This window comes from Bradyrhizobium sp. LTSP849 (assembly GCF_000938255.1).
Classification (GTDB): Bacteria; Pseudomonadota; Alphaproteobacteria; order Rhizobiales; family Xanthobacteraceae; genus Bradyrhizobium.
Genome location: NZ_JYMR01000026.1, coordinates 1 through 56,369, shown reverse-complemented (window position 1 = coordinate 56,369; position 56,369 = coordinate 1). Strand labels below are relative to the sequence as shown.

The 56,369-nt window shown below is 64.2% G+C and carries 52 protein-coding genes and 1 pseudogene; 29 read left to right on the top strand and 24 right to left on the bottom strand.

The window, feature by feature from the left end; genetic code table 11:
- Positions 1–432: 432 nt before the first annotated feature.
- Positions 433–588, bottom strand: a pseudogene (locus tag UB31_RS42600) (LysR family transcriptional regulator); the annotation flags it as partial.
- Between the two features lie 183 nt (positions 589–771).
- Between UB31_RS42600 and UB31_RS18785 the strand changes: the two are divergent.
- The 5 genes from UB31_RS18785 to recQ all read left to right on the top strand — a co-directional run bounded on the left by UB31_RS18785 (position 772) and on the right by recQ (position 7,879).
- Positions 772–2,346, top strand: a complete 1,575-nt coding sequence (locus tag UB31_RS18785) for an amidase family protein (RefSeq protein WP_045011971.1) — start codon at positions 772–774, stop codon at positions 2,344–2,346.
- A gap of 274 nt (positions 2,347–2,620) precedes the next feature.
- On the top strand, positions 2,621–3,922 hold the full coding sequence (locus UB31_RS18780; protein ID WP_045011970.1) for an O-acetylhomoserine aminocarboxypropyltransferase/cysteine synthase family protein: 1,302 nt from the start codon (positions 2,621–2,623) through the stop codon (positions 3,920–3,922).
- Between the two features lie 12 nt (positions 3,923–3,934).
- Positions 3,935–4,936 carry a homoserine O-succinyltransferase MetA gene (gene metA, locus UB31_RS18775; protein WP_045011969.1) on the top strand — a complete coding sequence of 334 codons (1,002 nt, stop codon included), beginning with the start codon at positions 3,935–3,937 and terminating at the stop codon, positions 4,934–4,936.
- A gap of 103 nt (positions 4,937–5,039) precedes the next feature.
- A complete protein-coding gene (locus UB31_RS18770; protein WP_045011968.1) occupies positions 5,040–5,783 on the top strand; it encodes a polysaccharide deacetylase family protein in 744 nt (247 codons plus the stop codon).
- Between the two features lie 230 nt (positions 5,784–6,013).
- Positions 6,014–7,879: a DNA helicase RecQ gene (gene recQ / locus UB31_RS18765; RefSeq protein ID WP_045011967.1), complete on the top strand. Its 1,866-nt coding sequence runs from the start codon at positions 6,014–6,016 to the stop codon at positions 7,877–7,879.
- Positions 7,880–8,016: 137 nt separating this feature from the next.
- Here the strand turns inward: recQ and UB31_RS18760 are convergent, their stop codons facing one another.
- A complete protein-coding gene (locus UB31_RS18760) occupies positions 8,017–9,030 on the bottom strand; it encodes a 1-aminocyclopropane-1-carboxylate deaminase (protein WP_045001299.1) in 1,014 nt (337 codons plus the stop codon).
- Between the two features lie 163 nt (positions 9,031–9,193).
- On the opposite strand from UB31_RS18760, the gene UB31_RS18755 reads away from it, so the two are divergent.
- On the top strand, positions 9,194–9,658 hold the full coding sequence (locus tag UB31_RS18755) for an Lrp/AsnC family transcriptional regulator (protein ID WP_045011966.1): 465 nt from the start codon (positions 9,194–9,196) through the stop codon (positions 9,656–9,658).
- A 6-nt stretch (positions 9,659–9,664) separates the two neighbouring features.
- Here UB31_RS18755 and UB31_RS18750 read toward each other — a convergent pair whose 3' ends face one another.
- The 3 genes from UB31_RS18750 to UB31_RS18740 are packed head-to-tail and all read right to left on the bottom strand — an operon-like array spanning position 9,665 to position 13,432.
- Positions 9,665–10,969, bottom strand: coding sequence for a citrate-proton symporter (locus UB31_RS18750; protein WP_045011965.1), 1,305 nt, complete (start codon positions 10,967–10,969; stop codon positions 9,665–9,667).
- A gap of 25 nt (positions 10,970–10,994) precedes the next feature.
- A complete protein-coding gene (locus tag UB31_RS18745) occupies positions 10,995–12,455 on the bottom strand; it encodes an NAD(P)-binding domain-containing protein (protein ID WP_045011964.1) in 1,461 nt (486 codons plus the stop codon).
- Positions 12,452–13,432, bottom strand: coding sequence for a LysR family transcriptional regulator (locus UB31_RS18740; RefSeq protein WP_045012021.1), 981 nt, complete (start codon positions 13,430–13,432; stop codon positions 12,452–12,454). Before UB31_RS18740 ends, UB31_RS18745 begins: the two co-directional genes overlap by 4 nt.
- A gap of 86 nt (positions 13,433–13,518) precedes the next feature.
- Here UB31_RS18740 and UB31_RS18735 point away from each other — a divergent pair, with 86 nt between their 5' ends.
- From UB31_RS18735 to UB31_RS18720, 4 genes are all read left to right on the top strand, one after another.
- Positions 13,519–14,676, top strand: coding sequence for a PLP-dependent cysteine synthase family protein (locus UB31_RS18735; RefSeq protein WP_045012020.1), 1,158 nt, complete (start codon positions 13,519–13,521; stop codon positions 14,674–14,676).
- Entirely contained in the window at positions 14,673–15,164 is a 492-nt protein-coding gene (locus UB31_RS18730) for a CMD domain-containing protein (protein WP_045011963.1), read from the top strand. Before UB31_RS18735 ends, UB31_RS18730 begins: the two co-directional genes overlap by 4 nt.
- A complete protein-coding gene (locus UB31_RS18725) occupies positions 15,161–15,748 on the top strand; it encodes a peroxidase-related enzyme (protein WP_045011962.1) in 588 nt (195 codons plus the stop codon). The genes UB31_RS18730 and UB31_RS18725 overlap by 4 nt, the downstream gene beginning before the upstream one ends.
- Before the next feature lie 109 nt (positions 15,749–15,857).
- Positions 15,858–16,418, top strand: a complete 561-nt coding sequence (locus tag UB31_RS18720; protein ID WP_045011961.1) for a carboxymuconolactone decarboxylase family protein — start codon at positions 15,858–15,860, stop codon at positions 16,416–16,418.
- A 15-nt stretch (positions 16,419–16,433) separates the two neighbouring features.
- Here UB31_RS18720 and UB31_RS18715 read toward each other — a convergent pair whose 3' ends face one another.
- A complete protein-coding gene (locus UB31_RS18715) occupies positions 16,434–18,017 on the bottom strand; it encodes a sensor domain-containing diguanylate cyclase (protein WP_045011960.1) in 1,584 nt (527 codons plus the stop codon).
- A gap of 370 nt (positions 18,018–18,387) precedes the next feature.
- Between UB31_RS18715 and UB31_RS18710 the strand changes: the two genes are divergently transcribed.
- Positions 18,388–18,636 (top strand): hypothetical protein, encoded by a 249-nt coding sequence (locus tag UB31_RS18710; RefSeq protein ID WP_045011959.1) that lies wholly within the window; start codon positions 18,388–18,390, stop codon positions 18,634–18,636.
- Positions 18,637–18,681: 45 nt separating this feature from the next.
- On the opposite strand, the gene UB31_RS18705 is transcribed toward UB31_RS18710, so the two are convergent.
- Positions 18,682–19,617 (bottom strand): alpha/beta hydrolase, encoded by a 936-nt coding sequence (locus tag UB31_RS18705; RefSeq protein ID WP_045001268.1) that lies wholly within the window; start codon positions 19,615–19,617, stop codon positions 18,682–18,684.
- Between the two features lie 158 nt (positions 19,618–19,775).
- Between UB31_RS18705 and UB31_RS18700 the strand changes: the two genes are divergently transcribed.
- Entirely contained in the window at positions 19,776–20,663 is an 888-nt protein-coding gene (locus UB31_RS18700; protein WP_045012019.1) for a branched-chain amino acid aminotransferase, read from the top strand.
- A 58-nt stretch (positions 20,664–20,721) separates the two neighbouring features.
- Here the strand turns inward: UB31_RS18700 and phaR are convergent, their stop codons facing one another.
- Positions 20,722–21,318, bottom strand: a complete 597-nt coding sequence (gene phaR / locus UB31_RS18695; protein ID WP_045001267.1) for a polyhydroxyalkanoate synthesis repressor PhaR — start codon at positions 21,316–21,318, stop codon at positions 20,722–20,724.
- A gap of 303 nt (positions 21,319–21,621) precedes the next feature.
- Between phaR and UB31_RS18690 the strand changes: the two genes are divergently transcribed.
- From UB31_RS18690 to yddG, 3 genes are all read left to right on the top strand, one after another.
- A complete protein-coding gene (locus tag UB31_RS18690) occupies positions 21,622–22,800 on the top strand; it encodes an acetyl-CoA C-acetyltransferase (protein ID WP_045011958.1) in 1,179 nt (392 codons plus the stop codon).
- A gap of 251 nt (positions 22,801–23,051) precedes the next feature.
- Positions 23,052–23,777: an acetoacetyl-CoA reductase gene (gene phbB, locus UB31_RS18685; protein ID WP_045001265.1), complete on the top strand. Its 726-nt coding sequence runs from the start codon at positions 23,052–23,054 to the stop codon at positions 23,775–23,777.
- Between the two features lie 101 nt (positions 23,778–23,878).
- Complete coding sequence (yddG, locus tag UB31_RS18680) at positions 23,879–24,748, top strand: aromatic amino acid exporter YddG (RefSeq protein ID WP_045011957.1); 870 nt, start codon at positions 23,879–23,881, stop codon at positions 24,746–24,748.
- A gap of 134 nt (positions 24,749–24,882) precedes the next feature.
- On the opposite strand, the gene UB31_RS18675 is transcribed toward yddG, so the two are convergent.
- Together UB31_RS18675 and gloB are read right to left on the bottom strand one after the other, a co-directional pair.
- Positions 24,883–25,305 carry a cupin domain-containing protein gene (locus UB31_RS18675; protein WP_045001263.1) on the bottom strand — a complete coding sequence of 141 codons (423 nt, stop codon included), beginning with the start codon at positions 25,303–25,305 and terminating at the stop codon, positions 24,883–24,885.
- 23 nt (positions 25,306–25,328) lie between these two features.
- Positions 25,329–26,096, bottom strand: coding sequence for a hydroxyacylglutathione hydrolase (gloB, locus tag UB31_RS18670; RefSeq protein WP_045011956.1), 768 nt, complete (start codon positions 26,094–26,096; stop codon positions 25,329–25,331).
- A gap of 108 nt (positions 26,097–26,204) precedes the next feature.
- Here gloB and UB31_RS18665 point away from each other — a divergent pair, with 108 nt between their 5' ends.
- Positions 26,205–26,945, top strand: coding sequence for a class I SAM-dependent methyltransferase (locus UB31_RS18665; protein WP_045001261.1), 741 nt, complete (start codon positions 26,205–26,207; stop codon positions 26,943–26,945).
- 63 nt (positions 26,946–27,008) lie between these two features.
- On the opposite strand, the gene UB31_RS18660 is transcribed toward UB31_RS18665, so the two are convergent.
- The 5 genes from UB31_RS18660 to UB31_RS18640 form a co-directional block, all read right to left on the bottom strand.
- The gene (locus UB31_RS18660; RefSeq protein WP_045011955.1) at positions 27,009–27,806 is read right to left on the bottom strand and encodes a DUF4167 domain-containing protein; all 798 of its coding nucleotides are present in this window, start codon (positions 27,804–27,806) and stop codon (positions 27,009–27,011) included.
- A 463-nt stretch (positions 27,807–28,269) separates the two neighbouring features.
- Positions 28,270–29,151, bottom strand: a complete 882-nt coding sequence (gene prmC, locus UB31_RS18655) for a peptide chain release factor N(5)-glutamine methyltransferase (protein ID WP_045011954.1) — start codon at positions 29,149–29,151, stop codon at positions 28,270–28,272.
- A gap of 7 nt (positions 29,152–29,158) precedes the next feature.
- The gene (gene prfA, locus UB31_RS18650; protein ID WP_045001258.1) at positions 29,159–30,244 is read right to left on the bottom strand and encodes a peptide chain release factor 1; all 1,086 of its coding nucleotides are present in this window, start codon (positions 30,242–30,244) and stop codon (positions 29,159–29,161) included.
- A 58-nt stretch (positions 30,245–30,302) separates the two neighbouring features.
- Entirely contained in the window at positions 30,303–32,570 is a 2,268-nt protein-coding gene (gene ptsP / locus UB31_RS18645) for a phosphoenolpyruvate--protein phosphotransferase (RefSeq protein ID WP_045011953.1), read from the bottom strand.
- A 278-nt stretch (positions 32,571–32,848) separates the two neighbouring features.
- Positions 32,849–34,105 (bottom strand): aspartate kinase, encoded by a 1,257-nt coding sequence (locus UB31_RS18640; RefSeq protein ID WP_045011952.1) that lies wholly within the window; start codon positions 34,103–34,105, stop codon positions 32,849–32,851.
- Between the two features lie 171 nt (positions 34,106–34,276).
- Here UB31_RS18640 and UB31_RS18635 point away from each other — a divergent pair, with 171 nt between their 5' ends.
- The 3 genes from UB31_RS18635 to UB31_RS18625 all read left to right on the top strand — a co-directional run bounded on the left by UB31_RS18635 (position 34,277) and on the right by UB31_RS18625 (position 36,609).
- A complete protein-coding gene (locus UB31_RS18635; RefSeq protein WP_045011951.1) occupies positions 34,277–34,744 on the top strand; it encodes a PH domain-containing protein in 468 nt (155 codons plus the stop codon).
- Between the two features lie 14 nt (positions 34,745–34,758).
- Complete coding sequence (gene ubiG, locus UB31_RS18630) at positions 34,759–35,532, top strand: bifunctional 2-polyprenyl-6-hydroxyphenol methylase/3-demethylubiquinol 3-O-methyltransferase UbiG (RefSeq protein ID WP_045011950.1); 774 nt, start codon at positions 34,759–34,761, stop codon at positions 35,530–35,532.
- Between the two features lie 177 nt (positions 35,533–35,709).
- Positions 35,710–36,609 (top strand): EamA family transporter, encoded by a 900-nt coding sequence (locus tag UB31_RS18625; protein ID WP_045011949.1) that lies wholly within the window; start codon positions 35,710–35,712, stop codon positions 36,607–36,609.
- Here UB31_RS18625 and UB31_RS18620 read toward each other — a convergent pair.
- From UB31_RS18620 to UB31_RS18600, 5 genes are all read right to left on the bottom strand, one after another.
- Positions 36,606–37,097: a DUF1178 family protein gene (locus tag UB31_RS18620; protein ID WP_045011948.1), complete on the bottom strand. Its 492-nt coding sequence runs from the start codon at positions 37,095–37,097 to the stop codon at positions 36,606–36,608. The genes UB31_RS18625 and UB31_RS18620 overlap by 4 nt on opposite strands.
- Entirely contained in the window at positions 37,094–37,972 is an 879-nt protein-coding gene (locus tag UB31_RS18615; protein WP_045011947.1) for a carbon-nitrogen hydrolase family protein, read from the bottom strand. The genes UB31_RS18620 and UB31_RS18615 overlap by 4 nt, the downstream gene beginning before the upstream one ends.
- Positions 37,969–38,244, bottom strand: a complete 276-nt coding sequence (gene grxC, locus UB31_RS18610) for a glutaredoxin 3 (RefSeq protein WP_045011946.1) — start codon at positions 38,242–38,244, stop codon at positions 37,969–37,971. Before grxC ends, UB31_RS18615 begins: the two co-directional genes overlap by 4 nt.
- 47 nt (positions 38,245–38,291) lie before the next feature.
- Positions 38,292–39,089 carry a ComF family protein gene (locus UB31_RS18605; RefSeq protein WP_045011945.1) on the bottom strand — a complete coding sequence of 266 codons (798 nt, stop codon included), beginning with the start codon at positions 39,087–39,089 and terminating at the stop codon, positions 38,292–38,294.
- 65 nt (positions 39,090–39,154) lie between these two features.
- Positions 39,155–39,469 carry an NIPSNAP family protein gene (locus tag UB31_RS18600; protein ID WP_045012018.1) on the bottom strand — a complete coding sequence of 105 codons (315 nt, stop codon included), beginning with the start codon at positions 39,467–39,469 and terminating at the stop codon, positions 39,155–39,157.
- Positions 39,470–39,574: 105 nt separating this feature from the next.
- Here UB31_RS18600 and UB31_RS18595 point away from each other — a divergent pair, with 105 nt between their 5' ends.
- On the top strand, positions 39,575–40,420 hold the full coding sequence (locus UB31_RS18595) for a methyltransferase domain-containing protein (protein ID WP_045011944.1): 846 nt from the start codon (positions 39,575–39,577) through the stop codon (positions 40,418–40,420).
- Positions 40,421–40,441: 21 nt separating this feature from the next.
- Here the strand turns inward: UB31_RS18595 and UB31_RS18590 are convergent, their stop codons facing one another.
- From UB31_RS18590 to UB31_RS18580, 3 genes are all read right to left on the bottom strand, one after another.
- A complete protein-coding gene (locus UB31_RS18590) occupies positions 40,442–40,852 on the bottom strand; it encodes a (deoxy)nucleoside triphosphate pyrophosphohydrolase (protein ID WP_045011943.1) in 411 nt (136 codons plus the stop codon).
- 5 nt (positions 40,853–40,857) lie between these two features.
- Positions 40,858–42,099 (bottom strand): bifunctional glutamate N-acetyltransferase/amino-acid acetyltransferase ArgJ, encoded by a 1,242-nt coding sequence (argJ, locus tag UB31_RS18585; protein WP_045011942.1) that lies wholly within the window; start codon positions 42,097–42,099, stop codon positions 40,858–40,860.
- Positions 42,100–42,230: 131 nt separating this feature from the next.
- Positions 42,231–43,148 (bottom strand): peptidylprolyl isomerase, encoded by a 918-nt coding sequence (locus UB31_RS18580; protein WP_045011941.1) that lies wholly within the window; start codon positions 43,146–43,148, stop codon positions 42,231–42,233.
- Positions 43,149–43,502: 354 nt separating this feature from the next.
- Here UB31_RS18580 and secA point away from each other — a divergent pair, with 354 nt between their 5' ends.
- Positions 43,503–46,343 (top strand): preprotein translocase subunit SecA, encoded by a 2,841-nt coding sequence (gene secA / locus UB31_RS18575; RefSeq protein ID WP_045011940.1) that lies wholly within the window; start codon positions 43,503–43,505, stop codon positions 46,341–46,343.
- A 204-nt stretch (positions 46,344–46,547) separates the two neighbouring features.
- Here the strand turns inward: secA and UB31_RS18570 are convergent, their stop codons facing one another.
- Positions 46,548–46,982: a MarR family winged helix-turn-helix transcriptional regulator gene (locus UB31_RS18570; RefSeq protein WP_045001243.1), complete on the bottom strand. Its 435-nt coding sequence runs from the start codon at positions 46,980–46,982 to the stop codon at positions 46,548–46,550.
- A 179-nt stretch (positions 46,983–47,161) separates the two neighbouring features.
- Here UB31_RS18570 and UB31_RS18565 point away from each other — a divergent pair, with 179 nt between their 5' ends.
- The 8 genes from UB31_RS18565 (at position 47,162) to UB31_RS18530 (ending at position 56,276) form a co-directional block, all read left to right on the top strand.
- A complete protein-coding gene (locus UB31_RS18565) occupies positions 47,162–48,343 on the top strand; it encodes a substrate-binding domain-containing protein (RefSeq protein ID WP_045011939.1) in 1,182 nt (393 codons plus the stop codon).
- A gap of 168 nt (positions 48,344–48,511) precedes the next feature.
- A complete protein-coding gene (locus UB31_RS18560) occupies positions 48,512–50,026 on the top strand; it encodes an amidase (RefSeq protein WP_045012017.1) in 1,515 nt (504 codons plus the stop codon).
- Positions 50,027–50,062: 36 nt separating this feature from the next.
- Positions 50,063–50,920, top strand: a complete 858-nt coding sequence (locus UB31_RS18555; protein WP_045001241.1) for a branched-chain amino acid ABC transporter permease — start codon at positions 50,063–50,065, stop codon at positions 50,918–50,920.
- A gap of 4 nt (positions 50,921–50,924) precedes the next feature.
- Positions 50,925–52,145, top strand: a complete 1,221-nt coding sequence (locus tag UB31_RS18550) for a substrate-binding protein (protein ID WP_045001240.1) — start codon at positions 50,925–50,927, stop codon at positions 52,143–52,145.
- A gap of 32 nt (positions 52,146–52,177) precedes the next feature.
- Complete coding sequence (locus UB31_RS18545) at positions 52,178–53,272, top strand: branched-chain amino acid ABC transporter permease (protein ID WP_045011938.1); 1,095 nt, start codon at positions 52,178–52,180, stop codon at positions 53,270–53,272.
- Complete coding sequence (locus tag UB31_RS18540) at positions 53,259–53,993, top strand: ABC transporter ATP-binding protein (protein ID WP_045001238.1); 735 nt, start codon at positions 53,259–53,261, stop codon at positions 53,991–53,993. Before UB31_RS18545 ends, UB31_RS18540 begins: the two co-directional genes overlap by 14 nt.
- Positions 53,986–54,681 carry a branched-chain amino acid ABC transporter ATP-binding protein gene (locus UB31_RS18535; RefSeq protein WP_045001237.1) on the top strand — a complete coding sequence of 232 codons (696 nt, stop codon included), beginning with the start codon at positions 53,986–53,988 and terminating at the stop codon, positions 54,679–54,681. The genes UB31_RS18540 and UB31_RS18535 overlap by 8 nt, the downstream gene beginning before the upstream one ends.
- A 266-nt stretch (positions 54,682–54,947) precedes the next feature.
- Positions 54,948–56,276, top strand: coding sequence for an IS1182-like element ISBrsp9 family transposase (locus UB31_RS18530; RefSeq protein WP_045010194.1), 1,329 nt, complete (start codon positions 54,948–54,950; stop codon positions 56,274–56,276).
- Positions 56,277–56,369: the final 93 nt, after the last annotated feature.

Below are 56,369 nucleotides of genomic sequence, written 5' to 3'. Positions count from 1 at the left end.
AGCATCAAGGGGCGTCGCGCGATCGACGCCTCTACTCGACCCTATGAAGCTACCCAACGCTTGTTCAAGATGGACCGGATGAAACGGTATGTGGTGCTTCCCATCGCTGATGAGGCGCCATGCCCCTCCATACCGAGGTGGATGGAGTAGCCGCGCTTGTGAGGTTCAACTGCTCCGATTTATCAGAGACGATTGATCACACGATTCGAACGTGTGACCACTACCTTCGGGGAGCAAGCGCCTAGAAACAACCCCTGCCGTCGACCGCCGACGGAAATCGTAGGGCTGGCCAGAACCTGATGGTGAGCCACGATTGGAGGTGGTGGAACCTCGCTTTTTGGTCGTAGCTCAAACGGTGGGTTTTGGTCTAGGGAGGCCAAAAATACTTTGTATTTCAAGGGGAGTTGACTGACACTCTCTCCGCCATCAGCCTCATTTCACAAGCCGCCACCTCCCATCCCCCGCGCGCTTCAGCGCGGGATTGCTCACTCGCACATGCTCTGCCAGGAAATCGATGAACGCCCGCACGCGTGCGGGCAAGGGTGCGGTGTGGCCGACATAGACGGCGCGAATGTCTTCGCGGTCCCCGGATTGTCGTTTTGCAGAGCACCCTATCCAGGGCGGCTTTGCGCGGCTGAACCCGCCGCCGGTGTAAGGGCCGACGACAATCCGTCGCATCACTGCGCCGCGGCAACGCGCCATGCAGAAACGCCGCTGTACATGCCGCGTCGCCCTCCATAACCTCCGCGCCGCAATTTCAGGAGATGAGACGTGGCGAAGAAGACAGCGACCAAGAAGAAAAGCGCTTCAAAGAAAGCAGCGAAGACCTCGAGCAAGAAGACCGCCGGCCGCAAGGGCGCTGTTGCGAAACAGGCCAAGAAGACAGTCAAGAAGACCACGTCCCGTAAATCCGCCACAGCGCGCCGCCCGAAAGGCCCGGCCTGGCAATGGTCGGCGGTCGACACCGCGGCCGCGATTCGCTCCGGCGCAATCTCCGCGGTCGAGACCGTCGAGGCGCATCTGGCGCGGATGCACGCCGTCAATCCCAGGCTCAATGCGGTCGTCGTCGATCTCGGCGAAGAGGCGCTGAAGGCGGCGCATGCGGCCGACAAGCAGCGCGCCAAGGGCGGCGAGCTTGGCCTCCTGCATGGCGTCCCGATCACGATCAAGGAGAATGTCGACTTCGAAGGCCGGCCCAATTTCAACGGCGTACCCGCTAACAAGGACCTCATCGCGCCGTCGGATTCGCCGGTCGTACGCAACCTGAAGAAGGCCGGTGCGATCGTGCTCGGCCTCACCAACACGCCGGAATTCTCGTTCCGCGGCTTCACCGACAATCCGCTGCATGGGCTGACGCTCAATCCCTGGGATCCGAATATCACCTGCGGCGGCTCCTCCGGCGGTGCGGGTTCAGCGGTTGCTGCCGGCATCGGCACCATCGCGCATGGCAACGACATCGGCGGCTCGCTGCGTTGGCCGGCGCATTGCAACGGCGTTGCTACCATCAAGCCGACGCAGGGCCGCATTCCCGCCTTCAACCAGAGCGCCACCGCCGAGCGGCCGATGCTGGCGCATCTGATGTCGGCGCAGGGGCCGCTCGCCCGTCACGTCGCCGACGTTCGTCTGGCGCTGGAGGCGATGAGCCAGCGTGATCCGCGCGACCCCTGGTGGGTGCCGGCGCCGCTGGTCGGGCCGAAGCCGAAGGGGCCGATCAAGGTCGCGCTGGCAAAAATCCCCGAGGACATGGACGTCGATCCGTCGGTCACCGCGGCGCTGCGCCAGGCCGCCGATCACCTCGAGCGTTCCGGCTATCGCGTCAGCGAGGTCGAGGTGCCCGACATTAACGGCGTCTGGCAGACCTGGTGCGACATCATCACCAATGAAACGGTGGTGATGCAGGAGGCCGGCATGCTGAAGGTCACGTCCGAGGATTTCCACAAGGCGTGGGGCGGCATGAAGACCAAGGCCAGCGTGCTCGACCTGCCGGCCTGGATGCGCGCCACCGCCGCGCGCAGCGGCCATATCCGCGCCTGGCAATTGTTCTTCGAGGACTATCCGGTCGTGCTGGCGCCGACGACGGTACAGCCGACGCCGGGCCCGCGCGACGACACCGTCAGCGCCGAGCGCGTGCGCGAGATCTTCTGGGGCGAGATCCGCTTCATCTCCGCGATCAACGTGCTGGGCCTGCCCGGCGCAGTGGTGCCGGTGGCCCTGCACGACGGCAAGCCGATCGGCGTGCAGCTCATCGCCGGCCGTTACCGCGAGGATCTTGCGCTGGATGCGGCGGCTGCGATCGAGAAGCGCGCGGGCGTGCTGCCCCATCGGCTCTGGGAAACGATGGCCTGATCCTTCGCGAACTGTCGCGGCGTTGACAGTGCCACCCTCGCCCCTTGTGGAGAGGGTGGATCGCCGCACAGTGGCGAGACGGCACCGTACGAATTCATTAATCCAATTTGACTCAAATTTTAGCCAATTCACCAATAACCGTTAGGGTTACTTCATCGATCTGTAGACGAATTATTGCCCGCTTTACCACCCGCCTCTAACACGGGGACGGCGGACAACGCACATGCCTCATACAGGCCAATAAGTGCGGCCCGCTCCACGCGGAGGTGGCACGATGCGCAACGAGACGATCGCTATTCACGCCGGCTACGAACCCGAAGCCACCACGCACGCGGTCGCCGTGCCGATCTACCAGACCGCCGCCTACGCCTTCGACAGCGCCGATCATGGCGCGGCGCTCTTCAATCTCGAGGCCGAAGGTTATCGTTACAGCCGCATCGCCAATCCGACCAGCGCGGTGCTGGAGAAGCGCATCAGCGAGCTCGAAGGCGGTGTCGGCGCGCTTGCGGTCGCGAGCGGCCAGGCGGCGCTGCATTTCGCCTTCGTCAACGTCGCCGATCACGGCGGCAACATCGTGTCCGTACCGCAGCTTTATGGCACCACGCATACGCTGCTCTCCCACATTCTGCCACGCCAGGGCATCACGGGCCGCTTCGCCGAGAGCGACAAGCCCGAGGCGATCGAAAGACTGATCGACGAGAACACCCGTGCCGTGTTCGCCGAGACCATCGGCAATCCCGCCGGCAATGTCTGCGACATCGAGGCGCTGGCCAAAATCGCGCACGCCCGTGGCGTGCCGCTGATCGTTGACAACACCGTCGCGACCCCGATCCTGCTCAAGCCGTTCGACTACGGCGCCGACATCGCTGTACATTCGCTGACCAAGTTTTTGGGCGGCCACGGCACCACGCTCGGCGGCGCCATCGTCGATTCAGGAAATTTCCCCTGGGCCAAGCACGCCGATCGCTTCCCGGGCTACAATAAGCCGGACGCTTCCTATCATGGCCTCGTCTATGCCGAGCGTTTCGGCAAGACCGCCTATATCGAGCGCGCGCGGAGCATCTATCAGCGCACCATGGGCTCGGTGCTGTCGCCGTTCAACGCCTTCCTGCTGCTCCAGGGCATCGAGACCGTGGCGTTGCGCATGGAGCGCCACTGCGAGAACGCCCGCAAGGTCGCCGAATTCCTGCGCGCCGATCCGCGCGTTGCCTGGGTGAACTACACGGGTTTCCCGGACAGCCCCTATTATTCGCTGGTCCAAAGATATCTCGACGGCAACGCCTCCTCGCTGTTCACCTTCGGCATCAAGGGCGGCATGGAGGCGGGTAAGAGCTTCTACGATGCGCTGAAGCTGATCACGCGGCTCGTCAATATCGGCGACGCCAAGTCGCTGGCCTGCCATCCGGCCTCGACCACGCACCGCCAGATGTCGGCCGAGCAACAGCGCACCGCCGGCGTGCTTCCGGAGACGATCCGCCTCTCGATCGGCATCGAGCATGCCGCCGATATCATCGAGGACATCGACCAGGCCTTGGAAAAGGCCTGTCCGGCCGCGCGTCTTCAGGCGGCGGAGTAGGCAGCCGCCCCGATGAGCATCTTGATCGACAGGGATCAAGGTATCTCGAGCCCGGCCCTGGTGCCGGCCGAAGCGGATCTCGCACGCCATCACGGCGGCGCCGAGCTCTCCATCGGGTTGATCAACAACATGCCGGACCCGGCGCTGAAGGCGACCGAGCGGCAGTTCATGAAGCTGCTTCAGGCTGCCGCGGGGCCGCGCCGCATCCGTTTCCACTGCTTCTCGCTGCCGTCGGTGATGCGCTCGCCGGAAGCGAAGTGGCACGTCGAGAGCGAATATTCCGATCTCTCTGATCTCAAGCGCCAAAAGTTCGACGGGCTGATCGTGACCGGCGCCGAGCCGGTGGCGCCCGAGCTCGACCAGGAGCCGTATTGGCGCGACCTCACCGATCTCGTCGATTGGGCCAAGACCAACACGCGCTCGACGATCTGGTCATGCCTCGCCGCGCATGCGGCGGTGCTGCATCTCGATCGCATCGAACGGCAGCGGTTGCCGGCCAAATGCCACGGCATCTTCGACTGCGATGCCGTGACGAGCGATTCGCTGACGCGCGAGGCGCCCGCGCCGTTCAAGATCTCGCACTCGCGCCTGAACGAAGTCACAGAGCGCGATCTCACGCAGGCCGGCTATCAGGTGCTGACCCGTTCGGTCCGGGCCGGCGTCGACATCTTCGTCCGGCAATATGCCAGCCGCTTCGTGTTCTTCCAGGGCCATCCCGAATATGACGCGCTGTCGCTCCAGCGCGAATATCTGCGCGATATCGGCCGCTATCTCGCGCGCGAGCGTGAGATCTACCCGGCCGTGCCCGTGAGCTATTTCGACGCACCGACCGAAGAGAGGCTTGCGCGATTCGAGAAGCGCGCGAGGCACCAGCGCCATCCGGCGCTCACCAACGAGCTGCCCGCACTGAATTTGCGCGGCGATATCGCTGCCGGCAGCGCCGCCGCGGCGCTCTTCCGCAACTGGCTGCGCGATCTTGCCGCGGATACCAAGGCGCCGTTGCTTGCGCGTTAGTACGAGGGCATGGGTTCCGTTATGATTAACAAGGCGTAAAGCTTGCCTCAGGCGACGCGCAGATGTTTCAGTAGCGCGGTCGGGAATTACAGGGAATGCAATCGTGTGGTCGGCACTCCACGGACGCGTGAGCAATCGGCTGGCCCGGCATTTCCGTGCCGCGCCGCACCGCTTGCAGGCGCACGCGCCGATGGTGAGCTTCACCTTCGATGATGCTCCCGACAGTGCAGCAGGCAAGGGTGCATCGCTGCTGGAAGCGTATGGCGGCCGCGGAACGTTTTATCTCGCCGGCAGCCTGATCGATCAGCCGGGAGATCATTGGCAAGGCCTGTCGAACGACGCGATCGTGCGGTTGCATCGTGGTGGCCACGAGATCGCCTGCCACACCTTCTCGCACCTCCGCGCAGTTGATCTCGATGAGACCGCCATGGCGCGGGAGATTGAACGGAACCGCACCCACTTCCGTGCCATCGACTCCTCGATCTCGCTCGAAAATTTCGCCTATCCGTATGGCCTTGCGTCGGTCTGGCGCAAGCCGCAGCTCGCCAAGACCTTCCGTTCAGCGCGCGGCATCCTTCCCGGCGTCAATCGCGATGTCATCGATCTCCAGTTCCTGCGCGCCTCGCCTCTTGTCGATCGCGAGATCGACACCGCGGGCGTGGATCGTTACTTCGACGAGGCAACCGCAAGCGGCGGCTGGCTGATCTTCTACGGCCACGACGTGGTCGACCAGCCGAGCCCCTATGGCTGCTCGCCGGCGTTGCTTCGCCACGCGCTGAAGGCGGCCGAGACGCGCAACATGCCGATCGTGACAGTCGCAGAGGCGTTGCGGCGAATCGGGGCGTAGCTCTCTAACCTCGCCCCGCTTGCGGGGAGAGGTCGGATCGCTCTTGCGATCCGGGTGAGGGGGTACAGGTCTATCGTCAATCTCGCATGTGGAGAGAGGCCCCTCACCCCAACCCTCTCCCCCGTAAGAACGGGGAGAGGGAGAACAAGCTACCCAAACAGTCTTGCCTCGCCCGCGCCGTCATGCGACTGGCCTTGTGACGAATCCCACGGCCCGGTCCTGTTCCGCCCATGTCCGTTCCCTCTACCGCTTCGCTGCCTGCCTCAGTCGATCGCCCCGACGCGCTGTCGGTGCTGCATTCGGTGTTTGGCCTGCCGGGCTTTCGCGGCGCGCAGGGCGAGATCATCCGGCATGTCACCGATGGGGGCAATTGCCTGGTGCTGATGCCGACCGGCGGCGGCAAGTCGTTGTGCTACCAATTACCGGCTCTGTTGCGCGAAGGCTGCGGCATCGTGGTGTCGCCGCTGATCGCGCTGATGCGCGACCAGGTCGCGGGCATGATCGAGGCCGGAGTCAATGCTGCGGCGCTGAATTCGTCGCTAACGCTGCAAGAAGCCTCCGAGATCGAGCGGCGCCTGATCGCAGGCGATCTCGACCTGCTCTATGTCGCGCCGGAACGATTGGTGACGCCGCGCTGCCTGTCGATGCTGGCGCAGGCGAAAGTGGCCTTGTTCGCGATCGACGAGGCGCATTGCGTTTCGCAATGGGGCCATGATTTCAGGCCTGAATATGTCGGCCTCTCCATCATCGCCGAGCGCTTTCCCGACGTGCCTCGTATCGCGCTGACTGCGACCGCCGATGATTTGACGCGCAAGGAAATTGTCGAGCGGCTCGGGTTGACGGGTTCCCCGCAATTCGTCTCCAGCTTCGACCGGCCCAACATCCGCTACGAGATCGTCGACAAGCGCAGCGCGGTGTCGCAGCTCAAGGACTTCATCCGGGAGCGCCATGCAGGCGACGCCGGCGTGGTCTATTGCCTCTCCCGCAATCGGGTCGAGGAGGTCGCGGGTGCGCTCGCGGATGCCGGCATTGCGGCGCTGCCCTATCACGCCGGGCTCGACAGCAGCGTGCGTTCGCGCAACCAGGATCGCTTCCTCAACGAGGATGGCATCATCATCGTCGCGACCGTCGCTTTCGGCATGGGCATCGACAAGCCCGACGTGCGCTTCGTCGCCCATCTCGATCTGCCCAAGAGCATCGAGTCCTACTACCAGGAGACCGGCCGCGCCGGCCGCGACGGCAAGCCGTCAGCGGCCTGGATGGCCTACGGTCTCTCGGACATCGTGCAGCAGCGCCGCATGATCGATGAATCCACCGCATCAGACGATTTCAAGCGGGTCTCGATCGGCAAGCTCGATGCGCTGGTTGGGCTTGCCGAGACCGCACAGTGCCGGCGCAAGCGGCTGCTCGGCTATTTCGGCGAGACCTTGCACGGCGAGAGTTGCGGCAATTGCGACAATTGCCTGACGCCGCCGCAAATGCGCGATGGCAAGGTGCTGGCGCAAAAGCTGCTCTCCTGCGCCTATCGCACCGGGCAGCGTTTCGGCGCGATGCACCTGATCGATGTGCTGATCGGACGCCTGACCGAGAAAGTGACGCAGTTCGGCCACGACAAGCTCTCCGTGTTCGGCATCGGACGCGAGCTCAACGAGAAGCAGTGGCGCACGGTGCTACGGCAGCTGGTGGCGATGGGGCATTTGCAGAGTGACAGCGAGGCCTTTGGCGCGCTGAAGCTGATGGACTCCGCGCGCGGCGTGTTGCGTGGCGAGACCGAGGTGTGGCTGCGCGAGGAGGCGCCCGGCGCCCGCATTCGGTCAAGCCGCGCAAAATCCCGCCGCGGCGACCTCGCGCCGGCCATGAACGCGCCGCAGGGCGACGTCGATCCCGAATTGCGCGCGCGGCTGCGCGCCTGGCGCTCGGACCTCGCGCGCGAGCGCGGCGTGCCGGCCTATGTCGTGCTGCACGACGCTACGATCGACGGCATCGTCCGCGCCTGGCCGACCACGCTCGACGAATTGCGCAACGTCCCCGGCATCGGCGACAAGAAGCTCGAGCATTACGGGGAAGAGCTGCTCCAGATTGTGAAGACGCGGTAGAGCATCCCGATCGTAGCCCGGATGGAGCGAAGCGAAATCCGGGGCAGTCTTTCCGTATTGTGCGAGTCCCGGATTACGCTTCGCTCCATCCGGGCTACAAGATGAGGAGGCGAGAGTCGTCCCGCTTCCCTTATGCCTCAGCCGTTCCGGAACGCGTACCCATAGCCGTTCAGCGCCGGCGCGCCACCGAGATGAGCGTACAGAATCTTCGCGCCCTTCTCGAAATGGCCCTTCTGGGTCAGGTCGATCAGGCCCTGCATCGACTTGCCCTCGTAGACGGGGTCGGTGATCATGGCTTCGAGCCGTGCGGAGAGGCGGATCGCCTCCTTGGTCTCCTCCGACGGCACGCCATAGGCGGGATAGGCGTAGTCCTCGATCAGCACGACGTCGTCTGCAACGATGTCCTTGCCGAGCTCGACGAGTTTCGCGGTGTTCTGGGCGATCGAGAGCACCTGCGCCTTGGTCTGCGCCGGCGTGAACGACGCATCGATGCCGATCACCTTTCGCGCGCGGCCGTCGGCAGCAAAGCCCACCAGCATGCCGGCATGGGTCGAGCCGGTCACGGTGCAGACCACGATGTAGTCGAACTTGAAGCCGAGCTCGGCTTCCTGCTTGCGCACCTCTTCGGCGAAGCCGACATAGCCAAGCCCGCCAAATTTGTGCACGGAGGCGCCGGCCGGAATCGCGTAGGGCTTGCCGCCCGCCGCCTTCACCTCGTCGATCGCCTGCTCCCAGCTCTTGCGGATGCCGATGTCGAAGCCGTCGTCGACCAGGCGAACGTCGGCGCCCATGATGCGCGAGAGCATGATGTTGCCGACGCGGTCATAGACCGCGTCCTCGTGCGGCACCCAGGCTTCCTGCACCAGGCGGCACTTCATGCCGATCTTGGCGGCGACCGCCGCGATCATGCGGGTGTGGTTCGACTGCACGCCGCCGATCGAGACCAGCGTGTCGGCGTTGGAGGCGATCGCGTCGGGAATGATGTATTCGAGCTTGCGCAGCTTGTTGCCGCCATAAGCGAGGCCGGAATTGCAGTCCTCGCGCTTGGCATAGATTTCGACATTGCCGCCGAGGTGCTTTGACAGCCGGTCCAGCTTCTCGATGGGTGTGGGGCCGAAGGTCAGCGGGTAGCGCGCAAATTTCTCGAGCATCGTCAGGTCATCCCGATTGGCGTTGGTGTTCGAGATGTGACTAGCATCGGCTTGGAAAAATGTGCTCTCGAATATTGCGCCTATATTGCGCGATATCTTGCGAGAATATCGCCATTGGCTAATACTTCTTCCGTATTAAACATCAATTACGGAAGTATCTTCCATGTCGCCTCGTCTCGACCGCACTGACCTTAAGATGCTGAGATTGCTGCAAAATAACGGCCGGCTGAGCAACGCCGAGCTGGCCGAAACCGTCGCGATCAGCCCCGCCACCTGCCACCGCCGCACCCAGCGCCTGGTCGAGGACGGCTTCATCGCCACCGTCCGCGCCATGGTTGCGCCGAAGAAGGTGGGGAAGGGCACGCTGGTGATGGTCGGCGTCGTGCTCGACCGCTCGACGCCGGAGAGTTTTGCCATCTTCGAGCAGGCGATCGTCAAGCTGAAATTCGTGCTCGACTGCCACCTCGTCGCCGGCGACTTCGATTACTTCCTCAAGATCCGCGTCGGCGACATGGAGGATTTCAACCGCATCCATGGCGAGCAGCTCATCGCGCTGCCCGGTGTGCGGCAGACCCGCACCTTCTTCGTGATGAAGGAAGTCGTCGACAACGCGCCGCTGGAGTTTTGAGCGACTTCACGACGCCTGTTCGACGACGCCGTCCGCGACCTGCTCCTGCCCGGCATCCTCCGGCCGCATCGCGATCACCGCGATCAGCCCGAGCCCGACGCCTATCATCACATAGAAGATCGGCGCCAGCGGGGAGCCGGTGAGGGCGATCAGCCAGGTCACGAAGAACTGGGCGAAGCCGCCGAACACCAGCACCGCGACATTGTTGACGATCGCGAGCGCGGTCGAGCGGATGCGGATCGGGAACAGCTCGACCAGCGTGGTGCAGTAGACACCGAGGAAGAAGGCGCCGAAGAAGCCGATCACGACTTGGGCGATCAGGAGCTTTGTGATCGACGGTTCGGAGATCACCCAGGCATAGAGCGGATAGAGCGAGACGAAATAGCCGATCAGCGAGACCAGCAGCAGCGGCTTGCGCGGATAGCGGTCGGAGATGGCGCCCGCCGCGGGCACCACGATCACCATCACGATCGCCGCGATCATCTGCACCAGGAAACTCTGCATCAGCGGCAGCTTCAGCACCTCCTTGGCGTAGGTCACGGTGTAGCCGAAGGTGACATAGAACGACACGGCGCTCGCGACCACCATGCCCATGCCGATCAGGAAATTGCGGCCGGGATTCTTCAGCGCGGCGATGAAACTTTCCTTGTGCACCGTCGCCATGCTGCGCCGGGAGGATTCGGGCTCGATGACGCTGGCGCGCATATAGAGCAGGATCGGAACGATCACGAGGCCGACGAAGAAGGGAATGCGCCAGGCGCCGGCGGCAAGCTGCTCCTGCGTGAACGTCAGCGTCAGGGCGACGCCCAGCACTGCGCCGAGCACGTTGGCCATGAGCTGGCCCGCGATTTGCCACGAGCCATAGAAGCCGGTGCGGCCGGGAGGCGCCGCTTCGATCAGATAGGCGGTCGAGGTGCCGAACTCGCCGCCGACCGAAAAGCCTTGCAACAGCCGCGCCAGCAGCACGATCAGCGGCGCCGCAATGCCGGCCGTGGCGTAGGTCGGCGTCAATGCCAACAGCGCGACGGAGAGCGCCATGATGCCCATGCCGAGCGTCATCGCCGCCTTCCGGCCCTTGCGATCGCCGAAATAGCCGAGCACGAGGCCGCCGATCGGCCGCATGAAGAAGCCGGAGCCGAATAGCGCGGTGGTCAGCAGCAGCGCGTTGATCTCACTGCCCGGAACTTTCGGGTCGACCGGAAAAAACAGGTTCTTGATGACCGGTGTCATCAGCGCGAACACCGTGAAATCGTACCACTCCATCGCATTGCCGGCGATCGCGGCCGCGATGGCTTTTCTGTTCGTTTGCATCTCTCGCTTGCCTGTCCGGTTCGGCCTATTCGGCGGGTTGATGGGTGGCGTCGGCATCCTGCCATTCGTCGCCGGCGAGTTCCGGCGTGGCGAACGCCTTGAGGCTGGCGAAATGGATCTCGCGATCCTCGACGAACAGGCGGCCGACGATGCCGCGCGCGAGCCGGTCGGCGCCCTCGCTGATCGCAGGGATATCGCCGGAGAGTTTTCCGTGGCTGAGCGTCGCCGGATAGTTGAAGCAGTGCAGCCGCGCCAGTATCGGGCAGGCGCCGGGCTCCTTCTCCAGGAACTGGAAGCTGTCGCCGAGGTCTGGCGAGTTCTCCAGCTCCGCATTGTCCATGCCGGCAGGCGTCGGGAAGCGGTCGCGCCAGAACCGGATATGCGGCGCGAAGGCGGCAAGCTCGTCGTGCAACGCGAGGTCGACCTTGAAGCCCGTGCCGAAGATGATGAAATCGGTCGCGTAGCGACCCTTCGGCGTCGTCAGCATGAGATGATCTCGTTCGACGACGAGATCATTGATGGGGCTTGCGAGATGAAAATGCGCCTGCGGATAGGCGGAGACGCGCAGCACGCTCTGGCGCGGCGGTGGCGTCTGCGCCTTCAGCGTGTGATCGAGGAAACGCCATTTCCAATCATCCGTCAGGCCGGCAAAGCCGTGCACGACGCCCTGGCTGCCGATGCCGGTGAACTTGTTGACGCGCGGGATGTCCGCGCGCCGGATGAAGAGGTCGAGGCGCGCTGCGCCGGCTTCCAGCGCGATCGCTGCGTTGTCCATCGCGGATGCGCCCGCGCCGACGACTGCAACGCGTCTGCCGCGAAATCTCTCGAAGTCGATGGCGGCGGAGGAATGTGCCCAGAAACGCCGGTCGATGCCATCGACGAGCGGCGGCACGTAAGCGCCGCCGAGGCCGTCGCGGCCCGTCGCCAGCACGACATGGCGCGCGAGAATCTGTCGCGACGCACCGTCCTCGCTGACGTCGAGTGCGAACAGGCCATCGGGGCGCGCGTCGATTCGCTCGACCGAGACCCCGTTGCGGACCGGCAGACCCAGCACCTTGCGGTACCAGATCAGGTAATCCATCCACATCGTGCGCGGCGCGCGGTCGAGCGCCTGCCAGGCTTGCTTGCCATATTGTGCCTCGTAGAAGGCGCGGAAGGTCAGTGCCGGCATGCCCATCGCGGGTCCGGTCAATTCCTTGGGCGAGCGCAGCGTCCGCATCCGGGCGAACGTGACCCAGGGACCTTCCTCGCCGGCCCGCGCGCGGTCGAGCACGAGCTGGTTGTCGACACCGAGGCGCCTGAGCATGGCGGAGGCGACGAGGCCGGCCATGCCGGCGCCGACGATGACGACGTCGACGACGCCCGCGCCATCGACGACACGGCGCGGCACCCATGACTTGGTGGGCAGTTCGAGCCAAGCCAGATCCTGCTTCAGGCGCTCTTCAAGAGCCGCGAGGCCTGCCGCGTCAGGTGTCATCGTCGTCATGAGGGGGCTTTCTCGAATTCACTGGTTTCGTCGCCGGCCTCGGCCAGCGCGGCGGCACCGCTATGCAGCCTCGCGCCGGGCATCAGCGCGACCGCGGCGCGCAGTGCGTCGTTGAGCGCGGCAACCGTCGGCGTCAGCTCGCGCCCGGTCGGCGCAATCGCGGCGAACAGGAAGGGAATGGATACGTCCAGGGGCCGGGTGACGACGCCCTCCACCGGCAGGCTGGAGGTCAGCACCGGCTCGACCACGGCGATGCCGAGCGACTGCTTCGCCATGGCGATCGCGGTCAGTGAAGCGTTGGTGTCGATGACCTCAGCGGGCACGACACCCTCGCGCTCCAGCGCTTCCTCCACGCGGCGGCGCAGCCGGTAGGGGTTGGCCATCGTCAGCAACCGGACGCCGCCGAGATCCTTCAGGCGAATGACCTTCTTCTTCGCCAGCGGATGATCCATCGCGAGGCACGCGACGCACGGCACCTCGCAGACCCACTGCACGTCGAGCCCGGGATGCTGGATCGGCAGGCTCGCAAGGCCGAAATCGACCGACTGCGACAGCACCGATTGCACGACGTTCTCGGCCGAGAGCGCCTGCACGTGGACCTGGCTTGGCAGCAACTCGCGTTCGAGCGCTGCAAGCGCGGCCGGGACGAAGCCGGCTGCCAGTGCCGGGATCGCCGCCAGACTTAGAACCGGAAGCGCACCCGCGCCGATCGCATTGGCGCGCTGGCGGATGTGCTTCAAGCCCATCAGCAGCCGCTCGACCTCGGCATGAAACAGCACGCCCTTCGACGTCGGGCTGATGCGCGGGCCGTTCCGGGTGAACAGGAGATAGCCGACGTCAGCCTCGAGATCCTGGATCTGACGCGTCACGACCGGCTGCGAACGGCCAAGCAGCCGCGCCGCGCCGGTGATGCTGCCGGCCGACATCACGGCGGCGAAGGCCTCGAGAAGGCGGATGTCGATAACGTCCTGGTTCATGGCCATATCGTTTGTATTATGTGGATATAGAATGAACAATATTTCTTGATGTGCAAGAAGTATTATGAGAGGTTCAGGTCATGCCGATGGAGCCGCCCCCCTTTCGCCAGCACAATCCGGCCGGACCGGCCTATCAGCGCGGCTGGGTGGACGAGGCCGTGGCCGCGATCGAGGCCGACCAGTGCCGCACCGCCGACACCCATCTGATCCGGCTGATCGTGCCGGCGCTCGCCGGCATCGACATCTATCTGAAGGACGAGTCCACGCATCCGACCGGCAGCCTGAAGCATCGGCTGGCGCGCTCGCTGTTCCTCTACGCGCTCTGCAACGGCCATATCCGCGAAGGCACGCCTGTCATCGAGGCCTCGTCGGGATCGACCGCGGTGTCGGAAGCCTATTTCGCGCAGATGATCGGCGTGCCCTTCTACGCCGTGATGCCGCGCACGACGTCGGCGGAGAAGATCGCCGCGATCACCCACTATGGCGGCAATTGCCATCTGATCGACGACGGCCGCACGCTCTATGCGGAGGCTGCCGCGCTCGCCACCCGCCTGAACGGCCACTACATGGATCAGTTCACCTTCGCCGAGCGTGCCACCGACTGGCGCGGCAACAACAACATCGCCGAGTCGATCTTCACGCAATTGAAGGGCGAGCCTCGCCCGCTGCCGGACTGGATCGTGATGGGCGCCGGCACCGGCGGCACGTCGGCCACCATCGGACGCTATTTGCGCTATCGCCAGTATCCGACGCGGCTGTGCGTCGCCGATGTCGAGCATTCCGCCTTCTTCGACTGCTTCCGTTCGCAGGACCGCTCCCATGTTTGCGAGCGGCCGTCACTGATCGAAGGCGTCGGCCGTCCGCGCTGCGAACCCTCCTTCGTGCCGGGCGTCGTCGACCGCATGATGAAGATCCCGGATGTGGCGACGATCGCGGCGATGAATGTGCTGTCGCGCCGGCTGCGCCGGTCTGTCGGCGGCTCGACCGGCACCAATTTCCTGGCGCTGTGCCGCATTGCTTCGGAGATGCGCAGCGCCGGCCAAAACGGATCGCTGGTCACGCTGATCTGCGATTCCGGCGAGCGCTACCGGCAGACCTATTATGATCCCGCATGGCTGAACGCCCGCGGCCTCGATCCGGTGCCGTTCGAAGCTGCCTTGTCGTCGTTCCTGGATACGGCGCAGCCGCTGGCGCTCGCCGTCGAGGACGTCCCCAATCCACAGAGCCCACGGAGTGCTGCTTGACCACGCTGATCGAAACCATTGCCGGTGTGCCCGTGGCGTCACGGCTCGGCCAGGCTCTGCTTGCGCGTGCCGAGATTTTGCGCCTGAGCGAAGCCGCCCATGACGCGGTGCTGCTGCCGCGTGAGCCCGGCGGACTGAGCCACGGCTTGCGGGCGGCACTCGCGGCGCGGATGTGCCGGCATGTCGGCGACGAGGCGCTGACCGCGCATTACGAATCCTATCTGGCGCATGCGAGCGATCTCGACTTGGCTACGCTCGCCCGGCCCGACGGCGTGTGCGGCGATCCTCTGCACGATGCCATGGCCCGCCACACCGACCTGCTGACGCTGTCGCCGCGCGAGGCGACGCGGCAGGACATCGTGTCGCTGAAGGCGGCTGGCGCCAGCGAGGCCGATATCGTGCGGCTGTCCGAGCTCGCCGCCTTCGTGAACTACCAACTGCGGGTCCTGGCCGGCCTCAAGCTCCTGAAAGAGGTCGAAGCCCGATGAGCGAAATCGTCCACAGCTTCACCGTCACGATCCCGATCTGGTCGCCCTATGTCACGCCGGTCGAGCTCGCCTCGGCGACATCCGAGCAGCTCGCAGCGATGAAGGTCACGCCGTCCAACAAGGGCGTCTCGCCTTACGTGCTGACGCTGGCGCATGACCCGGAATCGCTTGCGGTGCGCTCGCCGCTGTTCAACCTCATCATGTATGGCAAGGACGGCTTGTCTCCGGCCGAGCGCGAGCTCGGCGCGCTGAGTGCCTCGGTCGTCAACCGCTGTATCTATTGCGCCGCCGTTCACGCCTCACGCTTCATCAGTTACTCCGGGCGCAACGACGTCGTTGAAGAGATCTTTGCCGACGAGCGCGATGCCACGCTGGAGGCGCGCCAGCAGGCACTGTTCAATTTCGCCACAAAACTCTCAACGACTCCGATCGAAGCGAGCGCCGATGATGCGCGCGCACTGGGCGAGGCCGGGCTGAGCGAGCTCGAGCAGATTGACCTCGTGCTGTCGGCCGCGATCTTCGGCTGGGCCAACCGGCTGATGCATACGCTGGGCGAGCCGCTGGCGCGCCAGGAGGCACCGTAACCGACGCTGTCGGGCGGTCCCCGCGGGGAACCGAATGTCACGGCAACTTCACTTGCCTTGCGCGTGCACGCGCGCGAGCTTCGCATCCTCTCAACGAGGAGATCCTGCCGTGCGCCTTCCCATTCTCGATCCGAAAGACCTGAGTGCCGAACAGAAGCCGCTCTATGACGACATGCAGGCCGGCATCAAGGACCACTTCAAGGGCTTCGTGAACATGCGCGACGACGGCGCGCTGCTCGGTCCGTGGAATCCCTGGATTCGCGAGCCGCGCTTCGGCAAGGCCGTGTGGGAGCTGGTCAAGGCGATCGCGTCGAACCCCCTGCTGCCGGCGCCGGTGCGCGAGGTCGCGATCCTCGTCACCGGTTCGCATTTCCGCTCCGGCTACGAGCTCTATGCCCATGTGCTGGTCGCCGAGCAGCGCGGACTATCCGACGAAAAACTCGCGACCATCGTTGCCGGACAGCGGCCGGTCGATCTCACCAAGCAAGAGGCGGTCGCCTACGACATGGCGTCCGCGCTGGTCAGCGGCGGCGTACTGCCGGAGCTGACCTATCGGGCCGCGGTGAAGGAGTTCGGCGAGCACGGCGCGGCCGAACTCTCTTATCTCGTCGGCGTCTACTGCATGGTCTCGGTCACGCTGAACACATTCGACGTGCCGGTGCCGGAGTAGAAGCTGCTCCGAGGGTCACTCCGCCGCCTTGCTTGCAGGCAGCGGGGGCTCCCAGGAGATGCAGCGATTGCGGCCTTCGGCCTTGGCCTGATAGAGCGCATGATCGGCCGCGCCCATCAGTGCGTCGATGCCGGACATGCTGACGGTGGCCTCCGCGATGCCGATGCTCACGGTAAGGCCGAACTGAATCTTGTCGGCAAAGATCTGCGAGCTCATCACACCCTTGCGGATGCGCTCGGCCACCATCCTTGCACGGGACAGGCTGGTCTCGGGCAGGAGGACCGCAAATTCCTCGCCGCCAAGGCGACCGACGAGATCGGACTTGCGTTTGCCAGCGATGCACGCAGCCCCAACCGCCTTGATCGCCTCGTCGCCGACCGCGTGACCATAGCGGTCGTTGACCGATTTGAAATGGTCGATGTCGAGCATCAGGACCGAGACGGAGCGGTAGTAGCGTTGGAAGCGGCTCCATTCCGCATCGAGAGAGCCGAGAAAATGGCGGCGGTTATAGAGGCCCGTCAGCGGGTCGGTGGTCGCGAGCCGCTCCAACATATTGGCCTTGTTGGTGAGATCGGTGATGTCGACATAGGTCAACATGCGACCTCCATTCGACATCGTGGTGCAATGGGCCCTGATTCGCCGCCCGTCCGGCGTCTGGAGGTCGCGCACATGATCGCCGGCCTTGACTTCGGCGATGCGCTTGGTGGGAAACCTCGTCAATTCGTTCGCCGGCAGATCCGGCGCGCTCGCGCGCTGCGCCCGGCTTACCAGCGATGCGTAGGTCGGGCGGTCGGCGGCCTCTTGCTCACTCACCTCCCAGAACCGCCGCATTCGCCGGTTCATGAAGCTGGCGTTGAGATCGCGGTCGAGCAACAGCACGCCGTCCTCGACATTCTCGAGTGCGTCGCGCAACAACTTCAACTCGTCAGAATAGCGCACGATGTCGGTGACGGGCGTATAGGTCAGCATCCGCCCGCCGTCAGGCAGCGGCGTGCATTGCATGCGAATGACGTCGCCGCCGGAGCGGCGCAGATCGCGTGGGGACGCATCACCCGCCTGTATTTGACCGACACGCTCGGCGACATAGGCTTCAAGCTCGGCCGGCGGAACCTCATAGGCGAGCGTATCGCGGCCATGGTGCATCAGCGTCGCAAAAGACGGATTGCTGTTGGCAACTTCATCCGGCAACAGCCACATCCGCCGAAACGCGCGGTTGATCAACTGCGCGCGGAGATTGGCATCGAGCAGCACGATGCCGAGCGGGACGAAATCGAGTGCCGCGCGAAGCGCAAGCATCTGCCCGCGCAGCAGCGAGTCGGCGCTCCGCCCGGGCTCATTCTCGGTTTTGGGTTCGACATGATCTTCCGCTCCGAGTGCGACCCCGACCTGGCGGTCCGACCGCCAGAGCACGCGGCAGGAGATGATCTCCTGGCTTGCGAGCCTGAGGTGGAATCGTTCGGGCACGCCGAGGCTGCTCTGCATCTCCAGTGTCGCGCCGTCTTCTGACATTCGGCGCACGACGCAATCGATGGTCGATTGACCGAAGTTGAAGATGATCTTTCCGGCCAGAAACGTTCGTTCCGACACCAAACGGGGCATTCCCAACCTCCCTGACGAAGCCGGCCCAGTCTGTCGCAAGCTTATTTGCCGAGAGGTAAGGCGGAGGGCAATCGCGCGGGAGGGCTAACAATTGGTTCACGCGTCGGGCACCATGTACGTGCGCGCTGAAACGCGAAAAGCCCTTCATCATCAACGACAGGCGGTTGTTGCCCTTGCGTTGGCATCCGTGAAAATGCGGAAGCGGCGTTTTACCGAAAATCCACCAAGACCGCGGTCTGTTGCGCACGGCATAGAGCGGCGTCCGCAGCGTCAAGCGATGGACGGCACCGTTGTGCGCGGTTACCCTGCCGTGATCGCACTGACACACTCGCCGGCCAGAGTGCAGGCCGGACAATGAAGGACGATAGCCATGAAGACGTCACGCCGCATCCTGCTTGCCGGACTGGCGGGGCTCGCGGTTGCTCCGACCGCACTTGCCGCCGCGACGCCGGCGCCCGTGGCTGACGATACGACGGTGGCCGAAGAGCATTTTGCACGGATGATCGCGGCGGCGCATGCGCCCGACGTCACCTGCGAACGCCAGGCCGAACGTTACGCGGACGGGCATTGGCCGGAATACGTCGTGGCGGCAAGAGCTGTGCTCAACGCGCGGGCGTGATGCCATCTTCCCTTCTCTGGTGAGGGCTAAGGGGAGCGTCGCACCTCACCTTGCGACTGCGCGCCGCACCTGCTCACCGATCTGCGACAGCACGAGCTGCGCCTGCGGCAGGATCGCGCCCATGGCGTGAAAATTGTGAACCATGCCGTCGTGGCAAACGTGCTCGACGGCGACGCCGGCTGTAAGCAGCTTGCGGGCATAGGCATTGCCTTCGTCGCGCATCGGGTCGAATTCGGCGGTGTGGATGATCGCGGTCGGCAGGCCCGCAAGCCGCGTCGCGCGCAGCGGCGAGATGCGGGGATCGGCGGCATCGATGCCGTCCGGCAGGTAGTCGGCGAGATCCGCCTCGATCGTGGCGCGATCGATCAAATAACCTTCGGCGAACGCCTCGCGCGAGGGCGAGGTCTCCTCGAAATCCAGCACAGGACAGATCAGGCATTGCGCGACGATCGACAGGCCGGCGCTTTGCTGCGCCTCCTGGCACACGATCGCAGCCAACGTGGCGCCTGCGGAATCGCCGCCGATCACCAGCCGCTCGGCATCGATGCCGAGGGACGAGGCTTCGCGCGCCACCCATTCGGTCGCCGCAATGGCATCGTCCACGGCGGCGGGAAATTTGTGCTCGGGTGCGAGTCGGTAGTCGACCGAGACGAGACGGCAGCCGGTCGCATGTGCGAGCGCCGCCGCGATACGGTCGTGCGTCAAAACGCTGCCGGCGACCAGACCGCCGCCATGAAAGAACACGAAGCCCGGCGCGCGCTCACCGGCGCTCGGGGGTGTGTATAGCCGATAGGGACGTTTTCCGCCGGGACCGGGAAGCGTGCCGTCGGACGTCGTCACATCCGGCGCATCAGTGCGCGCGAATTGCATCAGCTTTGCCAGCGACTGCCGCCGCGCCTCGACGCTCGGCCGACTCGGCGTCTGCGGTGCGGCCGCAGCCATCATGGTCAACAAGCGCTTGGCGAGCGGGTCGAGCGGCATGGAAAACTCCGTAACGTAATCCGCATTATAGCCGCTTTGTGCTCGATTTGATGCCGCCTCCGCACTGTCGCTGACCCTCCAGGGGAGGGTGCCATTCCCGCAGGAAATCCTTTAGACATTGGGAGAATAGTGCCCAATATTTCCAAGGGATGCCGGTCATGGCCGAGATCAAGAAACCCATCGAATATTCGCCGAGCTGGACCTTCTTCGAGGGCCAATGGCATGACGGCAACGTGCCGATCATGGGGCCGCGCACGCATGCGGCCTGGCTCGGCTCGGTGGTGTTCGACGGTGCACGCGCGTTCGAAGGTGTCGCGCCCGATCTCGACCGCCACGTCGCCCGCGCCAATCAATCCGCGATCAACTTTGGCCTTAAGCCGGTGGTCGATGCCGGCACCTGGCTCACGCTCGCAAACGAAGGCATTGCGCGCTTCGCAGCGAATGCCGAGCTCTATGTCCGCCCGATGTACTGGGCGCAGAACGGCGCCGGCGGCGGCGTGCTGTTCGACCCCGAGACCACCAATTGGTGCCTGTGCATCTACGAGGCGCCGCTGCCGAAGCCGGTCGGCAACGCGATCACGCTGTCGCCGTTCCGCAGGCCCACCGCCGAATGTGCGCCGGTCGAGGCAAAGGCGGCCTGCCTTTATCCGAACAATTCGCGGGCGCTAGCCGAAGCCGCCTCGCGCGGCTTCCAGAACGCGCTGATGCTCGACATGCTCGGCAACGTCGCGGAGTTCGGCAATTCCAACGTGTTCATGGCCAAGGACGGTGTGGTCTTCACGCCGGTGCCGAACGGCACGTTCCTCAACGGCATCACGCGCCAGCGCGTCATCGGCCTGCTCCGTGCCGACGGCGTCACTGTGATCGAAAAGACGTTGCGCTATGCCGACTTCCTCGCCGCCGACGAAATCTTTTCCACCGGCAACTTTGCAAAGGTCTCGCCTGTGATTCGTATTGACCAGCGCGAGCTGAAGCCCGGGCCGCTCTACACGAAAGCGCGCAAGCTCTATTGGGATTTCGCGCATGCGGTGAAGCTGGCGGCGTAGCTTCCCCCACCGTCATCCTGGCGAAAGCCAGGACCCAAGCCGCCAAGTGAACGAAAGACTATTCGTCCTTCTTCGACATCTTCTCGAGGCGTTCCTGCATGTCCTTCATCTGCTGGCGCAGATCGTCGATGTTGGTGTCCTTGGCCGGCTCGGCGCTGGCGTCAAGTTCCGGCTCCGGCGTGCCCGCAGGGCGGCCCGCGGTGGGGACAAAAGGCTTGAACATCGAGAAGGTCTGCTGGAACAGCTCCATGTTGCGGCGGACCTGTTCTTCCAGCGGGGCAAACGGGGTTCCGGAGAGCGAGGTGGCGATCTGCTTGCGGAACTTTTCCTGCTCCTGGGTCAGCGACGCGATGGCCTGCTCGAGATATTTCGGCACCACCATCTGCATGCTGTCGCCGTAGAAGCGGATCAGCTGGCGCAGGAAGGTGGTCGGCAGCAGGTTCTGGCCGGCCTTGTTCTCCTGCTCGAAGATGATCTGGGCGAGCACGGAGCGGGTGATGTCGTCACCGGACTTGGCGTCGTAGACCAGGAAATCTTCACCGTCCTTGACCATGGAGGCGAGGTCTTCCAGCGTCACATAGGTGCTCGTTCCGGTGTTATAGAGCCGGCGGTTCGCGTATTTTTTGATGGTGGTGGGTTGGTCTGATTTCGCCATGGGCTCTCACTTGCAAACACTGAGAACGGGAACCCGGCGGGCTATGCCGCAGGGCGGGAAGAGTACGCAACGCAACAAAATAAGCATTTTCAAAGGGGGTACGCTACCGTTTTGTGCGGCACGGTTAATTGCACAGCAAAAACGTGCTTGCGAAATCGCCAAGAACGCTATTTTGAATGCGCTGCGGCATGAATTCGGTCACCAGCCGATTGACATGCCTCAACGACGTTAACAGGATGCCATTCGAGACTGGCGAGCCTTTTCCCAGCCCCGTCTGCCCCCATTCAACCCCAGGAGATGCCCATGTCAGACGATGTCGTCATCGTCAGCGCCGCCCGCACCCCGGTCGGAAGCTTCAACGGAGCGTTCGCGACCCTTCCAGCCCACGATCTCGGCGCGATCGCCATCAAGGCTGCGCTCGAGCGCGGCGGCATCGAGCCCGGTCGGGTCTCCGAAGTCATCATGGGCCAGATCCTGACTGCCGCTCAGGGCCAGAACCCGGCCCGCCAAGCCTCGATTGCTTCCGGCATTCCGGTCGAGAGCCCGGCTTGGGGCGTGAACATGCTTTGCGGTTCGGGCCTGCGTACGGTCGCGCTCGGTTACCAGGCGCTGCTCAACGGCGATTCCGAGATCGTGGTTGCCGGCGGCCAGGAATCCATGAGCATGGCCCCGCACGCGCAGTACCTGCGTGGCGGTGTCAAGATGGGCCCGGTCGAGTTCGTCGACACCATGATCAAGGACGGATTGTGGGATGCCTTCAACGGCTACCACATGGGCAACACCGCCGAGAACGTCGCGCGGCAGTGGCAGATCACTCGCGCCCAGCAGGACGAATTCGCGGTCGCCTCGCAGCAGAAGGCAGAGGCGGCGCAGAAGGCCGGCAAGTTCAACGACGAGATCGTCCCCGTCACCATCAAGACCCGCAAGGGCGACATCGTCGTCAGCGCCGACGAATATCCGCGTCACGGCGCAACGCTCGACGGGATGGCGAAGCTCAAGCCAGCCTTCGAGAAAGAAGGCACGGTCACCGCGGGTTCGGCCTCAGGCATCAATGACGGCGCCGCCGTCGTGGTGCTGATGACGGCTAAGCAGGCCGCCAAGGAAGGCAAGAAGCCACTCGCGCGCATCGTGTCCTGGGCGCAGGCCGGCGTCGATCCGAAGATCATGGGCTCGGGCCCGATCCCGGCCTCGCGTGCCGCGCTGAAGAAGGCCGGCTGGAGCGTCGGCGACCTCGACCTGATCGAGGCCAACGAGGCTTTCGCGGCGCAGGCCTGCGCCGTCAACAAGGATCTCGGCTGGGACACCTCCAAGGTCAACGTCAATGGCGGCGCGATCGCAATCGGCCATCCGGTCGGCGCCTCCGGCGCGCGCGTGCTGGTCACGCTGCTGCACGAGATGCAGAAGCGCGATTCGAAGAAGGGCCTCGCCACGCTGTGCATCGGCGGCGGTATGGGCATCGCGATGTGTATCGCGCGCGACTGAAGACAGCTTACGCGTAACTTACGTGTAATTTGCGCGTGCGCTGCACACATGAGTGAGTGCGTTGCACGCGATTAAAAAGGCGGCGGTTGCAAATCAAATATTCTTCGCAATCGTGCAAGCCTCGACTAAAGAGAAACGCCCGGCTCGATGCCGGGCGTTTTGTTCTTGATGTCCGTCAAACCTGCCCCATAATCCACCGTTAAAAACCATCACTCAGAAACGTCCGAAGAGTCCAAGGGAAGGAATACGATATGGCACGTGTTGCATTGGTGACGGGTGGTACGCGGGGCATCGGAGCTGCGATCAGCAAGGCGCTGAAGGCGGCCGGCTACAAGGTCGCGGCGAGCTACGCCGGTAATGATACGGCGGCGGAGAAGTTCAAGGCTGAGACGGGGATTGCCGTCTACAAATGGGACGTCGCGTCGTTCGATGCCTGCGCGGCGGGGGTCAAGCAGGTCGAGGCCGATCTCGGTCCCGTCGACGTGCTCGTCAACAATGCCGGCATCACCCGCGACACCCCCTTCCACAAGATGACGCTCGATCAGTGGAACGCCGTCATCAACACCAATCTCGGCTCGCTGTTCAACATGACACGCCAGGTGATTGAAGGCATGCGCGCCCGCAAGTTCGGCCGCGTCATCTCGATCTCATCGATCAACGGCCAGAAGGGACAGTTCGGCCAGGTCAACTACTCCGCGGCCAAGGCCGGCGACATCGGCTTCACCAAGGCGCTTGCGCTGGAGAATGCCAAGATTGGGATCACCGTCAACGCCATCGCGCCGGGCTACATCAACACCGAGATGGTGCAGGCTGTGCCGAAGGAGGTGCTGGAGAAGAACGTGATCCCGCAGATCCCGGTCAACCGCCTTGGCGAGCCCGAGGAGATTGCGCGCGCCGTGGTGTTCCTTGCGGCAGACGAGGCCGGCTTCATCACCGGCTCGACGCTGACCATCAATGGCGGCCAGTATCACGCCTGATAGAGCCGCCAAGCATGTAGCTTCAGGCGCGACAAGACGATAATGAAGACGCCATGCCCGGCCACGTGCCGGGCATCCGTGTCCTCAGAGCCTTTCGATCGATGAATCCGCGCACTGCCACCCTGATCGGACTGACCGCGATCCTGATGTGGTCGCTGCTCTCCGTGATGACGGTGGCGACGGGAAAGATCCCGGCGTTCCAGCTTGCCGCGATGACCTTTGCGATCGGCGGCCTCGTCGGCCTCCTCACCTGGATCGGCCGCGGTGAGGCGGCCAGGAGCTTGCGTCAGCCGCTCGTTGTATGGGCGGTCGGCGTCGGTGGATTGTTCGGCTATCACGCGCTGTATTTCCTGGCACTCCGCTTTGCGCCGCCGGCTGAAGCAGGCTTGCTGAATTATCTCTGGCCGCTCTTGATCGTGCTGTTCTCGTCGTTGCTGCCGGGCGAGCGGTTGGCCGTGCATCACATCATCGGCGCCGTGCTCGGCCTCGTCGGCACCGTGTTGCTGCTCGCCGGCAACACCTCCGGCTTCGCGCCGGGCCAGTTGCCAGGATTGATCGCGGCCTTCATCGCCGCGTTCGTGTGGGCAACCTATTCGGTGCTGTCGCGCCGGCTCAAGGCGGTGCCGACCGATGCGGTCGCGGGATTTTGTCTGGCCACCGCTGCACTCGCCGCGCTGATGCATGCCGCGCTCGAGACTACGGTATGGCCGGAGACGACGCTGGAATGGCTCTCCGTCATCGCGCTCGGTATCGGTCCCGTTGGTGCTGCGTTCTACGCCTGGGACATCGGCATGAAGCGCGGCGATATCCGTGTGCTCGGCGCCGCCTCCTACGCAACGCCGCTGCTCTCGACGGGATTCCTCATCGCGGCCGGCTTTGCGAAAGCGAGCGCGAATATCGCCCTCGCCGCGATCCTGATCGCCGGCGGCGGCCTGATCGCGGCGAAGGACATGGTGCTGCGGAAGCGGTGACCGTCATTCCGGGGCGATGCGTAGCATCGAGCCCGGAATCCATTTGTCCGCGTCATTGGTGGTGAGATGGATTCTCAGATGCGCAATTGCGCATCATAGCTCGCCGCTATGCGGCGCCCCGGAACGACAATTCGCTACGGCTCCCAGCCTTTCGGCGCGAGCTCGAATTTTGCGAACTCGAAGGCCGGCGCCACCGTGCAGCCGACCAGCGTCCATTCGCCGGTGGTTTCCGCCATCTGCCAGGCATCGGCCGGAACGATCGCCTGGGGCCGCTCGCCGCTCAAGAGATCCGTGCCGAGGCGTACCTCGTGCTGGGAGCAGCCATCGTGCGCGATGCGCAGCGCCAAAGGGCTTCCGGCATAGTAATGCCAGATCTCGACCGCATCGATGCGATGCCAGTGCGAGCGCTCGCCGCGGGCGAGCAGAAAATAGATCAGGGTCGAGCGCGAGCGGCCGTTGGCGTCCGTGGTCTGGTCGCGAAAGGTCTCGCGGTAATGCCCGCCTTCGGGATGCGGGCGGAGTTCGAGGCGTGCGATGATCTCGGCTGCGGTCGGCATCGATCCCTGTCAGAATTTGGTCTTCAGGATTTGTTCTTGCGCTCGCGCAGCTCGCTGAACACCGTGGCGGCATCCGCACCCTTCATGTGTAGCCTGGCTGCGACCGAGGGTTCATCAGCGCGGAGGAACACATTTGCTCGCTTCTCATCACCAAGCAGTGAGGGAATGGTCGGCTTGTTCTCCGCCCGGAGCTTCGCCACCTCCGTCGCGCGTGCCTGGAGCGCCGCATTGTCGGGCTCGACGGTGAGCGCGAACTTGACGTTGGAGGCGGTGTATTCGTGGCCGCAATAGAGCTTGAAGTCGTCGGGCAGGGCACGCAGCTTCAGAAGCGAGTCCCACATCATCGGGTAGTTGCCCTCGAACACGCGGCCGCAGCCGATCGAGAACAGCGTGTCGGCGGCAAACAGCGTCTTCTCGGTGTCGAACACGTAGGAGATGTGGTCGAGCGTATGGCCGGGTGTTTCCAGCACGCGCGCCAGCAGGTTTCCGATCTTGACCACGTCGGCATTGGCGACGCGCAGGTCGACGTTCGCAATCTTCGTCGTCTTGTCATGCGGCGCGACGACGCGGCAATTGTATTTTTGCTTGAGTTCGGCGACGCCCCCGACATGATCGCCATGATGATGGGTGATCAGGATGTCGGTGAGCTGCCAGCCCTCGCGCTCCAGCGCGTTGAGGATGGGACCGGCCTCCGGCGCGTCGATCGACGCCGTTGCCTTGGTTTCCACATCGTGGATCAGATAACCGAAATTGTCGTTTAAACAGGTGAAAGTACGAATTTCGGCGGCCATGACATCTCCATCGGGCTCAGCCCCGTCAGACAAATATGGCGTTAACGTTGCGCAGGCAATGCAATATTCGGCGCGCGGCCGCCGCCTTGTGCATGTTACATTGCCGTCATGACCATCGATGTCGTCGACCTCCGCGAGTTTTATTCCCGCCGCCTCGGGATCGTGGCGCGGCAAATGATCAATCGCGGCCTCAGGGAGCGCTGGCCGAGCGCTGAAGGTCAGCGCGTGCTCGGCATCGGCTATCCCACGCCCTATCTCGGGCTGTTCCGCGAGGACGCTGAGCGCTGCATCGCCTTCATGCCGGCGGCCCAGGGCGTGTTGAAATGGCCGACGGGACGCCCCGCGCTGGCCTCGCTGGTCGACGAATTCTCGCTGCCGCTTCCCGACGCCGCGGTGGACCGCATCCTGCTGGTCCACGCACTGGAGATGTCGGACGATCCGGCCGCGCTCCTGCGCGAGGTGTGGCGGGTGCTGTCGCCATCCGGCCGCGTCATCGCGGTGATCCCGAACCGGCGCGGCGTGTGGACCCGGACCGACAGTACGCCGTTCGGACACGGCCGGCCCTATTCGCGTTCGCAGATCACGGATTTGTTGCGCCAGACCTGGTTCACGCCGACCTCGTGGGGCGAGGCGCTGTTCATGCCGCCTTATGCCGGCGGCTGGGTGCTCAAATCAGCGCAGATGTGGGAGCGCGCTGGTGCGGCGCTGTCGCTGCCCTTTGCCGGCGTCCACATCGTCGAGGCCACCAAGCAGGTCTATCGGGCGATCCCGGCCAAGCGCGAACGGGCGCGGTTGATTCCCTCGTTGAAGCCGGTTCTGGTGCCGTCCTCGACAGTGACGCGCACTTAAAAGCAAATCGTCCCGGCGAGGCCGGGACGATGCAGTTCAGGACATCAGAAGAAACGCTGCGGCTTACTCGCTGGGGGCGAGATCGTCGCCGGAAGCGGCCGGAGCCGCCTCGCGCTCGGGGCGAGGGCCGGCATGCGGCCGGCGGCGTCGCCGCGGGAAGCGCTCGCCGGCACCACCGCCTTCCACGCCAGCGCCCTGGCCGCCGTTCAGCTGCGGCTGCGGGCCGGTGATGAAGGAGGGCAGTCGATCGACGTTGCCGGCTTCAGCGACGACGACAGGCTGCGGCTGGTTCGGCGGTTGCGGCTGGGGCTGATATTGCGGCTGCGGACGGTGGTCGCGCTCGCGGTGCTCGCGCGGCTGCTGGTTCTCACGCTGATAGGGTTGGTTGTCCCGCTGCTGAAAATCACGCTGCTGCTCGCGCTGGCCGTCGCGCACATAAGGCTGCTGCTGCTGGGGCGGCTGCGGAACGAAGCCCGGCTCCTGGCCGAAGTTCGAGAAATTCTCGCCGTCGTCCTCGCCGTCGTCGCTGCTGTTGTTGACAGGCTCGTCGCCGCGCGGCTGCTGGTTCTGGCGGAATTGCTCCTGAGCCGTCGCGATCAGGCGGAAATAGTGCTCGGCGTGCTGGTAGTAGTTTTCGGCAGCAACCGGGTCGCCTGATGCGGAGCGCGCATCGCGCGCGAGCTGGAGATATTTCTCGGCGATGTGCGAGGCGGTGCCGCGGATCTTGATGTCGGGCCCGTTCGATTCGTAGACCCGGGTCATCGGGTTCTGGCCGCGCCGGTTGTGATTGTTGTTGTTATTATTGCTGTTGTTGTTGTTGTTGCGGTTGCGCATCCGCTGCTTGTTCTGACCGTTTCTCATGTCCTGCCTTTAATTCCAGCCCTAAAGGTTGCACGCATTACTGATTGCTGTGAGTGACCCAATGACAGCGGTTCACATGTCTCGCGCGCAGCGCACGCGAGAGCGGATTAGACCCTGCCGATGTTCGTCGACCGTCGCGTTCAACAAGGACGCGTTCCCCACCCGCCAGCATTCATCGCCAGCGAACCCATTCATTTTGCCTGCCAAAACAAGCCCTGGTTTCTTGCGTTAATCTTCGCGCGCAATATCAGGCTTTCGTTCACGTTGCGGTCGGAAAGCAGCGTACCTCAATGGGCCATCGCGCTTAACAGAACCTGCGGCATGGAACCTTAAATCAGTGAAGCTCTCGCTTGAGAGCCCGGCTTTCGCCCGTAAGTCCACGGGGCCGACACCGATATGTTGGGAAGAACGTAGTCGTTCCAACCGGATATTCCAAGAGGTTTTTTGGAGCCCAATCCGGCTTTTATGGAGGCATTTTTCGGGCCGAAACGGCCCTCGGGATGCCCGCCAGGTCAGCCTTGGGCGGTCTGTCCACCGATAACGCGGCGGCGGTCATCAAGGTTTCAATATTTCGCGCCTGACCCTGTCCGGCCTCGACGATCAGCGCTCCGCCGGGGGCGAGCCGCTCAGCCGCCTGGGGGATCAAGGCGCGGTAGGCATCATATCCGTCGTTGCCGCCATCGAGCGCCAGATGCGGATCGTGCTCGCGGACTTCGACGCTCAATTTCGGGATTTCAGCTGAGGGAATATAGGGTGGATTCGACACGATGAGATCGAACGGGCCCGAGAGCGCCGCCGCATAGGAGCAGGCGACGAAGGCCGCGCGGTCGGCAAGGCCGAGAGCGGCGGCATTGGCCCCGGCAGTGCCGAGCGCGGTGAGGCTGAGATCGGTGCCGACGCCGAAGGCAGCCGGAATCTCGTGCAGCAGCGCGAGCAGGATCGCGCCGGACCCGGTGCCGATGTCGGCGATGCGCGGGCGATGGGATGTGGGCTGCTCGCGAAAAAGTTCGAGCGCATGCTCAACCACCGTCTCGGTATCGGGACGCGGGATCAGGGTTGCTTCCGACAGTCGCAACGGCAAACCCCAGAACTCGCACACGCCGAGAATGCGCGCCACCGGCTCGCCGGCGATGCGACGCTGCGCATATTGTGCGAGCTGCGACGCCTCGGCTTCGGTGAGGGCGCGGGCGGCCTGCGCAATCAGGCCGGTCAGATCGAGACCAAGCGCGGCACCGAGCAGGATGCGGGTGTCGAGCTCGGCTTCGTCGAGCTGCGCCGATCTCAATTGCGCGGCGAGCCCGCGCCGTGCGCTCTCGATTGGCTGTCCGGTGAAGGGATTGCTCACGCGCCGGTCACGCCGCCGCGCCTTGCGCGGCGAGCTGGGCTGCCTGGTGCTCGGTGGTCAGCGCGTCGATCAATTCGCCGATTGCTTCGCCCGCGATCACCTGCGGCAGCTTGTAGAGGGTCAAATTGATGCGGTGGTCGGTGACGCGTCCTTGCGGGAAATTATAGGTGCGGATGCGCTCGCTGCGGTCGCCGGACCCGACCTTCTCCTTGCGCTCGGCCGAGCGTGCCGCGTCGACGCGCTGTTGCTCGGCGTCGTAGATGCGTGAGCGCAGGATGTTCATGGCGGACGCGCGATTCTTGTGCTGCGAGCGGCTGTCCTGCATCATCACGACGATGCCGGTCGGGATATGGGTGATGCGGATCGCCGATTCGGTCTTGTTGACGTGCTGGCCGCCGGCGCCTCCCGCGCGCATGGTCTCGATCCGCAAATCGTCGTTCTTGATGTCGATGTCGACCTCCTCGACCTCCGGCATCACGGCGACGGTCGCCGCGGATGTGTGAATGCGCCCCTGCGTCTCGGTGTCAGGCACGCGCTGCACCCGATGCACGCCGGACTCGAATTTCAGTTTTGAGAACGCGCCGCGACCCTGCACCTCCGCGATGATTTCCTTGTAACCGCCGACGGTGCCCTCGCTCGCCGAGATTACCTCCACCTTCCAGCCCTGAAGGCTCGCGAAGCGCTCGTACATCCGGAACAAGTCGCCGGCGAACAATGAGGCCTCGTCGCCGCCGGTGCCGGCGCGGATTTCCAGCACCACGTTGCGGTCGTCCATGGCGTCCTTGGGCAGCAGCGCGACGCGGATCTTCTGGACCAGTTCTTCGATCTTCGGGTTGAGCTCTGCGCGTTCGGACTCCGCCATGCTGCGCATCTCGGCATCCGTGGTGGGATCGGCGATCAGCGCCTCGGTGTCGGCGAGTTCTTTGACGGCAGAACGATAGGCCTTCACCGCCTCGATCAGCGGGCCGATCTCGGCGAGCTCGCGCGTGACCTGCACGTAGCGCTCGGAGGAGAGCTGGCCGAGCGATTCGGCCTCGAGCGAGGCGTGATGCGCGAGCAGGACGTCCAGTTTGGCTTCGGGGAGTGACGACATCGGTATGGTCTCAAATGGCGGAAGGAGGCGAGGCGGCGAAGGCGGGCGGACGGGCCCGCTACAACGCCAAGCCCTCGGCCTCGGCAAATTCCGTCAGCTTCTGCCGGATCGAGACGCTGCCGGCCGGCGCATCCAGCAACGGGCCGAGCATCGCTTCGGCCTTTTTCGAATCGAGATCGATCACCATCGCCTTGACCGGGCCGAGCGCTGTCGCCGAAAGCGACAGCGAGCGATAGCCCATCGCGATCAGTGCCAGCGCGCCGATCGGCTTTGAGGCCATCTCGCCACAGAGCGACACTGACTTCTTCGCTGCGTTGGCTTTGCACGCGATCTCGCGCAGCACGCGCAGGATCGGCGCCGACATGGTGTCGAAGCGCTCGGAGACCTTGGCATTGCCGCGGTCGACCGCGAACAGGAACTGGAACAGATCGTTGGAGCCGACCGAGATGAAGTCGACCTTCTTCAGCAGCTCGTCGAGCTGGTAGAGCAGCGCCGGCACTTCGACCATGGTGCCGATATCGATCCGCTCCGGCAGCGTGTGGCCATGCTGGCGCAGATAAGTGAGCTCGCGCTCGACCAGCGCCTTCGCCGCATCGAACTCGGCGACCTCCGAGATCATCGGGAACATCACGCGCAACGCGCGGCCGCCGCCGGCGCGCAGCAGTGCGCGGATCTGGCCGCGCAACAGGCCGGGACGGTCGAGCCCGAGCCGGATCGCGCGCCAACCGAGCGCGGGATTTTCCTCGATCACGGTCTCCATATAGGGCAGCGCCTTGTCGCCGCCGATGTCGAGCGTACGGAAGGTGACGGGCTTGTGGCCTGCCGCATCCAGCACGGTGCGATAGAGCGCAAGCTGGTCGCTGGTGCGCGGCAGGCTCTGGCCGACCATGAACTGCAGCTCGGTGCGGAACAGGCCAATGCCGGCGCTGCCGGTGTCCTCGATATGGGGCAGGTCGATGGCGAGACCCGCATTGATCATCAGCTCGACCTTCTGGCCGTCCTTGGTGACGCAGGGCCGGTCGCGCAGCGCCAGATACTGCGCCTGGCGGCGAGCGCGAAAGCGCACGCGCTCGGCATAGGCCGCCTCGATCTCCTGCGACGGGCGCACATAGATCGCACCCGAGGTGCCGTCGACGATGATGGCGTCGCCGGGGTCGGCGATGCCCGTCGCGTTCGGCACCTCGCCGACCGCAGGGATTCCGAGCGCACGCGCCACGATCGAGACATGGGAATTGGCGGTGCCTTCCTCCAGCACGATGCCGCGCAGGCGCTTGCGGTCATAGTCGAGCAGCGCCGCCGGTCCCATCGCGCGCGCGATGACGATTGCGTTGTCGGGCATTTGCTCGCGCGATGGCGCGTGGTCCTGTCCGACCAGCTGCCGCATCAGGCGGTAGCCGAGATCCTCGAGATCGTGCAGCCGGTCGCGCAAATAGGGATCTGTCACGCGCAGCATGCGAGCGCGGGTGTCGGACTGCACGCGTTCGACGGCGGCTTCCGCCGTGAGGCCGGTGGCGACCGCCTCGTGCAGCTTGTGCGACCAGCCCTGGTCGTTGGCGAACATGCGGTAGGCTTCGAGCACGTCGCGGTGCTCGCCGCCCTCGGCGACGTCGCCGCGCTCAAGCATGCGGTCGAGGTCCGAGCGCAGCTTGGCGAGCGCGGTGTCGAGCCGCTTGATTTCCTTCGGCAGGTCCTCGGCGATGTAGTCCTTGATGACGACGCGCGGCTCGTGCAGCACGACATGGCCGAGCGCGATGCCTTCCGAGAGAATCGCGCCGGCCTTCTGCGTCGAATGGCGCGCGGCCGGCTCAGCGCCCGGCTGGGCGAGTGCGGACAATTCACCGGAGGCGATCAGCTCCGCCAGCACCATGGCGGTAGTTTGCAGCGCCTCGAGCTCTTCCTCGACATAGGTGCGCTTGGCGCGGTTCTGCACCACCAGCACGCCGAGCGTGTTGCCGGCCCGCAAGATCGGCACGCCGAGGAAGGAGTGATAGATTTCTTCGCCGGTCTCCGGGCGGAACGAGAAGGCCGGATGGCTCTGCGCGTCGTTCAGATTGAGCGGGGTCGCCTCGCTGGCGACGAGGCCGACCAGACCCTCATGGGCGCTCAGCACGGTATGGTGCACCGCCTCGCGATTGAGGCCTTCGGTGGCGTAGAGCTCGAGCGTGTTGTCGACGCGCAGCACATAGACCGAGCACACCTCGGCCACCATGTTGGCGGCGATCAGCACCACGATCTTGTCCAGCCGCTCCTGGGCCGAGACCTGCTCCGCCATGGTTTCGCGGAGCCGTCTCAACAAGACGCGGGGACCTCCCGACGCGCTCCGCACCGTCAATCTCCTCCGTCAGCCGGACCCGAAAGGGGCTCCGGCGGCTCGCCCGAAAATCCAGAAAAACAACGAATTTGCTCATCCGGCGCCGGCCCCAAGCGATCGCTAGGACCGTCGCCTGAGCCGAATCAGCACCGCCTCCACTGGGGCACAGTTTGTGGCAGCCCACCCTGTTCGCCGTATAGCGAATTGGGGCTTGTTTTGCCAAGCAAAACGCCTGCCAGACGCGAAGGTGTGTACACCTTCGCGTTTGCTGCGACCGCTAAGAGAAAATTAGTCTAAGCCTGATCGAGACCGTAGAGCGTGTGCAGGGTGCGCACCGCAAGCTCGGTATAGGCGGTGTCGATCAGAACCGAGAATTTGATCTCGGAAGTTGTGATGGCCCGGATGTTGATATTCCGTCCGGCGAGGGCCGAAAACGCCTGGGCGGCGACGCCGGCATGGCTGCGCATGCCGCTGCCGATCACCGAAATCTTGGCGACGTCGGTGGCGGTGTCGAGCCTGATATAGCCGATCGTGGCCTTGGCGGCGGTGATCGTATCCTTGGCCCGATTATAGTCCGCGGCCGGCACCGTGAAGGTGAGGTCGGTGGTCTTGCCGTCTTCAGAAACGTTTTGAACGATCATGTCGACGTTGATATTGGCGTCCGCGAGCGGGCCGAAGATCGACGCCGCCACGCCGGGCTTGTCCTCGATCTGGCGGACCGAGATCTGGGCCTCGTCCTTCGAGAAGGCGATGCCCGTGACGACGTGGTTTTCCATGATCTCCTCCTCACTGCAAATCAGCGTGCCGGGCGGCTTGTTGGCATGCGGGTCGATATCCTCGGGCTTGTCGAAGCTCGAGCGGACGAAGATCGGCATGTTGTGGACCATGCCGAGTTCCACCGAGCGCACCTGGAGCACTTTCGCACCCTGGGAGGCCAGTTCCAGCATGTCCTCGAACGCGATCTTGTCGAGCCGGCGGGCCTTCGGCACGATTCGCGGGTCGGTGGTGTAGACGCCATCGACGTCGGTGTAGATGTCGCAGCGGTCGGCCTTGACGGCGGCGGCGATCGCCACCGCCGAGGTGTCGGAGCCGCCGCGGCCGAGTGTGGTGATGCGATTCGTCAGAGGATTGATGCCCTGGAAGCCGGCGATGACGGCGACTTCCTTCCGCTCCTTGAAGCGGTTGATGATCTCGGTGCCGTCGATGTCCTCGATCCGGGCCGAGGCATGGGCGTCGCTGGTCTTGATCGGGATCTGCCAGCCCTGCCAGGAGCGGGCCTGGATACCCATGCCCTGGAGCGCGATGGCGAGCAGGCCCGAGGTGACCTGTTCGCCGGAGGCGACGACGGCGTCGTATTCGCGCGCGTCGTGCATCGGCGAGGCCTCGGTGCACCAGGCCACCAGCTCGTTGGTCTTGCCGGACATCGCGGAGACGACCACAGCCACCTCGTGGCCGGCGTCGACCTCACGCTTCACATGGCGTGCGACGTTGCGGATACGTTCGATGTTGGCGACGGATGTGCCGCCGAATTTCATCACGAGGCGGCTCATGACGACGCGTGCATTCCCTCTTAAGGATAAGTATGGTGACCCGCGCTGGACGGATGCCCTGCGGCTACCGACCGCGCGTATACCTAGCGGCGGGGCCGGGGGCAAGCGGGTTCCTGCGGGGGCAGGGCGCGGGGTCGGCAGGCCTTTGGGGGTAATGGATTAACCGAGATCATGGCGCGTTATATCGACGAGATCCTGCAACCGGGCGAGCGGGTGCTGTATTCGACCAATGCGCACTGGATCTTCTATTTTCCGGCTATCCTGGCCTGGATCGTGGCCTTAGGCCTGTTCGTAGCCTCCCGTCAGATCGACATCTACAGCGCGATGGTGCTGTGTCTGCTCGGCTCGGGCCTCGTGGCGCTGGCCGCCCTGTATTGGACCGTGAAGGGCTGGTTCCATCGCTTCACCACCGAGACCGACGTCACCAATCTGCGGGTTGTGCACAAGACCGGGTTCATCAAACGCCGCACCTTCGAGATGGCGCTGGACAAGGTCGAGAGTGTCGACGTCGACCAGTCGATTCTTGGACGTATTCTCAACTATGGCGACGTGACCATCCGGGGTGTGGGTGAGGGGATCGAGAAGATCACGACCATCGCCTCGCCGCTCGCTTTCCGTAGTTCGATCACCACGCGCTAGGACCGCGCATATCCATGAGCATGCAGCAAAATACTTCCGCAGCCGAAAGCGCCCAGCCGGGCTCGACCGTCGACGCCGCCGAGATCGCAAAATTCTCGAAACTCTCGGCGGAGTGGTGGGACCCCAAGGGCAAAATGGCGCCGCTGCACCGGATCAATCCGCTGCGGCTCGGCTACATCCGCGATGCGGCCTGTCGCAAGTTCGAACGCAACGTGCGCAGCCTCAACTGCCTCGGCGGCCTGCGCGTGCTCGACATCGGTTGCGGCGCCGGCCTGTTGTGCGAGCCGCTGTCGCGGCTGGGGGCGCAGGTCATCGGCGTGGATCCGTCGGTCAGCAACATCGCGGCCGCCAAGCTCCATGCCGACAAGGGGCATCTGTCGATCGACTACCGCTGCACCACGGTCGAAGAGATCGACCCGCGCGAGCGTTTCGACATCGTGTTGGCGATGGAGGTGGTCGAGCACGTCGTTGATGTCGGCGTTTTCCTGAAGCGGTGCGCGTCGATGCTGAAGCCGAATGGCCTGATGGTGGTCTCGACGCTGAACCGGAACTGGAAGAGCTTCGCCCTCGCCATCGTCGGTGCCGAATACGTCCTGCGCTGGCTGCCGCGCGGCACCCATGAATGGAACAAGTTCGTCACCCCCGACGAGCTGACGAAATACCTTTTGGACAACCGCCTCGTCATCACCGAGCAGACCGGCGTCGTCTACAGCCCCTTGGCCGACAAATGGACCCTCTCCTCCGACATGGACGTGAACTACATGGTCGTGGCGGAACGGATGGTGTGAGGGGGCAGTCCGTAAAGGCCTCGCTGTATCCACAACTTCGATGTCGTCCCGGCCTTCGCGGGGACGACACTGAGTTTGTGGCGAGAGCATCGCTCCTATGACGTGGGCGTGATTGACCTGCTGCAATGCCAGCGGCAGGTTGGCCGCAAATCCTCTCCTGCCCAAACGCCCCCACCCATGTTCACCGTCACCAGCCTCTGGATTCCCTTCACAATCATTGCCGCGTCCGGGCAGGTCGCGCGCAATGCGATGCAGCGATCGCTGACGAAGCCGCTGGGGACCTGGGGCGCGACCAATATCCGCTTCCTGTTCGGCTTCCCGTTCTCTCTGCTGTTTCTCGCGGTGGTACTCGTCGCCTCCGGCGATCACATCGGCATGCCTCCGTCTGTGTTCTGGCCGTGGCTGCTGCTCGGCGCACTCAGCCAGATTGTCGCGACGGGCCTGATGCTGCTTGCGATGAACGACCGCTCCTTCGTGGTGACGACGGCGTACCTGAAGACCGAGGCGATCCAGACCGCGATCTTCGGCTTCGTCTTCCTCGGCGATCACCTGACCTGGCTCAAGGTGCTGGCGATCGTGATCGCGACCGTCGGCGTCGTCATCACCGCGCTGCGGCCCGGCGGTGAGAAGAGTTTTGCGGAGCTGAAGCCGACCATCACCGGCCTCGTCGCAGCCGCAGCATTCGCGCTCTCAGCGGTCGGCTTTCGCGGCGCGATTATCAACGTACCGAGCGTATCCTTCGTGACGGCAGCGTCGTTCACGCTGGTGCTCGGCCTGTTCGTGCAGACGCTGATCCTGACAATCTATCTGCTCTGGCGCGCGCCAAAGGTACTTCAGGCGATTTTGGGATTATGGAAGCCGTCGCTGCTCGCCGGCTTCATGGGCGCGTTCGCCTCGCAATTCTGGTTCCTGGCGTTCGCGTTGACGGCCGCCGCCAATGTCCGCACGCTCGCGCTGATCGAGGTGCTGTTCGCACAAGCGGTGGCGTATTACTCGTTCAAGCAGCCGATCGCGTCGCGTGAGATTTTCGGCATCGCGCTGATCGTGATCGGCGTAGCGGTGCTGGTGGGGTTCTAGTTCCGGTCTTCCGGCAGCGTCGGCAGTGGCGAGACTTCAATGCCCTCGTCGATCAGCGATTTTGCTTCGTCGGGCGAGGCCTCGCCATAGATCGGGCGATGCTCCTTGTCGCCGTAATGCATCGCGCGGGCTTCGTTCGCAAAGCGCTCGCCGACATTGTCGGCGTTCTTGACGATGTGGTCGCGCAGCTCTTTCAACTTGGTGCGCAGCTCGCGCTCCTGCGCCATCATCAGCGAGGTCGATCCGGACGGCGCAGCCTCCGGCGTGGTGGTCGTGGTCTCAGCGGTGGGCTCAGGCGGCGCGGTTGCACGTCCACGGCCCTTCTTGCCGACAATGCGCGGCGCCATGATCGCTTTCTCGACCTTGGCCGAACCGCAGATCGGGCAGGTCACAAGCTTGCGCTTCACCTGCGAATCGTACGCGGACGAGCTCTGGAACCAGCTTTCGAACGCGTGGTCGTGGTCGCAGTGGAGCGCGTAGCGGATCATGCCGATCCCCGCACCAAATGCAGATGGTCCGGCCCCGCCTTGGGGTCGGCGACGCCGAAGCGGCGGCCGTGCTGGAGCGACGGGATCGCCCGGCGCGCCGTCTCGACCTTGGCTGGATCGATCTTGGCCATGATGATGCCGGGCTCGACATCGCCCTCGGCGAGGATCTCGCCCCAGGGGTCGATGATCAGCGAGTGGCCGAACGTCTCACGCTTGTTCTCGTGGGTGCCTGCCTGCGCCGCCGCAAAGATGAAGCAACCGGTCTCGATCGCGCGCGAACGCAGCAAAATGTGCCAATGCGCCTCGCCGGTTTTGCGGGTGAAGGCAGAGGGCACGGTGATGAAGTATGCACCGCTTTCCGCCAGCGCGCGGTAGAGCGCGGGAAAGCGCACATCGTAGCAGATCGTCAGCCCGACGCGGCCCCAGGGCAGGTCGGAGATCACGGCGGTCTCGCCCGGCTGGTAATTGGCGGACTCACGATAGCTCTCGCCGTCCGGCAGCTCGATGTCGAACATGTGGATCTTGTCGTAGCTCGCGAGCACATTGCCCTCGGGCCCGATCAGGAAGGAGCGGTTCACCGCTTTTTCCTCTGAGAAGCGCAGCGCCAGCGAGCCGACATGGATGTGGATCTTCAACTCCGCCGCGAGCGCGCGGTACGCCTTGAGCGAGGTGTCGTCCTCTTCGCTCTGGAGATGCTCGAACAGCGCCTTGCGATTCAGCTGCATCATGTTGCTCACTTCGGGCGTCTGCACGTAGTCGGCGCCGTTGGCAGCCGCTTGCCGGATCAGCTTCGTGGCCTGCGCGAGGCTCGGCTCGGGCATCAGGCCGGTGCGCATCTGGATCATGGCCGCGGTGAAGGTGCGATCCTCGCTCATGATACGGCCTTCACGCTCTCGAGCATGCCGTCGAGCTTGCCTTCGCGATCGAGTGAGTAGAGGTCATCGCAGCCGCCGATATGGGTGCCGCCGATCCAAATCTGCGGGAAGGTCGAGCCCTCGCCGGCACGGTCGTACATTTCGTCGCGCCATGACGGGTTCTTGGCGATGTCGAATTCCGTGAAGGTCGCCTTCTTGCGGGACAAAAGCGATCGGGCGGCGGAACAATAGCCGCAGCCGGGCCTGGTGTAGATCTCGACAGCAGCGGTCATGTTGTCTGGCGCTCTCATGTCATGAATTCATTGAATTATATGGGACTTCACCGGGTCTCCACAACCCGGGCGAAGACCAGCACGTCCACTTGGGCCGCCTTGGCGCGGAGCAGGGCCCGCGCGCAGGCATCCAGCGTCGCGCCTGAGGTCAGGACATCATCGATCAGGACGATACGGCGGCCCTGAACCTCGGCCTGACGGTCCGGGGATACCTGGAATGCGCCCTGCACATTGGTGGCGCGCTGGGCCCGCGACAGGCCGATCTGCTGCTCGGTCGCCCGCACCCGGCGCAGAACCTCGCCCCGCAGCCTCACGCCGCTCTGCCGTTCGATGATTCGCGCCAGCGCTCCGGACTGGTTGTAGCGGCGTCGCCAGGCCCGGCGCCAATGCAGGGGAACGGGCACCAGCATGTCGGCGCCTGCGAGCAATTCGCCGCCCGCGCGCGCCATCCAGCGGCCCATGGCCGGCGCCAGATCGGTGCGGTCCTGGTATTTCAGCGCATGCACCAACGTGCGCGCGACGTCGTCATAACGCACCGCCGCGCGCGCCCGCTGGTAGGCCGGCGGGCTCGCGATGGCCTCCATCGACAGCATGTCGGGGCCGGGGTCATAGACGAAGGGGATACCGAGCCGCGGACAATAGGGCGGGGCAATGAACGACAGTTTTGCCCAGCAGGCCGCGCAAACGCCTTCGCCGTCGACCGGTTCGCGGCAGGATACGCACAGAGTCGGCAGGGCAATGTCGAGTGCGAGCCGCGGAAGATGCGCAAACGCATCGCGGCAGGCGCCGAGCGCGCCGCGCAGATGGCTCGAAATGGAACGTGGTGGTGATGCCTCGGCGTCCATCGGGCAAGGCTAGCGCCGTCCGGCGTCACGCTCAAGTCGATGGGCTGTTCTTGTCCGTGCCCGGCTTACGGTTCTTTCGGAAACACGGGGCGGAAGAACGAGCGCTCATAGCGGGTGAAGCAGCGCGTTTGCTTTGCGAAGGCGATCGCTTTCTGAACGTCCGGATCCGCGGCGCTGTCTTTCCGGTACTGTTCGTAGGCCGCGAGGCTCGGGAAGCTGAACATCGCCAGCGCAACGTCGCTCGCCCCTTCCGATGGGAGGAAGTAGCCGTGGTGGACGCCGCCGAATCTTGGCACCAGGTCCAGCCACATCCTGCCGTAAGCTTCGAAATCGGCGAGCTTGTCCAGATGGACCTCGTATCGCAGGTAACAAGTGATCATCGTCTGATGCTCCGGTGCGCCGCGAATCTGGTGCTCATTGTAGCTTGGCCGCAAGCGCCCATGAAGAGGGATTGAGATGGAGCTCTGACCGTCGTACCAACTGGCATGGTTTCGAACCCCGCCGCCGCGCCCATCCTGTTCGACCGCGCATTGCTGCGCGCGCGGCAGGACCGCGCGCGGCGCGGCGAGCCCGTCACGTTTCTGTTCGACCGCGTCGCGGAAGACATGGAAGAGCGCCTACAGGCGGTGATGCGGGATTTTTCCAACGTCGCGGAAGTCTGGACGCCGCGTGAATTGCTGCGGAAACCGCTGGCAGATCGCTTCAGATCGATCGTCCGTATCGATGTCGATCGGTCGGAAACGCTTCCACTGCAGCCCGAAAGCCTCGATCTTGTCGTCTCGGCGCTGGCGCTGCAATTCGTCAACGATCTGCCGGGCGTCCTCGCGCAAATTCGTCGCGCGCTGAGGCCGGATGGCTTGCTGCTGGCGGCGATGATCGGCGGCGACAGCCTGACCGAGCTGCGCCAGGCCTTTGCCGCCGCCGAAGCCGAACGCGAGGGCGGCGTGTCGCCGCGCGTTGCGCCGTTCGCGGATTTACGCGACATCGGCGCGCTGTTGCAGCGGGCGGGGTTTGCACTGCCGGTCACTGACGTCGACCGCGTCGTGGTGCGTTATGCCAACGCGTTTGCGCTGATGCAGGATCTCCGCCGCATGGGCGCCGCCAACGTGATGATCGAGCGGCGCCGCACACCGAGCCGGCGCGCGACGCTGCTGCGGATGGCCGAAATCTACGCCGAGCGTTTTGCCGATGCCGACGGTCGCATCCGTGCGACCTTCGACATCATCTGGCTCTCCGGCTGGGCCCCGCATGCGAGCCAGCAGCAGCCGCTCAAGCCCGGCTCGGCCAAGGCGAGCCTGGCGGAGGCCGTGAAGAAGGCGAGGGAGACCTGATCCTTGGGATGAGGTCCAGCGTCACATCAGCAAATCAATCAAATGCGGGATCAGCGGAATATCTGCCGGCGGCATCGGGTAGTCGCGCAACTTGTTGGCGCGGACCCAGGCGAGGGTCTGGCCTTCGCGCGGCGTGACCGTGCCTTCCCAGCGCCGGCAGATGTAGAGCGGCATCAGGAGATGGAAAGTTTCGTAGGCATAGCTCGCGAAGGTCAGCGGCGCGAGGCACGGCTCGGCGACCGTGATGCCGAGCTCCTCCGCGAGCTCGCGGATCAGGCTCTGCTCCGGCCGTTCGCCGGGCTCACACTTGCCGCCGGGAAATTCCCAGAGGCCGGCCAGCGTCTTGCCTTCAGGGCGTTGCGCGATCAGGACGCGCTTGTCGGCATCGACCAGCGCGCAAGCCACCACCAGTGTGAGCTTGAGATCGGTCATGGGGATTACGACCTGTAATCCCCGTTGATCGCGATATACTCCTTGGTGAGATCGCAGGTCAGCACGCGGTCGCGGCCCTTGCCGAGGCCGAGCGACACCTTGATCGCGATCTCCGGGGCTTTCATCGCTTCCGACACCTGCGCCTCGTCATAGGACGGATCGCGCGCGCCGCTTTTGGCGACGCGGATGCCGTTGAAGGCGATCGAGAGCTTGTCGCGATTGGCCGGCTCGCCGGCCTTGCCGACCGCCATCACCACGCGGCCCCAATTGGCGTCCTCGCCGGCGATTGCAGTCTTCACCAGCGGCGAATTGGCGATCGACATCGCGATCTTGCGCGCCGATGCCTTCGAAACCGCGCCCTCGACCGTGATCTCGACCAGCTTGCGCGCGCCTTCGCCGTCACGCGCCACCTGCTCGGCGAGATTGGCGAGCACCTGGTGGAACGCCTTGACGAACGCCTTCAGGCGCGGATCGCTGGCACGGCTGATTTTGGGCGCACCGTGCTCGGCGGCGGCGCCCGTCGCGAACGCCAGCAGGGTGTCGGAGGTCGAGGTGTCGCCGTCGATCGTGACTGCATTGAACGTGTCCTCGACGCCGCTCTTGAGCAATGCTTGCAGGGCGCCGGGCGCGATCGGCGCGTCGGTGAAAATGAACGACAGCATTGTCGCCATGTCGGGGGCGATCATGCCGGCGCCCTTGGCCATGCCGTTGATGGTGACCTTGGCCTTGCCAAGCTTGACGGTCGCGGTCGCGACCTTCGGGAAGGTGTCAGTGGTCATGATCGCCTTGGCCGCGGTGAGATAATCGCCGGGCTCGGCACTCTCGGCGAGGCGCTCGAGCACGCCGTCGAACTTGGTCGCGTCCAGCGGCTCGCCGATCACGCCGGTCGAGGCCAGGAAAATCTCGCTCTCGCTGCACCCGACGGCCTTGGCCGCGATCTTCGCGGTCAGCGCGGTGGAGCCGCGGCCGGTCTTGCCGGTGAAGGCATTGGCGTTGCCGGAATTGACGACGAGGGCGCGGGCCTTGCCGCCCTTCAGTTTTGCACGGCACCATTCGACAGGCGCGGACGGGCACTTCGACTTGGTGAAAACGCCCGCAACCGCGGTGCCCTTGTCCATCACCGCCAGCAGCACGTCGGTGCGGTTCTTGTAGCGGATGCCGGCCTCGGCCGTCGCGAGACGGATTCCCGCGATCGCAGGCATGTCGGGAACAGTTTTCGGAGCGAGCGGGGAGACGGAAGAGGACATCGCGGGGCGCCTTGGTGAGGTCTGGATATGCAGATGGCCGGGACATCTAGTGCGAAGACGTGCTTCGCACTTTTTGCCCGGCCATTGCGATGCTTAGATACTCTTGGCGTCACCGAAGTGACAGCAAATTTTTACTTCTTGGCGGGGGGTGCCATCTTGCTGTCGGCCGGCTTGGCCGCGTCGGCGGGCTTGGCGTCCTTGGCCGCATCCGCCGGCTGGTCCGTGCGCTCGATCTTGGCCTCGGCGCGCAGCTTGGCGACATAGTCGGCCTGGGCCTTGCGGGTGACGTACTGCTCGATCTGGGCCTTGACCTGCTCGAAGTCCGGCGCCTTGCGGTTGCGCTTTTCCTCGACCTTGATGATGTGCCAGCCGAACTGCGACTTCACGGGGTCGGAGATCTTGCCCGGCTCGAGCGCGAAGGCGACCGCGGAGAATTCCGGCACCATCTGCTCCTTGGTGAAGAAGCCGAGGTCGCCGCCGTCGGCGGAGCCCGGATCCTTGGACTTCTTCTTGGCGAGCTCGGCGAAATCGGCGCCCTTGTCGAGCTCAGCCTTCACCGCCTTGGCCTCGTCCTCGGTCTCGACCAGGATGTGGCGGGCGCGCACTTCCTGCTCGCCGGTGATCTGCTTGGAGGCCTCCTCATAGACCTTCTTCATGGCGTCGTCGTTGGTCGCCGCTTTGCCTTCCTGGGCGAGCAGGCTGTCCATCAGCAGGCGGTTGCGGGCGAATGCGATGCGCTTCTTGAACTCCTCGCCGTCGGCGACCTTCTTGTCCTCGGCGGCCTTGGCCACGATCTTCATGTCGATCAGGAAGGACAGCACGTTCTCGTCCTTGGTCGCCGGGTCCATCTGGGCGAGGCTCGGCCCGAGTTCCTCTTCGGCCATGGCGACGTCGCTCTTCTTGATGTCAGCGCCATTGACCTTCGCCAGGACCGGATCATCGGCAGCCCGGCCGGGACCCGCGATCAGCGCCAGCGCAAGGCAGCCCGCGAGGGCGGTGGCGAGGCCGAAGCGCAGGCCGGTTTTGGTTACCGGGAACGAGGTGGTCATGGAAAATCCTTTTGTTGAAGCAGGGGGCTGCTCGAGCGGGGCGGACACTCGCCCAATTCAGGGGGGCTTGGCAACGCGAAAAGTCTGTCAAAATGATGAATTAGCCGCAATGCGGCTGCCGTTGACAAGGCCCTGACCGGGCCATATCTCTGCCCGGTCGCGACCATGGCGATGGCGTTTATTTTGCTGCGTTTTTGGCCGTTGAACCCAGGCTTGCTCAATTCCCACCCATATGGCGGATGACCCCCAGCAGTTCGGGCTCAGGCGTCATCGGGCGTCACGGTGAGTTGATGGGCAAGCGGGTGACAACCTCTTGGCTGCAATGCGGTTAAATCGCGAACACAGGAACTAGGCATGATCGGCGCGCTCGCCCGCAAGTTTTTCGGCTCCGCCAACGACCGGCGGGTGAAGGGATATCAGTCCCGCGTCAGCGCGATCAACGCGCTGGAGCCGGAGCTCATCAAGCTCTCCGACGAGGAGCTCAAGGGCCGCACCGCCGACTTCAAGAAGCAGCTTGCCGAGGGCAAGACGCTGGACGATTTGCTGGTGCCGGCCTTTGCGACCGTGCGCGAGGCCGCCAAGCGCACGCTCGGCCAGCGCCATTTCGACGTCCAGCTGCTCGGCGGCATGGTGCTGCATGAAGGCGACATCGCCGAGATGAAGACCGGCGAAGGCAAGACGCTGGTTGCAACGCTTGCGGTCTATCTCAACGCGCTCGCCGGCAAGGGCATCCACGTCGTCACCGTCAACGATTACCTCGCCCGCCGCGACTCCGCCTGGATGGGCCAGATCTACGGCTTCCTCGGCATGACCACGGGCGTCATCGTCCACGGCCTCGACGATTCCGAGCGCAAGACGGCCTATGCCTGCGACATCACCTACGGCACCAACAACGAATACGGCTTCGACTATCTGCGCGACAACATGAAGTACCGGCTCGAGGACATGGTCCAGCGGCCGCACTTCTACGCGATCGTCGACGAAGTCGACTCCATCCTGATCGACGAGGCGCGCACGCCGCTGATCATTTCCGGCCCGCTCGACGACCGTTCCGACTTCTACAACACCATCGACGGCTTCCTGCCCAAGCTCGACAAGACCGACTACGACGTCGACGAGAAGCAGCGCACGGTGACGCTGACCGAAGCCGGCATGGAGAAGATCGAGACGCTGCTGCGCGACGCCGGCCAGCTCAAGGGCGAATCGCTCTACGACGTCGAGAACGTCTCCGTCGTGCACCACATCAACCAGGCGCTGCGTGCCCACACGCTGTTCACGCGTGACAAGGACTACATCGTCCGCGACGACGAGGTCATCATCATCGACGAGTTCACCGGACGCATGATGCAGGGCCGCCGCTATTCGGAAGGCCTGCACCAGGCGCTGGAAGCCAAGGAGCATGTGCAGGTTCAGCCGGAAAACCAGACGCTAGCCTCGATCACCTTCCAGAACTATTTCCGGATGTATGAAAAGCTCGCCGGCATGACCGGCACGGCGTTGACCGAAGCCGACGAGCTCTTTGACATCTACAAGCTCGAGGTCGTGGAGATCCCGACCAACGTGCCGGTCGGCCGCCTCGACGAGGACGACGAAGTCTATCGCACCCAGAAGGAAAAATACGTCGCCATCCTCGCCGAGATCGAGCGCGCCAATTCGCGGCTCCAGCCGGTGCTGGTCGGCACCGCGTCGATCGAGAAGTCGGAAGTGCTCGCCGAATTCTTGAAGCAGAACGGCTACAAGCAGATCGATTTCGGCAAGGAGAACGCGCTCGACAAGCTCTATGCCGCGGCGCGCGCCGGCAAGCAGGCCAAGCTGTTTGCGGTCCTGAACGCGCGCTTCCACGAGCAGGAAGCCTATATCGTCGCCGAAGCCGGCGTGCCCGGCGCGATCACGATCGCGACCAACATGGCTGGCCGCGGCACCGACATCAAGCTCGGCGGCTCGCTCGAGATGCGCATCCCGAAGGAGACTGCGGGCATCGAGGACGAGGCCGAGAAGGCCAAGAAGATCGAGCAGATCAAGGCCGACGTCGAGCGCTTCCGCGAGATCGTGCTGAAGGCCGAGGAGACCGTCGAGATCGAGCCGGCGAAGGGCAACAAGCCCGCCAAGACCGTGACGAAGCCGGGCGGTCTCTACATCATGGGCTCCGAGCGGCATGAATCCCGTCGCATCGACAACCAGCTCCGCGGCCGTTCCGGCCGGCAGGGCGACCCCGGCCGCTCAAAGTTCTTCCTGTCGCTGGAAGACGATCTGATGCGCATCTTCGGCTCGGACCGCCTCGACAGCATGCTCCAGCGTCTCGGCCTGCAAGAGGGCGAGGCCATCATCCATCCCTGGATCAACAAGGCGCTCGAGAAGGCGCAGCAGAAGGTCGAGGCGCGCAACTTCGACATCCGCAAGAATTTGCTCAAGTTCGACAACGTCCAGAACGACCAGCGCAAGGTGATCTTCGATCAGCGCGTCGACCTGATGAAGGACGAGAGCGTCGTCGAGACCGTCACCGACATGCGCCACGCCTTCATCGACGACCTCGTCGCCAAGCACGTGCCCGAGCATGCCTATGCCGAGCAGTGGGACGTCGCTGGCCTGAAGGAAGAGCTGAAGCGCGTGCTCGATCTCGACCTGCCGGTCCAGGACTGGGCCAAGGAAGAGGGCATCGCCGACGAGGAGCTGCTGACGCGCATCGAGACCCGCGCCGACGAGCACATGGCCGCGAAGGTCGCGCAATGGGGCCCCGACGTGATGCGTTACGTCGAGAAGACCATTTTGCTCCAGACGCTCGACCACCTCTGGCGCGAGCACCTGATCATGCTCGACCATCTGCGTCAGGTCATCGGTCTGCGTGGTTACGGCCAGCGCGATCCGTTGCAGGAGTACAAGACCGAAGCCTTTAACCTCTTCCAGGAGATGAGCGCTCACTTACGCGAGGCCGTCACCGCGCAGCTGATGCGGGTCGAGATCGTCCCGCCGGAGCAGGAAGCGCCCATCCTGCCGCCGATGGAAGCGCACAAGTTTGACCCGAACACCGGCGAGGACGAGATGGCCGTCGCCAACGTCTCACTCGCCCCGCAGGCCACCGATGCCACCCTTCGCGATCCGAAGAACCCGGCATCGTGGGGCAAGATCGGCCGCAACGAGGACTGCCCGTGCGGCTCAGGCAAGAAGTACAAGCACTGCCACGGGCGGTACGGCTAGCCGCTAAGCTCTGCTGTCGTCGCATATTCCGCTGTCGTCCCGGCGAAGGCCGGGACCCATACCGCGGAATCTATCGAGAGCATGCGGTCGTTGTACCGCGTGAAGCAGCGCAACTAGCTGCCTTCGCCAAACTTAATCCTGTGGTTATGGGTCCCGGCCTTCGCCGGGACGACGAGTGAGAGATCCTACCTAAAACGAACAGCCTCAATTCGAGCTGTCGATCAGACTCTCCAACAGCCGCTTCAACTCGCTCGTCGACTTGTTGCCGTAGCTCTCCAGGATATGCTCCTCCTGGTCCACCGCGAGCGTGTTGAGCTTCTTGCTGAGCACCTTGCCGCGGTCGGAGATGAACATCAGGACCTTGCGGCGGTCATTGGGATCCTGCACGCGATAGACCAGCGTGTCGGAGACCATGCGGTCGATCATCTTGGTCAGCGTCGGATGGTTGAGCAGCACGGCATCCGCAAGCTCGCCCATCGAATGGCCGTTGCCATCGGAGAGAACCTTGAGGATGCGCCACTGCTCGACGGGCACGCCTTCCTTGCTCAACCGCAGTTCCAACTGCCGGTTGATCTCCCGGTTGGCTTGCGCGAGCAGATAAGCGAGGTGTTCGGTGATCGGAGCGTTCGGTTTTGCCACGGCTAAGACTTCGTCTTGACCCAAATGAGTGAATGTCTTGCAATCAATGCTGCATCTATATGCACTTCAATTCTTGAATATTCAATATTTTCAAAATAGGATGATTGCACAACAAAAGGGCGGAAGCCGCGGCCGCCTGCTCAATAGGCTTTCAGGTCTGGCACCAGACAGGAGTTGGCGTGCGCGCGACGGTAAACTTCCCGGCTCACGGCGGTCCGGCGTTGCCGCCGTCTTTGCTGTTCAGGAATCTGTCGTCGGCGGCCGATGGCGCGCTGTCGCCGGCCGATCATGCCTTTCTCAGGCGGCGCGGCACGAGCAAGCTGCGCATCGGTGGCTTCATCTGCTGTAGCGGTTCGCCCGGAGTCTGGGGGCCGTGCGCGACCAACTCTGCGCAGCTCGCGGTCGCCGAGATCAACAAGCGCGGCGGCATCCTCGGGCGCGAGATCGAGCTTTCTATCTACGACGCCGGCGGCCCGCTTGATGAGATCCTGAACCGCGCCGAGCAGGCGATCGCGTTCGATGAGCTCGATCTCATCGTCGGATTGCACACCAGCGCGGTTCGCGTCGGCTTGCGCAAGGTCACCACGCGCCACCGCATTCCCTACATCTACACGCCGGTCTATGAGGGTGGCGAGCGCACGCCGGGCGTGATGGCGATTGGCGAGACGCCGCGCTGGCAGAGCCGGCCCTCGATCCACTGGCTCGCCGACGTCAAGAAGGCGGCGCGCTGGTATCTGATCGGCAGCGATTATGTCTGGCCCTGGCAGTCGCACCGCGCGGTGAAGCGCTACATCAAGGAAACCGGCGGGCACGTGGTCGGCGAGGAGTTCGTTCCGCTCGGCGAAGACAACCACGAGCCGCATCTGGAGCGTATCCGCGCCGCGCGGCCGGACGTCGTGCTGATTTCCCTGATCGGCACCGATAGCATCACCTTCAATCGCGCGTTCGGCGAATGCGGCCTTGCCGCGACGACCCTGCGGCTCGCCGGTGCAATGGACGAAACTGTCCTGCTCGGCATCGGCGCCGACAACAGCGAGAACATGTATTGTGCGTCCGGCTATTTCCCCGGAATTGGCTCGCGGGCCAACGATGATTTTCAAAGCCGCTATCATCTGATGTTCGGGCCGAACGCCGCGCCGATCGGCTCGCTCGGTCAATCCAGCTATGAGGGGCTGCGTTTCCTCGAAGCCGTCGCGAACAAGGCTGGAACATTGGCGATGGGGCCGATGCTCGCAGCGGGGCGCAACATCGTTTATGGCGGCGCGCGCGGCCCGGTCACCGTTCGCAACGGCCATGCCCGGATGCAGATGTATCTCGCCGAAGCCGACGGCCTCGATTTCAAGCTGATCAAGCCGGTCTGATGCCGGCGAGGCAATCTGCACACGAGCTCGATCCAAAATAATACTTGAAAAGGAAAATATTTCCGTCTGTAATATCGACGCGACGCCGATTGGCCCCGCGCCGTGCAGGCGCGGCCCGAGCGGCTGTCCGTCCAAAGCCAGGGATCAAGAAGCCTCAAGGAGAGCGCCGTGACAGTTGTCCTTCCCACGCCAGCCCAGCTTCGCAGCGTCGCCGAGCAGTGCGGCCTCGCGCTGACCGATGAAGACGTTACCTCGTTCCGCGGCCTGATGCAGGGCTCGATCGAGGCCTACAATCTCGTCGGCGCGATGCCGGACGAGGTGCCGGAGGTGAAATATCCGCGCACGCCGGGCTATCGGCCGTCAGCGGAGGAGAACCCGCGCAACGCCTGGTATCGCAAATCGACCGTGAAGGGCGCTAACTCCGGCAAGCTCAAGGGCAAGACGGTTGCGCTGAAGGACAACATCATGCTCGCCGGCGTTCCCATGATGAACGGCTCGGCGACGCTTGAGGGCTACGTCCCCGATTTCGACGCCACCATCGTCACCCGCATGCTCGATGCCGGGGCCGAAATCGCCGGAAAAGTGCATTGCGAATCCTTCTGCATGTCCGGCGGCAGCCACACCGGCGCGGTCGGCGCGGTGCATAATCCGCACAAGATGGGCTATTCGGCCGGCGGCTCGTCCTCGGGCTCAGGCGTCGTCGTCGCCCTCGGCGAGGTCGATATGGCGATCGGCGGCGACCAGGGCGGCTCGATCCGCATGCCGTCCTCGTTCTGCGGCACCTACGGCATGAAGCCGACCTGGGGCCTCGTGCCCTATACCGGCATCATGCCAATCGAGGTCTTCGTCGACCACACCGGCCCGATGACGGCGACAGTTGCCGACAACGCGCTGCTGCTGGAAGTCCTCGCCGGCGACGACGGCTACGATCCTCGCATCAAGGCGCCGAAGGTCGAGGAGTACACCAAGGCGCTAGGTCAGGGCGTGAAGGGCATGAAGATCGGCATCCTCAAGGAAGGCTTTGAGCAGGCGAACGCGGAAACCGCTGTCAATGAAAGCGTGCGCGAGGCCGCCAAGCGTTTCAAGGATCTCGGCGCCACCGTCGAGACGGTCTCGATCCCGATGCACCTCCTGGGCCCCGCGATCTGGACGCCGATCGGCACCGAAGGCATGACCCAGACCATGATGTATGGCGACGGCTATGGCCTCTCCCGCTCCGACCTCTATTCGACCTCGCTGATGGATTTCCATCGCGGCTGGCGGCGGCAGGCGGATTCGCTGTCCGAGACCACAAAACTGTTCCTGCTGCTGGGCACCTACATCAACAACAATTTTGGTCCGCGCTATTACGGCAAGGCGCTCAATATCTCGCGCCGCCTCACCGCGGCCTATGACAAGGCGTTCAAAGACTACGATCTGCTGCTGCTGCCGACGACGCCGATGAAGGCGACGAAGCTGCCGGAGCCCACGGCCAGCCGCGAAGACTATGTCGCTCGCGCGCTGGAGATGATCTCCAACACCGCACCGTTCGACATCACTCATCACCCCGCGATGTCGCTGCCTTGCGGCATGGTCGACGGCCTGCCCGTTGGCCTGATGCTGGTCGGTCGCATGTTCGAGGAATCCACCATCTATCGCGCCGCGCATGCTTTCGAGCAGGTCGGCGACTGGAAGAAGATGTGAGCGAGGAACTCATGCAGACGGACGGAACAGCATCATATGGCTAACGCGTTCGTCGCGGCGTTCGAGATCCTGAGTTTTGGCGCGATCATCGTCCTGATCGTGCTGGGGCTCGGGATCATCGCCAGCATGATGGGCATCTTCAACTTCGCGCAGGGCGAGTTCGTCCTGCTCGGGGCCTACATCACCTATCTCGCCTACGCCAAGGGCCTGCCGATCTGGACCGGCATGGTTGCGGCGCCCTTCGCGGTCGGCGCGCTTGGCTTCGTGCTGGAGGCGCTGATCATCCGGCGCTTCTACGCTGCGCCTATCGTCGCCATGCTCGGCACCTATGCGCTCGGCCTGATCATCCGCGAGACCGTGCGCGGCCTGATCGGCGGCTTCTATCTCACCGTGCCCGAGCCGATCGGTGGCTCGATCGACATCGGCGCCATGCACATCTCGGCCTGGCGCTTCACCATCATCATCATCACGCTCTTGGTGATGGCGGGCTGCTATCTCCTGTTGTCGCGCACCAGCTTCGGCCTGCGCGTGCGCGCCACGCTGGAAAATCCGTCGCTGGCGCGGGCGTCGGGCATCTCCACGCCGCTGATCTACGGCGCGACCTTCGCGTTCGGTGCGGCGCTCGCCGGGCTTGCCGGTGCGCTGATCGTGCCGGTGTTCAGCCTGTTCGCCGACCTCGGCCTGCGCTTCCTGATCCAGGGCTTTGTCGCCGTCATGGTCGGCGGCGTCGGCTCCTTTATCGGGCCGGTCGCCGGCGCCGGTGTCATCGGCACGCTGAGCGCCGCGCTGCCATGGGTGATGGCGCCCGTCGTCGCCGACGTCCTCGTCTTCGTCCTTGCCATTGTCTTCATCAAATTCCGGCCACAGGGCCTCATCGCTGGAAAAGGGGTTTAGTCCAATGTTTGCAGATCGCACCAATCTCACCCGTCGCCGCTTTCTCGGCAATTTTGCCTTTGCCACCGGCGCGGTCGCGACCGGCGTCGGTAGCTGGGTCATCCCGGCTCCCTGGGCCAACGCCGCAGAGGCTCCGATCAAGGTCGGCATCGCGACCGACCTCACCGGCCCGATCGCCTATGCCGGTACGGCGGACGCCAACGTCGCCAAGATGCTGATCAAGCAGATGAACGATGCCGGCGGCCTGCTCGGCCGTCCGCTCGAGCTCTACATCGAGGACACCGCGTCGAACGAATCCGTTGCCGTCGGCAACGTGCGCAAGCTGATCCAGCGCGACAAGGTCGACATGGTTCTGGGCGGCATCACCTCATCGATGCGCAACGCGATCAAGGATCCGATCGTGGCGCGCGGCAAGACGCTCTACATCTACCCGCAGCTCTACGAAGGCAAGGAGTGCACGCCCTATTTGTTCTGCACCGGGCCGACGCCGGCGCAGCAATGCGACGATTTCATCCCCTGGCTGATCAAGAACGGTGGCAAGAAGTTTGCTCTGCCGAGCGCCAACTATGTCTGGCCGCACACGCTCAACGTCTATGCCCGCAAGGTGATCGAAGCCAACGGCGGCGAGGTCGTGTTCGAGGAATATTATCCGCTCGACCAGGTCGACTTCTCCTCGACCGTCAACCGCATCATCTCCAACAAGGTTGACGTCGTCTTCAACACCGTCATTCCGCCGGGCGTCGGCCCCTTCTTCAAGCAGCTCTATGAAGCGGGCTTCCTCAAGAACGGCGGTCGGCTCGCCTGCGTCTACTATGACGAGAACACCCTCAACATCAACCAGGCGGCCGAGATCGAGGGGCTCGCAAGCTGTCTCGATTATTTCAAGGTGCTGACCAAGGAGGATGCGTTCAACGCGAAAATTCAGGCGGCCTATGAAAAGGATTTCCCCGGCAACTTCCTGTTCGCCGCCGGCAGTGCGGCGACCGGCACCTATCGCGGTCTGAAGCTGTGGGAAGCCGCCGTCAAGGAAGCCGGCAAGGTCGACCGCGAATCCGTCGCCGCCGCGCTCGATCACGCCAAGATCGCCGAAGGTCCGGGCGGACCGGCCGAGATGGTGCCGGGCAAACGGCACTGCAAGATGAAGATGTACACCGCGGTCGCCAAGGCCGGGAACTACGAGATCGTCGGACGCAGCGACGGGCTCGTCGATCCCAAGGAGTGCTAGAGAGCCATGCTAGAGAGGAATGCTGAGGCGGAATGCCGAAGTCCATGAGTGTGGTAAAGCAGGCCATCGTCGCCGACGCCGGCGATGAAGTGGACGGTGCGATGGCTGAAAGCGCAGCGGCGGGACAGGTCGCGGCAGGACGAAAGGTCCTGCCGATCGTGGAGGTCGTTGTGCTTGTCGCGGCGCTGGTCGCCCCGCTGGTGCTGCAGGACTATCTCACAGTGTTTGCGACACGCGTGATCATCCTCGCGCTGTTCGCGCTGTCGTTTGACCTGGTCTGGGGCTATGCCGGCATCATGAGCTTTGGTCAGGCCCTGTTCTTCGGCTCGGCCGGCTATGGCGTCGCGCTGCTCGCGCGCGACTTGGACATCACCAACATCTTCCTGGTGCTCCCTGCGGGAACGATCATCGGTCTCGCCTTCGCGCTCCTGCTCGGCGGCTTCCTGCTGCTGGGACGGCATCCCTCCAGCGTGATCTTCGTGTCGCTTGGCACGTTGACGGGATCATACGCCGCCGATCGGCTCGCGCGCGGCTGGTATTATCTCGGCGGCCAGAACGGTATCCCCTCGATCGCGCCGATGACGCTCGGCGGCTACGAATTCTCTGAAGGGCCGCCCTTCTACTATCTCGTGCTCGGCATTCTCGTCGTCGTCTATCTGCTTTGCCGTTTCCTGGTGCGCTCGCAATTCGGCCTGGCGCTCGCAGGCCTGCGCGAGAACGAGCAGCGCATCGCCTTCTTCGGCTACAAGGCGCAGCATCTCAAGGCGATCATCTTCGCGATCGGTGGCGCCGTCGCGGGTCTGGCCGGCAGTCTTTATGCGTTCCACGAAGGTTTCGTCTGGCCCAACATGGTCGGCGTCGTCGTCTCGACCCAGGTCGTGCTTTACGTTTTGTTCGGCGGTTCCGGCACGCTGATCGGCGCCGTCATCGGCGCTATCATCGTCGAAGGCGTCAGCTTCTGGCTCTCGGACAATTACCGCGACATCTGGCCGATCATCCTTGGTGTGCTGCTTCTGCTCGTGATCCTGTTCCGGCCGCTCGGCCTGATCAGTTTTGTGCTGGGCGAGCGCGAGCGGGTCGGCAGCTTTGGTGCCAGCCGTAAGGAGAAGCGCAATGCCGCTCCTTGAAGCTGTCGGTGTCAGAAAGGTGTTCGGCAAGCTCACCGCGCTCGACGGCGCGGCGCTGACCGTCGGCGAGAACGAGTTTCATGGCCTGATCGGTCCGAACGGCTCCGGCAAGAGCACACTGATGAAGTGTATCGCCGGCGCCGAGGTGCCGACGCAAGGCAAGGTCTCCTTCATCAACACCGACATCACCGCGTTCACGCCGACCGAGCGTGCCCGCGCCGGCATGAGCCTGAAGTTCCAGATTACCTCCGTGCTGCCGACGCTGACGCTATACGACAACATCCTGCTCGCGTTGCAGGCGCAGTCTTCGCTGTTCGACCTCGTGTTCTCGCGCACAAGAGGCGCGCTGCACGATCAGGTCATGACCATGCTCACGCAGTTTCGCCTCGTCGACCGTGCGTTCGACGCAGCCGCGGCACTGTCGCACGGCCAGCAGCAATGGCTGGAGATCGCGATGGCACTTGCTGGCAAGCCGAAACTGTTGCTGCTCGACGAGCCGACCGGCGGCATGAGCCTGGAAGAGCGCCGTGTCACCGGTGAGTTGCTCCAGCCGATCAAGCAGCACTGCTCGCTCGTCATCGTCGAGCACGATCTCGATTTCATCCGCGACATCTGTGATCGCCTCACCGTGCTCGACCAGGGCAAGGTGCTGGCGTCCGGCACCGTGTCCGAGATCCAGGCCAACAAGGCCGTCCAGGAGATTTATCTGCGCCGTGCCTGAATTTTTGGACATCAAGCATCTCGACGCCGGCTATGGCCGCAGCCAGGTCCTGTTCGACGTCAACCTCGGCATTCCCTGGCGGGGCGGCGTTGCCGTGTTGGGCCGCAACGGCGCCGGCAAGACCACACTGATGAAGACCATCGTCGGCGAGCTGCCGGCGTGGAAGGGCGAGCTCGCCTTCGACGGCCGCGACATCAGCCGCCGCGCGACTCAGGAGCGCGTGCGCGCCGGCATTGGCTATGTGCCGCAGGAACATTCGGTATTCGCGCGCCTGTCGGTGCGCGACAATCTCGCGGTCGGCTCGCTCGCGAGCAGCAAGGCCGACGCCGTCGACCACGTGCTGACCATCTTCCCAAAGCTCGGTCAGCGCCTCGACCAACCCGCCGGCACGCTCTCCGGCGGTGAGCGCAAGATGCTCGCCATCGGCCGCGCCATGTTGGGCGATCCAAAACTACTGCTGCTGGACGAGCCCACGGAAGGCGTCTGGATCGGCGTGATCGAGGAGATCACCGAACGCCTGATCGAGCTCGCGAAAAACATCGCCGTCATCATCGTTGAGCAACACCTCGACCTCGCGCTCCGTGTCGCCGACTACGCCTACGTGCTGGATCGCGGAAGGGTCGCGCTGCAAGGCGCGGCGGGTGATGTGCGGGGAAATCCGGAGCTGCTGCGGTATCTGGCGCCGTAGAGGGGCAGCCGTTAGCTTCAAATCCCTCGCAACGCGTCCCCTGCCAGCCCCGTCATCCTGAGGTGCGAGCCATGCGGCGCGAAGCGGTGCATGGGGAGCCTCGAAGGATGCACGGCCGAGCTGTCAGCCGGGCCGTCGCCCTTCGAGGGCCGCTGAAGAAACGGCCACCTCAGAGCGTGTGATTTTTTGGCAGCGTGCCAGGTAAATCTGTCCGAATGCCGGTGGCATGTGATTCTCTGGCGATGATGGATTGGCGGGAGGCGAAGATGGCTGCCGATGAATTGTTCGGTGATCTGCCGGCGCAATCGAAGCCTGAAGCCGACGCGGCGCCGCTCGGCGCGCCACGGCTGCGTGAGCCACAGCGCGACCAGATCGCGTTGCGAGCGGTGGATATCGAGAGCCTGATCGGGGAAGACCATCCGGTGCGCCTGATCTGGTCTTATGTCGAAGAGCTTGATCTGAGTGAGCTGGAGAACCGGATCAAGGCCAGGGGCGACCGCCCCGGTCACCCCGCGACCTCGCCGCGGCTTTTGCTGGCGCTGTGGCTCTCAGCCACCAGCGAGGGCGTCGGCAGCGCGCGAGCATTGGAGCGACTGTGCGAGAGCCACGATGCCTATCGTTGGCTGTGCGGCGGGGTGTCGGTGAACTATCACATGCTGGCGGACTTCCGGGTCGGTTGCGCCGACCTGCTGGACCGGCTGCTCAGCGAGCATCTGGCGGCGCTGGCGAAGGCTGGTCTCGTCAATCTGGCGACACTGGCGCAGGACGGGGTGCGGGTCCGGGCCAGCGCGGGAGCCGCCTCGTTCCGGCGCGAGGCGACACTCGAGCGGCATCTGGCCCTGGCTGAGACGGTGGTGGAAGACCTCAAGCGCGAAGTCGACGTGCGCTCTGACGCCAGCAATCAGCGCGCCCGGGCAGCCAAGGAGCGAGCCGCGGAGGAACGCAGCGCGCGCGTGAAAGCGGCGCAGGCGGCGCTTGCCGAGATCAAGCAGCAGCGCAAGGAACGCGAGAGCAAGCAAGGCAATGGCAAGACGCCGAAGGAGCCGCGCGCGTCGACGACGGACGCCGATGCACGGGTCATGAAGATGGCGGATGGCGGCTTCCGCCCAGCCTACAACGTGCAGGTGACGAGTGCGGCCGGCGAGCAGTTCGTCACTGACGTTAAGGTATGCAACACGGGGTCCGACCGCGGGCTGATGCGGCCCATGCTGGAGCGGCAGCGCACGCGCCCTGGCGGCCTGCCCAAAGACCATCTCGTCGATGGCGGCTTTGGCAGTGCGGAAGACATCGAGTGGGCGCATGCCGAGGGCATAGAGGTTTTTTGCCCGCCCACTCAATCCAAGCACGGCACCGACCCCTACCTGCCGCGACGCGGCGACGGCGCGGGGGTACTGGCTTGGCGTGCGCGGATGGCGAGCAAAGAGGGCAAGGCCCGGTACAAGCCCCGTTCGATATGCGAGTGCATCCATGCCCGCTGGCGCAACTGGAACCTACGGCAATTGACCGTGCGCGGGATCGAAAAGGTCCGCGCCGTCGTGCTCTGGTACGCCCTCACCAACAACATCCTGCAAGGCAACCGCCTCCGCAGCGCATAAACGAGAGCTCATCGACGAACTCAGACCCGCCATTTACCGCGACAAGAAACTCCACTCCGTTCCGAACAAGTAAAAGCGTCACAAGCTCTCAGG

What these genes read in the sequence shown, in the direction of transcription:
- UB31_RS18780 (WP_045011970.1), top strand. Translation starts at nt 2,621, where the DNA reads ATGCGCAACGAGACGATCGCTATTCACGCCGGCTACGAACCCGAAGCC.
- metA (WP_045011969.1), top strand. Translation starts at nt 3,935, where the DNA reads ATGAGCATCTTGATCGACAGGGATCAAGGTATCTCGAGCCCGGCCCTG.
- recQ (WP_045011967.1), top strand. Translation starts at nt 6,014, where the DNA reads ATGTCCGTTCCCTCTACCGCTTCGCTGCCTGCCTCAGTCGATCGCCCC.
- UB31_RS18760 (WP_045001299.1), bottom strand. Translation starts at nt 9,030, where the DNA reads ATGCTCGAGAAATTTGCGCGCTACCCGCTGACCTTCGGCCCCACACCC.
- UB31_RS18755 (WP_045011966.1), top strand. Translation starts at nt 9,194, where the DNA reads ATGTCGCCTCGTCTCGACCGCACTGACCTTAAGATGCTGAGATTGCTG.
- UB31_RS18750 (WP_045011965.1), bottom strand. Translation starts at nt 10,969, where the DNA reads ATGCAAACGAACAGAAAAGCCATCGCGGCCGCGATCGCCGGCAATGCG.
- UB31_RS18745 (WP_045011964.1), bottom strand. Translation starts at nt 12,455, where the DNA reads ATGACGACGATGACACCTGACGCGGCAGGCCTCGCGGCTCTTGAAGAG.
- UB31_RS18740 (WP_045012021.1), bottom strand. Translation starts at nt 13,432, where the DNA reads ATGAACCAGGACGTTATCGACATCCGCCTTCTCGAGGCCTTCGCCGCC.
- UB31_RS18735 (WP_045012020.1), top strand. Translation starts at nt 13,519, where the DNA reads ATGGAGCCGCCCCCCTTTCGCCAGCACAATCCGGCCGGACCGGCCTAT.
- UB31_RS18725 (WP_045011962.1), top strand. Translation starts at nt 15,161, where the DNA reads ATGAGCGAAATCGTCCACAGCTTCACCGTCACGATCCCGATCTGGTCG.
- UB31_RS18715 (WP_045011960.1), bottom strand. Translation starts at nt 18,017, where the DNA reads ATGCCCCGTTTGGTGTCGGAACGAACGTTTCTGGCCGGAAAGATCATC.
- UB31_RS18710 (WP_045011959.1), top strand. Translation starts at nt 18,388, where the DNA reads ATGAAGACGTCACGCCGCATCCTGCTTGCCGGACTGGCGGGGCTCGCG.
- UB31_RS18705 (WP_045001268.1), bottom strand. Translation starts at nt 19,617, where the DNA reads ATGCCGCTCGACCCGCTCGCCAAGCGCTTGTTGACCATGATGGCTGCG.
- UB31_RS18700 (WP_045012019.1), top strand. Translation starts at nt 19,776, where the DNA reads ATGGCCGAGATCAAGAAACCCATCGAATATTCGCCGAGCTGGACCTTC.
- phaR (WP_045001267.1), bottom strand. Translation starts at nt 21,318, where the DNA reads ATGGCGAAATCAGACCAACCCACCACCATCAAAAAATACGCGAACCGC.
- UB31_RS18690 (WP_045011958.1), top strand. Translation starts at nt 21,622, where the DNA reads ATGTCAGACGATGTCGTCATCGTCAGCGCCGCCCGCACCCCGGTCGGA.
- phbB (WP_045001265.1), top strand. Translation starts at nt 23,052, where the DNA reads ATGGCACGTGTTGCATTGGTGACGGGTGGTACGCGGGGCATCGGAGCT.
- yddG (WP_045011957.1), top strand. Translation starts at nt 23,879, where the DNA reads ATGAATCCGCGCACTGCCACCCTGATCGGACTGACCGCGATCCTGATG.
- UB31_RS18675 (WP_045001263.1), bottom strand. Translation starts at nt 25,305, where the DNA reads ATGCCGACCGCAGCCGAGATCATCGCACGCCTCGAACTCCGCCCGCAT.
- gloB (WP_045011956.1), bottom strand. Translation starts at nt 26,096, where the DNA reads ATGGCCGCCGAAATTCGTACTTTCACCTGTTTAAACGACAATTTCGGT.
- UB31_RS18665 (WP_045001261.1), top strand. Translation starts at nt 26,205, where the DNA reads ATGACCATCGATGTCGTCGACCTCCGCGAGTTTTATTCCCGCCGCCTC.
- UB31_RS18660 (WP_045011955.1), bottom strand. Translation starts at nt 27,806, where the DNA reads ATGAGAAACGGTCAGAACAAGCAGCGGATGCGCAACCGCAACAACAAC.
- prfA (WP_045001258.1), bottom strand. Translation starts at nt 30,244, where the DNA reads ATGTCGTCACTCCCCGAAGCCAAACTGGACGTCCTGCTCGCGCATCAC.
- UB31_RS18640 (WP_045011952.1), bottom strand. Translation starts at nt 34,105, where the DNA reads ATGAGCCGCCTCGTGATGAAATTCGGCGGCACATCCGTCGCCAACATC.
- UB31_RS18635 (WP_045011951.1), top strand. Translation starts at nt 34,277, where the DNA reads ATGGCGCGTTATATCGACGAGATCCTGCAACCGGGCGAGCGGGTGCTG.
- ubiG (WP_045011950.1), top strand. Translation starts at nt 34,759, where the DNA reads ATGAGCATGCAGCAAAATACTTCCGCAGCCGAAAGCGCCCAGCCGGGC.
- UB31_RS18625 (WP_045011949.1), top strand. Translation starts at nt 35,710, where the DNA reads ATGTTCACCGTCACCAGCCTCTGGATTCCCTTCACAATCATTGCCGCG.
- UB31_RS18620 (WP_045011948.1), bottom strand. Translation starts at nt 37,097, where the DNA reads ATGATCCGCTACGCGCTCCACTGCGACCACGACCACGCGTTCGAAAGC.
- UB31_RS18615 (WP_045011947.1), bottom strand. Translation starts at nt 37,972, where the DNA reads ATGAGCGAGGATCGCACCTTCACCGCGGCCATGATCCAGATGCGCACC.
- grxC (WP_045011946.1), bottom strand. Translation starts at nt 38,244, where the DNA reads ATGACCGCTGCTGTCGAGATCTACACCAGGCCCGGCTGCGGCTATTGT.
- UB31_RS18605 (WP_045011945.1), bottom strand. Translation starts at nt 39,089, where the DNA reads ATGGACGCCGAGGCATCACCACCACGTTCCATTTCGAGCCATCTGCGC.
- UB31_RS18600 (WP_045012018.1), bottom strand. Translation starts at nt 39,469, where the DNA reads ATGATCACTTGTTACCTGCGATACGAGGTCCATCTGGACAAGCTCGCC.
- UB31_RS18595 (WP_045011944.1), top strand. Translation starts at nt 39,575, where the DNA reads ATGGTTTCGAACCCCGCCGCCGCGCCCATCCTGTTCGACCGCGCATTG.
- UB31_RS18590 (WP_045011943.1), bottom strand. Translation starts at nt 40,852, where the DNA reads ATGACCGATCTCAAGCTCACACTGGTGGTGGCTTGCGCGCTGGTCGAT.
- argJ (WP_045011942.1), bottom strand. Translation starts at nt 42,099, where the DNA reads ATGTCCTCTTCCGTCTCCCCGCTCGCTCCGAAAACTGTTCCCGACATG.
- UB31_RS18580 (WP_045011941.1), bottom strand. Translation starts at nt 43,148, where the DNA reads ATGACCACCTCGTTCCCGGTAACCAAAACCGGCCTGCGCTTCGGCCTC.
- secA (WP_045011940.1), top strand. Translation starts at nt 43,503, where the DNA reads ATGATCGGCGCGCTCGCCCGCAAGTTTTTCGGCTCCGCCAACGACCGG.
- UB31_RS18555 (WP_045001241.1), top strand. Translation starts at nt 50,063, where the DNA reads ATGGCTAACGCGTTCGTCGCGGCGTTCGAGATCCTGAGTTTTGGCGCG.
- UB31_RS18550 (WP_045001240.1), top strand. Translation starts at nt 50,925, where the DNA reads ATGTTTGCAGATCGCACCAATCTCACCCGTCGCCGCTTTCTCGGCAAT.
- UB31_RS18545 (WP_045011938.1), top strand. Translation starts at nt 52,178, where the DNA reads ATGCCGAAGTCCATGAGTGTGGTAAAGCAGGCCATCGTCGCCGACGCC.
- UB31_RS18540 (WP_045001238.1), top strand. Translation starts at nt 53,259, where the DNA reads ATGCCGCTCCTTGAAGCTGTCGGTGTCAGAAAGGTGTTCGGCAAGCTC.
- UB31_RS18530 (WP_045010194.1), top strand. Translation starts at nt 54,948, where the DNA reads ATGGCTGCCGATGAATTGTTCGGTGATCTGCCGGCGCAATCGAAGCCT.